The following is a 45485-nucleotide window of genomic DNA, read 5'->3' on the forward strand; positions in this document are numbered from 1 at the left end:
CGGGGCCGTCCCGGTCCAGGTCGATGTCCAGGTCGTCGAGGTGCACCAGCGGGGGCCGGCAGCCGGCCACCGTGTGTGCGGTGTCGTGGTGGGTGAGCACCAAGGACGGGCATCCGGTGTCCAGCAGGAGTCCGGCGCGAGCGGAGGGGAAGGCCGGGTCGATCGGCAGGTAGGCGCCGCCTGCCTTGAGGACGGCCAGCAGCGCGACGACCAGGTCCACCGAACGCGGCAGGACCACGGCCACCAGAACGTCCGGCCCCACACCCTGTTCACGCAGCACCGCGGCAAGCCGGCCCGCGCGGGCCTCCAGCTCCCCGTACGACAAGGAGGTCCGCCCGCACACCACGGCGGTCGCCTGTGGGGTCCGTGCCGCCTGGGCGGTGACCAGCTCCGGGACCGTCGTCGCCGGCACCGGAGCCGCTGTGGCGTTCGACCGGGCCAGCCCGGCCCGCTCGGTCCCGGTGAGCACGTCCACCGCGCCGAGCCTGGTCCCGGGACGCGCGACCACCTGCCGCAGCACCCGCACATAGCGGTCGACGAGGGTCTCGGCCGTCGCGTGGTCGAACAGAGCCGTCGCGTACTCCAGACGTCCGTAGGCCCGCCCCGAGGCGTCGGGGACGATGTTGAGGAACAGGTCGAACTTCGCCGTCTCGGTGCCCGGCCAGACCAGGGTGCCCCGCAGGCCCGGCAGCTGGATCTCCGGCCAGACGAACTGCCAGGCCAGCATCACCTGGAACACTGGCTGGTAGGCGGTGGTGCGGTCGGGGTCGAGGAGTTCCACCAGGTGCTCGAAGGGGACGTCCTGGTGGTCGTAGGCGCCCAGGGCCCGCTCGCGGACCTGGTCCAGCAGGTCGTCGAACGTCGGGTTTCGGGAGAGGTCGACGCGCAGCACCCAGGTGTTGGCGAAGAACCCGATCAGGTCCTCGAGTTGTTCGTCGCTGCGGCCTTCGATGGGGCTGCCGATGGTGAGGTCGTTGCCGGCGCCGAGGTGGTGCAGCAGGACCGCGAGGGCCGCTTGGGCGACCATCGGCGCCGTAGCACCGTGTTGCGCGGCCAGCTTCCGCACCCCGGACAGCAGTTCGGGTTCCAGTTCGAACATGACCTCGGCGCCGCGGTGATCTGCTGAGCCGGGCCGCGGGCGGTCCAGGGGCAGTTGGACCGGCTGTGGCACCCCGTCGAGTTCGCGGCGCCAGTGCTTCAACTGCTCGGCGGCGACGCTGTCGGGGTCGTCCTCGTCTCCGAGCATCTGCCGCTGCCACACGGTGTAGTCCTTGTACTGGACCGGCAGCGGAGACCAGTCGGGGGCGGTGCCGTGTCCGCGTGCCTCGTAGGCCGACAGCAGATCCCGGACGAACGGCGCCATCGACGCCCCGTCCGCCGCGACGTGGTGGAAGACGAACAGGACCGTGTGTTCGCGGGGCGAGACACGGAACACGGCGGTCCGCAGAGGCAGGTCCCGGTCCAGCTCGAACCCCGCACCCACGACGTCAAGCATCGCCCGCTCCACCGCTTCGGCGGCCACGTCGACCACCCGGAACGGCGTCACCGCCTGCTCGGCGGGCAGGATCCGCTGCTCGGGAACGCCGTCCTCACTCTCCACGAGCAGGGTGCGCAGACTCTCGTGCCGGGCGACGACGTCCGCCACGGCCGCGGCCAGGGCCGCCGTGTCCAACTCCCCCTCCAGGCGCAGCGCGAAGGGGATGTTGTACGTCGCCGACGGCCCCTCCAGCCGGTACAGGAACCAGAGCCGGCGCTGAGCGAAGGACAACGGGATCATCGGCTACTCCTCGACGCTGCGCGACCGGCTGGCGGGGTGACCAACCGAGAATGCCCAGCACGGGAAGATAATCGAAGTCCGTACGGCCCTTTGCCTGTCGGTGCGACCCAGCCAACTGTCGGCCGCAGTGGATGAATTGACTTACTAAAAGATCCGGCGCAAGGGGGACGCGCAGGCGCCGCGGGGCGGTCCCGCGGTGCTGTTGTGTGTCCCGCCGACGGGACGCACTACAGCACCGGCCCGGCGTTCAGGAAGCGGAACTCACCTGCGGCGTCGATGCAGTTCGATGGCCATCGGTGTGGCGGTGAACATCGAGGAGTAGGTGCCCACCGTGAGGCCGACCAGGACCCGCTGATCATCCTCACCGAGGGTGCCGTCGCCCACTTCGGCTTGCCCACCGACCTCGAGGATCAGGAAGGCCTCCGCCTGCCGGCCGACCACAAGGCCCTCAAGAGCCTCACCAAGGCCGGATGAAAACTCACCAAGGCGGAATTCGGGCCCTGGCCGCGGAGCCTCCACGGCAAACGCCACTGGATCCAGCTCTTTCTCACCCCTTGGGGCGCCCCGGCAGGTCGAGTTGCAGGAGCCTGAAGGCAAGGCTCTGACCGCTCTTCGCTGGCCGAGTGGCAAGAAACCCAAAGAGACGGTCGGTCCGCTGAATACGAGAGCGTCTACGGTCTGACCGCAGAACCGGCTATCTCCGAGTGGAAAGGGCACGACCCGCAGGCGGCGTCGGCCGACGAGTTCGAGACCGTTTGGTCGACCGCCCGCGGTGAACTGCAGGATCGGCAGCGGCGCCCCCCTTCTTGAGCACGTCCATCAGAGGAGGCTCAGGCCCCTTGGCCGACAGGTGTCTGGCTTGGGAGGATAGACGGCACCATCTGACCAGTGGTTCCGGATCCCGAACCAGGCGTTCGTGACGCCGGCCTTGGCGTTGCCCAGCTCCCGGTGTCACCCGGCTCCCGGTGGCGGAGTCAGTCCGAACCGCTCGACGATGCCGGGGAGCCAGGCAGGCCGGCCCAGCTCCAGGCCGTACTTTCCGGCAAGTCCGGCGACCGCGTCGGGCTCCGGCGGTCCGGCGGACACCAGTTCCGCCAGTTCGCGGAAGAAGTGCTCGAACCCGGCCGGAGTGATGATCTCGATCATCCGGGCCGGGACGGGACCGGCGTTCCACATCGTGTGCAGCTCGCCGCGCGGCTTCGTGATGTACCCGCCAGGGCCGAGGACGGTCTCGCGGTCTCCGGAGCGGAAGCCGATCTCGCCCTCGGTGACGATCGAGTACTCGTCCTCGCGCGTGTGCAGGTGCGGCGGCACGAGTGCGCCGACAGGGAACGGGTGTTCCACGACCGACAGCGCGCCGTCGGTGTCGGCGCCCCACAGTTTGAAGACCACCCCGATCGCTCCGATGTCGACCTCGGTCCCCTCCCCGGGTCGCACGACAGTGAGCGGAGGAACCTGCGGTTCGGCCATGGCGATCACTCCTCGGCGCGGGCGTTCTCGCATGTCGAGTCACACCTTTGCCCTCCCAACGAGTGTCCAACGCCGCTCGCGGGCCCGCAACACTTGATCGGACGCAGAAACGCCGACGGGTCGCCGGGGCTGGGTATCTCCATCGCCCGGCAGCCCGTCACACCGCGGTCACGACGCGCGGATGTACGACCCCGACACGGTGAGGATCTTCGCCTCGGTGGCACCTTCGGCGTCGCCGTAGACGTGGCCGACGTTCGACAGCGCGGCACCGTTCGAGCCGGTCGTCACCCGCAGGCGGTCGATATGCGTGCCGCCACCGCCCGCGTAGATACGCGGCTGCGACGCCGGGAACCCGGGCGCAGTGCGGCGGCGCCCGGGACGGCCAGGCTGCAGGCGGAGAGCCTCAAGTCCTCCGCCGGAACACCGAAAGGGCGCTGCCTGCATTTGCGCGTCGTACGACTTCCCGTGAACGGCAGGTGTGGAGGGGGTAGTGGGGGGACACTGCCTTCCTCGGACCAAGGGAGGCGTGTTGAGGATCGAGGAGCGGGAGTCCGCCCGAGCGTATGCGGCGAGCAGGGCATGGACGCTGGATTCGGCGGAGATGACGTGGAAAGGCATCACCACCTGCATCGACCGATGGACCAAGGCAGACACCGACATGACCGTGACGGTGGTCTGGGTGCACTCTCCCGACGTGTACCTCCACCCCTACTGGGCGAAAGGGCATTGGGAAGCCGACGGCAAGATGGGGCGCATCGAGTCGATGATGTCTGCTGACCACGTGACGGCAGTCAGCCTGCAGCGGGCCTTGGACGGAGAGGTTCTGCGCTGACGGGTCGGCAAGCGGGCCGCGCGCAGCGAAGGGTTGCTCCGCTGCCAAGCTTGCTCTTCCGCGGCTTTTCGACTCCGTCACAGCACCGGCGGATTGACGAGGCTGCCAGATCCCTGGGTCCGTCGGCGGTGCCCCTCGACGTCGGGGCCTCCCTGGTAGCCGGACGGCATCCGCACCCCGCCGGACCAGGGTCCGGCGCCCAGCGCAGGCAACCCGCCGCCACGGCATGGCGGGCCCCAGCAGGGCAGACGGTGACGCGGTGACGCCACCGAGACTGCCCCGGCAGCAGCGGCTCGCTGTCGCGCACGAACGTCCACAGCAGTGGAGCGTCCCTATCCACGTCGCCCACTGAGCTCAGTTCGAGGGTATACAGCGGTGGTGCACCGTAGATGCCGACACCGGCGAGCGACTCCCACGGCATGGTCGCGGACCGCCCACTCTGGCTGACGTGCACGCCGACTGCGTCCATGGTCACCCGCCTGCCCCAGATGGCTACCATGCCCCGGACGATCAGTACGAGGGCCCAGCGGACCGACAGCACGAGCGCGGCGGCGAGCACAACGCGAGCCCAGGCAAGCATCCCCTGCACCTGGCCGGGTACGAGCGCCCACACAGAGAACCCACAGGCCCCAGCCATGACCAAACCCGCCGCCAGTCGGCGGCGGATCAGCACGGCACTGCGTTGGACGACGACCAAGTCCCCGACCTCAACGGAACCAAACGCAAGCGGGCTGCCCGTGCCGACGCCCGACATCCCGGCCCCTGAGGCCAACCGCTCCCGGTGACCCTCGCGATCCGGGGCGCCCAGGTAGGAGAACGGCTGCTCTCGGCGGCCGAACCACAACTCCGGCGCCCACTGGAGCAAAGCCTTCTCATACGCCTTGTGAGAGGAACCGACGTCGATGCGGTAGCGGAGCCGGGACATGCCCGGCCGGATCGGGTCCCCGTCGCGGACGAATGTCCACAGCAGTGGATCATCGCGATCGACATCGTCCTTCGGGCAGAGCTCCACGGTGAAGACAACGGTCCGGCCCCGAGCCCACTGAAGGCCGGCTCCGGCCAACGACTCCCAGCGGACCAGAGCAACCTCCGCGCCCCGCATCCACCAGAACCCCGTCGCATCGAAGGCGATGACCCATCGACGGGCTCGCCAGCGGCGCACGAAGAGCACCATCGCGACGCAGCCCGGTGCCCACATCAGGGTAGAGAGCGCCCAGTCGGCTCCGTTCGCGCCCCCTCGCACGGCCAGCCAGACACCCAACACACCGACTGCGACCAACAACGACAGAATCGGCAAGCCCTGAAGCAGCCGCTGCCTCCCGTACCGGAAGACGGTCGCGTCCTCGGCGGGCCGCTCTCCATGGATCATGGAAGCGGACCTTACGGGACGGCGCCGTGAGCCCACCAGATGTCAGGGCTCCCCAAGCGCGACCGGCGTACAGGGCGACGATCGTTGGGACTTGCCAATCACCTTGGGTTTGACTCTGTCCGCGAAGCGAAGGGGTCGCCCGCGACGGCGTCGGCGCCCGATACAAGCCGGAGTGCCCTCTAGCTCGCCTTAGCCTGCCGGCCACCCGGGCTTGCGCTGGCCGCGGCTGTGGGGATGCTTGACCTCATCCACGCCTACAAGGCGAAGGGCTGCCATCAGGAATCCAGTTGTTCCGTGGTGGCGAGTCCAGGCAGAAGACCGTCGAGGGACTTCGCCTCACCCGTCAGTGCGCCTGCGAGAAGTACCGGTGCGCAGGACCGGGGCGAATGCCGACGCTGCGCTGGCCTTCCCTGCCCTGCCATGCGCCGTGAAGACTCTCGTTGCCCGCTGCTAGGCATACTCGCCATGCGAGCCGTTGCCTTCAGCCACAATATCTGCTGGTCAGTGGCCTGGCACGGCTGCCATGATCGGCTTCATGGGCACGGATATCCATGGATACATCGAGGTCAGGAGCAGTTTCATCGACAGCTCCGAGCCCGATGACGATGAGTTGTTCTTCCGGTGGCATCCAGCGGTTGCTCTGGATCATGTCTATAGCGGCCGGTCCTATGCGGCTTTCGGCTGTCTTTTCGGTGTCCGTGGAGGATTCTTCCCACCGCTTGCAGCGCAGCGTGGCTTTCCGCGAGACGCCTCACGCGCTGTAACTCGGGCTTTTGAGCGGCAACTTGAGGACGCGCACAGTCCGTCGTGGATCAGCTGGGCGGAATTGGAAGAGGCTGACTGGGGCAGCACGGAGTCAGTTGCCCAGCCGTCCTCACTTGAGACCCGTCTCACCCGGCGTGAGGTCGTGCGTGAGGTGGACTGGGGTGACGTCTGGTCGGTGATGGCCGTGCTCGCCAAGCGGCACGGGGGAGAGAACGTCCGTTTGGTGGTCTGGTTCGATAATTAGGACTGACTGGGCGGGGCATGACCGCAGTCGGGTGAGCTGCCCAGCCGATCGCTGGCCCTTTAACTTGCTGCTGGCTTCGGCCCCTCGCAACGATCGCGGCGCCGAGCTGGTGATGTGGAGGGGGCCCGGGCCGCGTGCGTGCGACACAGGTCCGCGCTGAGATATGCCCGGGCTCCCACTCGTATGAAGGAGTGATGAGCACGTGCGCCCCGTGATCTGGCGCAGCCATCGGTCCGTTGGGCTCGTATGCGTCGTTCGATCTTCGCGGCGACCGTGGCCGCACGTACTGCTTTGAGCTCCGCTTTGACGGCCATGGCCGGTGTCGAGCGCGGTGGGTGCGGGCAGTGGGGGGCCTGGCGACCGCAAGTGCCTCGGGGCCAAGGACTGGCGCGGGCCGTGGGTGGTGCTGCACATCGAGCGTCGGCGTGGCCATGACTGGGCGTGGTCGAGCGGGACGATCTCCGACTGGGGCCGTCTGTGGTTGGAGGCCTCCCAGGACGGGCGCATCCGGCGGGTGGACGTGACCCGATCGCCGGGCGACGGCGCGCCGGGGCAGTCGATGCTGTCCGCGACGGCCGTGTACGGCGGGCCCGGTTACCGCGGTGCGCGCCTGCGGGAGCGAAGCGAACGGTTCGCATCGGTCCTGCGCACGGTGGCACTGATGCCGCACTCAGACGGGAGTGGTTGTGTAGCAGTACCTGCCCGGGGGCTTGCCTGCGTGCGGGGGCGGAGGAGGCTGCGTGGTGCGGTTGCGTGCGGCGTCTTGTCGTCCGTGGGTGCTGAGCGCGGGGATGGTTCTTTGGTGGGGCGGACGCTGCCGGGATGGGCGCCCCGGCGGCGGCCGCGTGAGGACGGTGTGGCTCACCGTCCACGCGCCGTCCCCACCAGGGGCCGCCCCTGCCGGCCTTCCCGGGGTGCGCGGGAGTCATCCCGGGCTCGAACAGGCCTGGTGAGGGCTGCAGGGCGGGCTGGAGCGGGGAAGTGGCGGTGGTCCGGCTCCAGCACCGCCGCTTGCGGATGTGCTCACGTCCCTGCCCGGAGTCCGCCTCACCCGCATCGACGCCATGCGGGTCCGCGGCTCCTTGGAAAGCCCTCCGCGGTCTCCTGACAAGCCCGCCGCACCCCGGGGGCTGGCAGGCAACCTGACGAGGGGACCTTGGCTGACGGGTGGCGCGCGCCGTCAGCCGCGGCCATTGCGAATGCGCGCCGCCATGGAACACCGGCCACCTCCGCGGCGATGGTGCCCTGCGACCGCAGCGGGCGACTGCCACTGTCAGACCCAGGTGGCAGCATGACCGAAGTGAACGCCCCGAGGCGTCACCAACTCACCTCTGTAGCCCACGAAGAGGAGCATTTCCCTTGCGACTGCATCGCGTAGCGCCCGGCATCGCCGCGGGCATCCTCGCCCCGGCCCTCCTGCTCGCCACCCCGTCCTTCGCCGCCACCGCGGCACCGAGCACGGTGACGAGACTCGCGGTGTCCTCCTTTGCGGACGAGCCGGACGCCGACGACCTGCGGGTGGCCATCGCCCGGATCCTCGCCGACCCGGACAGCGGCCGGCGTGTGATACGAGAAGCCAACGCTCTCCTGGACGCCAACGACCCTGACGCGATGCGCGCCTGGCTGGAGACCGGCTACCGCATCGCCCAGGCCGAGGACGACCGTGTCGCCATCGCCCGCATCCTCGCCGACCCGTCCATCAGCCCGGCCCTGCGCGCGGCAGCCAACGCCGCCCTCGACGACAACACACCCGAAGCACTGCGCCACTTCCTGGAAGTCGGCAGGTACCAGGTCGCCTGACCGGCACGGCGTCGCACCAACAGGCATCGCCCGGTCGGCACCCCCTGCCGCACCCTGGTCGCCGGGGATCCGGGGATCCGGGGATCCGGGCGGGGCCGCCTGCACCTTTGTGTGCCGGTGGTCCCGCGGGGCAGGCCCTGTGCTGGCTCGGCGTCCTCCGCAGACTCTGTGGTCCCGCCAGCCGGTGCGGCATGGGCCACTGACACCTCCGACAGCAGAAAGCACATTCCTCGATGACCACACACCTCTCACGCACCGAGCGCAGTGGTGCGCAGACCGCTTCCGGTGTGACCGACCTGCCGTTCAAGCCTCAGCTCGTCAAAGTGGTGTTTCGGGACGTGACCTCGTTGCACGTCTCGCGGCCGGCCGCGTGGGCCGCCGCGTCGGTGACGCGGACCGTGCTGACGCAGATCATCGACGGCGCGAGAAGTGCCGCGGCCGAGGAGGCCAGGACGAGGCTGATGCCCAAGGACCTCATCTCGGCGATCGACCAAAACGTCGAGGTGGAGGTGGGATCGGCGTGGTACCTGCACAGTCCGACCTTTCACGGCCTGATGGGCGAGATGCGCAACGCCGATGGTGCGCTGGTGTCTCTTCGTGAGCGCCGCGGGGCGCGTACACCCAGTGGTGTGGCTGGCGCCCACCGGTTCGGGGCCGGGGTGAGAAGGCTGCTGGGGAGCCGGGGGGTGAGGGCGGTCCCGGCGATGGTCCGCGACCTGGACGGAATCGCGAGTGTGTTTTTGACGGCCCTGGCCAGGGACGCGGCCAAGATTGTCCGCGAGGGCGGGGCCAAGCGGTTCGGAACGGTCACTCTGGTGATGCCGGGCGAGCCGTCCCCGACCCCGCTGCTCAAGGACCCCCTCCTCGCCCTGTCGACCCGCCGTGGGGACGGGCGCACTGTCGGCGGAGACGACGTCCTGGCTGCTGTCACGATGCAGCTGTTCGGTGACCTCAGACAACGCGCCCTCACCGAGGCAGCTGAGATGACACCCAACACGCCGGCCAACTGATCGGGGCCGCCCCGCGCTTCGCGCATTGCACCTCCGGGGCGCACCTGACCAGGACACTAGCTTGTCAGCGTCAGCGTCAGCGTCAGCGTCAGCGTCAGCGTCAGCGTCAGCGTCAACGTCAACGTCGGCGCGGCGAGTTGTGGCGAGCGACTTTGCGGCGCGGATCAGTTCGCTTGCTGTCCTACGGATCGAGTTTCGGCCACGCGACGGCCAGGGTGTCGGTGAGGAGCCCGCCCGGCCCCGGCCAATGCTTCGGTTTGGCCGCCCGTTGTCATCCATGACTGTCGTGATGTGGGGTATTCGGCCGGGATGCCAAGCGAGGCAAAGCAGTGATCCATGGTGGGGAGAAGGGCGGGTCGCACTGGTGACGAGCGCGGATGCGGTTTTCGCGTGGCTGGGGGCCGGAGCGTTGCTCGCTGCCGTGCTACCTCGAATCCTGGCTGGACGACCGCTGTCACTGCCACTGGTCTTCCTGCTGTGCGGCATCGCCGTGTATCTGCTCCCGCTGCCCTTGCCTGCGATCGATCCGGTGGATGACCGGGTGGTCGCTGAGCATGTCAGCGAGGTGGTGGTGATCATCTCGTTGATGGGCGCGGGGCTGGCGCTCAACCGGCCTATTGGGTGGCGACGGTGGGGCACGACGTGGCGAGTCCTGGGTATCACCATGCCGTTGACGTTTCTGATCACCGCGCTGGTGGCCTGGTGGTTGCTGGACTGGCCGCCGGCGGCCGCAGTGCTGCTGGGGGCTGTCCTGGCGCCCACCGATCCGGTGCTCGCCGCGGAAGTGCGGGTGGGCGAGCCCACGGATGACGAACACGATGAGGACGAGGTCCGGTTCGCTCTCACCAGTGAGGCGGGCCTGAACGACGGACTCGCCTTTCCACTGACGTACGCGGCGGTGGGGCTCGCCGCCGCCGCGGGCAGCGGATGGTCGACTGAGTGGATCGGTCCGTGGGCAGCGCAGGAGCTCGCGTACAAGTGCATCGTCGGTGCACTGAGCGGGCTGCTGGTAGGGCGGTTGCTGGGCTGGCTGCTCTTCTGGACACGTTCAAGAGTGCTGCGGCTGTCTCAGCACCGGGAGGGCTTTGTCGCGCTGGGCGCCACCTTCCTGTCTTACGGAGTGACGGAGCTCGCCGGGGGTTATGGATTCCTGGCGGTGTTCGTCACCGCGTGCGCCATCCGGGCCGCCGAGCGAGCACACGGCTACCACAACGTCCTGCACGACTTCATGGAACAGGTGGAGCGCCTGCTGACTGCGGCCGTGCTGTTCTTTCTGGGTGCCTTCATCGCGCTGGGCGGCCTGTCGGCTCTTACGTGGCAGGGCGCGGCCACCGCATGCGTGGTGCTGCTGGTGATTCGGCCGCTGTCGGGCTGGGCCGGACTGCTGCGGAGCTCCTTGGGAAGCCGGGAACGCTGGGTCGTCGCGACATACGGCGTCCGCGGAATCGGCTCGCTGTACTACCTTGCCTACGCCTTGGGCCAGCACGATTTTGCTGTCCCCCAGCGGGAGCTGTGGGCAGTGGTGACCTTCACTGTACTGGCCTCAGTAGTGCTGCACGGCGTCACAGCGGGCCCGGTCATCGCACGCCTCGACCGGCTCCGGGAAACCCCCGATCCGAGTAGCGACCAGGATCTACGCAGGGCCCGCAGCAGCGCCCTGGGCGACGAAGGCCGCTGACCAGTTCCGTCGCGTTTCGTGCCCGCTGGCTGAGCCAGTTCGCATCTACGCCAGCCTGATCTTCAGCGTGTACGCGCTGCTGCTCCGTACTGCTGCTCCGTACTGCTGCTCCCGGCTGGCACGGCGTCCGCCCGGCGCTCCATGGACGGCCGCGCCCCGTCGGCGTCCTCGGGGGTGACGCTGCGGCGTCCGCGTGCGCGGTCGGTGAGCTGGTGGAGGTAGCCGATCCATGCCTGCATAAATGCCTCCGGTCCTCCTTCCTCGGCACCGGGCAGCCGCAGCAGCCCCTGTCCGGTGCCGGCCTGTTCGGCCAGCACCGACTCCAGCCAGATGGCGAGCGAGGCCATTTCGAGGGCGAGGCACATGGACAGCGCCTGCACCACGCGCGACGGGTTGATCGCCATACGCACCGTCTGGGCCAAGATCAGGGGAAAGCCGGACTCCTCCAGAAACGCCCGCAGGCGGGCGATGACCGAGTTGTCGGGCATCCCGAGTCCGTGCTCCAGGTACGGGCCGCCAGTCCCGGCGAGCACCACTGCGGCGTGGCGTGCGGCGGCCATCTCCTCAGGGCCGGCCGCCCGGAGCAGGCCGAGAGAATGCCGAGAAGTCGAACATGCAACCGATCGGAGCGCTTTGCGGGGCGCCACGGCGCGGCGAGGACCAACTTGCGTGCTCAGGCGGGCTGGCGGAGCGCGTTGACCAGTGCGCGTGGGTTGTCGGCGTGGAAGCGGATGGTGTGGGCCTTGTGCGTTGCGCCGAGCGGGCGGGTGAAGGGGAGTGGCCGGTTCAGCTCCAGGGTCACCGAGGTCTGGTTGCCCACGATGAGGTTGAGGACCCCGTCTTCGGAGAGGGTGATCAGGCGGCCATCGGGAAAGCGCCGGTCGACGCGGACCGAGGCGACCGCGTCCGCAGGTATGGCGAGGTCGAAGAGGGCTCCGTAGCGGATCCGCAGAGAGCCGTCGGGACGTACGACGTGCGGCCGGGTGACGCAGGCGGCGTGCAGGGCCAGTACGAGGACGACGCCGTACAGGTCGAGTACCAGGATCACTCGGTGGACTACCGGCCACGGGATGAGGAAGGCCAGGCCCACCGTCTCGATGACCATCACGAAGAGCAGCCCGTACATCATCGCGGTCTGGGGCCCGGTGTACGCGGCAGCGACGTCCCCGCGGCGCACCCCGTGCGTGCCGCGCCGTACCCACCGCCCCAGGGAGGCGACGGCGCGCAGCTCGTGGAGGACCAGGCGGCGGACTGAGGCTGGCACCGCCTCCTGTACGGCAGCTCGCCGCGCCGCCCGGCGGTCTGCGCCGCGGGCGCGCGCGGCGACATACAGCAAGCGCAGCACCCAGGCTTCCAGCAGCAGCAGCACCGCGCCCGCCAGCGCCTCGGCGCCCGCCAGCGCCCATCCGGGCGGCCGGACCCCAACCACCAGGCAGATTGGCAGGGCCAGTTCCCCCGGCAGCACGGCGGCTACCGCGACCCGCGCCGCCCGAACGCCCCTTGGTCGGCCGCTCATCCCCGGCCCCTTTCCACGAACGCGTCCATGAGCCGGCCCACGACTTCCGCTTGCGCGGGGGCGTACTCGGCGAGCAGCGCCTCCTTGAACCCGGTCACGACGACCCCGTCCTCGGGGATCGCGGCGAACAACTCCTCGGGGACGGCAGCCATCAGGTCAGCTGCCAGGGGCGCGATTCGTGGATCGCCAGTGGGGGCTTCGGCGAGCGCGTCGAGACGCTCATACAGTTCGATGACCGCGGGATCGCCGACCAGCGTCCCGAGCAGCGCGAAAATCTCTTGGCCACCGGAGCCGTCGGCGTCCATCAACGTGAGGTACTCGCGGTCCTTGGCCGCGCTCGGCGAGTCTGTCCTGGGAGCCTGTGCCAGCAGTGCGGCGAGGGCGGGCGAGACGGGCCCGGTCACGTCGGGCGGCTCGGCGAGCAGGACGCTGAGCCGGCCGCGGCGCTCGCGGATGTCGGCTTCCTGGCGGGCCAGGTCGGCGTCGAGTTCCTCCAACACCTCGGCCAGTTCGCGCCCTGCATCGTCGGCGAGGACGTCGCGCACTTCATCGAGGCTGAGGCCGAGTTCGGTGAGCCTGCGCACTCGGGCGAGCAGGACAGCATCACGGACGCTGTAGGCCCGGTAGCCGTTGGGGCGCCGCTCCGGTTCCGGAAGCAGCCCGACATGGTGGTAGTGCCGGATCGCCCGGGTGGTGAGCCCCACGAGCGCGGCGGTCTCTCCGATTCGCATGCCGCCAGTAGAAACCCTGCCGTTGGGTCAAGGTCAAGCGTTGGAAGCCGTCGGCCTAAACGATTCATGGGCGTCTACGCGCTGGAGTGGTGCGTCTTCGTCAGCGCACGTATATTGCCGGAGTCCGCTGTCGCTACCCCTCATCGTCTCGTCGAGTTCGACTCTGTTCGGGTCGCGAAGTGGGCGTAGGCCGCCGCCAGCCGGGGTGGAGGCTGTGAAGCTGTAGCGGCCCCAACGCTGAGGTTGCGGTGCTTGAGCGGGGAGAGGCGGGCGATGCCCTGTTAGCTTCCTCGCATCGAATATGTATTGCGGTTCCATCCCGAGGACGAGGCATGCTCGGCGAACGCTGCGCTCCGTAGGCGTGAGGTCTCGGGAGATGCCTAACCTTTGTGCTCTGGACATGGTTGACACGTTCGGCTGAATGTCCGCCATCCCCGACTACCGATGCTGCAGGGCTGCTTCCGCCTGACGTGGATGTTCGGCAGCTGGCCGAGTGCCACCGGCCAGGCCATGGGTCTCAGCGTTCCGGCGGGCGTTGGTACCTGCGGCTGCCCGTTGGTTGATGGAAGCCGGGGTGACCCGGCGGAATGGGACTTCGGTGGTGGTGCGAGGATGCGCGGATGCGTGAGGTCCATGACCTAATCAACGTCGACGATCCGGCCTGGCCCGTTCTCCTTGAAGTGCTGTCCGGTACGGACGTTTCTGTCAGGGTGCTGCCTGGCGATGCTGAGGTAGGCCGTGCGGGCCTGTGGCAACTACAGGTCTCCGCCCGATCACACCTGGGCGGAATCGTGTTGAACTGCGGTGGTCTGCTCGTGGACAGCGGATGGCTGCGGATCTTCGGCAGTCCGCGTGGCACCGACGCGGAGGGTCTGCCCAGTCTGGCCGAGGTCAACGCGATGCCCTCGGTGTTCGATCCAACCTGGCGTCCGGAGGCAGGGGTCGTGGTCGGGCACGATGTGCTGGGCGGGGTCTTCGCCTGTAACGGGGTCAATTACCGTGAGGCCGGTCGGCCCGGCGAGCCGGGCGAGGTCGTCTACTTTGCCCCCGACACCCTTACATGGTCAGCCTTGGGTGCCGGGCATTCGGCCTGGCTGTCCTGGATCCTCTCCGGAGGGCTTGAGGAGTTCTACAGGGATCTGCGGTGGGACGGCTGGCGCAGTGAGGTCATGGCGCTGAACGGGCGGCAAGGACTGTCGTTCCTTCCGCCGTTGTGGTCGGCCGAGGCCCGCCAGGACGTGCTGGCGACCAGCCGGCGTGCGGTGCCCACGGCGGAGCTCTTGAGCCTGAGCCGCGACTCGTGCCTTCAGTTCGGCGGCGTTGACCCGGGCTTCCTCGGCGCCGTGTGAACGGCTCGGCCGGGCGAGGTGTACGGGGGTACGGGGTGCGGTCTGGGCGTGGCCGGGGCGGGCGTGCTGCGCGGGACGACGGCGGCGTTTGTCGTCCGGCTCAGGCAGCGCCTGTGCCAGCCAGGTACGCCGGCCCACCTGCGCACCGATTGCCGCATAGACGGCGGAGCCGGCCAGCATGCCGACTGCCAGCGAGCCGCTGACGCCGGCCGATCCAGTCCGTGGACGCGGGTGACAGTGCCGGCAGGATCCTGTCCGTGGACCCCAGCGTCGGCGGGGTCCTGCCAACATGCCGGGCGCCACCGACATGTAGTCGGGGGTCGGGAGGGTGTGTCCAAGCGGGAACGGTGGGAGGCGCCTCTGAGGTGGCCGATCCGGGTACCGATCTGGTGCCGGTGTCCGGGATGTGCGGGTGGCGTGGTTGTTGTTCACAGGGGATGATCACCGAGTTCTGTCAGCGTGCTGGCTTCTGAGTTTGTTCCGGGGGATGTTGTGGACCGCTTGAACCGTCATCGTGGCAAGGCTATGGCTGCCGTCGTGCTGCTCACGGGCTTGATCATGGCCTGTTCTGGCCCGGCCGCGACTTCGAAAGCTCCTCGGTCCCAGAAGGCGACGAGCTCCCGCACCGTACCCACTGCGCGCACGACGGCCAGCTCCGATCGGGAGTGGTTGGACACAAAGGCTCGCGACCTGCTCGGCAGGACGGAGCAGTTGGGTTCTGACGACGCGGACTTTGTTTTGTCCGGCTCTCTCGCCATACCCGGCATGGACGTGGACGAGACCGTGGAGTCCGGCGTCGCGCTGCGGGTGGAGGTGGCATGCGTGGGGGAGGGCACGGTCACCTTCACGGCCGTCTCCGGCACCGTCAAGAAAGCCAAGCGTGTCGACTGCACGCAGCCGGTGACGGGCAGGTTCGACATCACCACGGCCGGGCCGAGTCTCGCGATCGGAGCCGACTCCAACGGGACGGAGAGGCTGGGTACCGCCTACGTCGTACGTCACGTCACCTGACCGCCGCGGACTTATCGCCGGTCCCTGTCTGACCAACAGCCCGAGGGATCCGCGAAAGTGCTCTTCCCTTGTGGAACCAGTCCAGGGGGGCGGCGTCCCTCCATGAGCCCGGAAGATCGACTGCTTGGGAGAACTCGCGTATGACCGGGACTGCCGCCCGCTATCTCTATCTCACTCGCCACGGCAACGAGCTCATCGAAGCCGCCGACGAGAAGGCAGCTGACCAAGACCATCGCCCGCTGCGGCCGCGTCGACCTTCTGTGCATCGACGAGCTCGGCCACAGGGCACGCGACCGCCGTGGCGCCCTACTTCCTTTTCCAGGTTCTAGCGGAGCATGAGGAGAAGAACAGCGTCGCCATCGCCTCCAGCGAGTCGTCGTCCACAGCGCACTTGTTTCGGCGAACTCGTGTGAGGTGCTGCCGGAGCCTCACGGGTTCAATGGTGCCGAGGATGTTGCCGAGTTGCCTCGGTGTTCGCGCCACGCGGTCCTGAGGGCTTCCAGCTCGGCGCGAGGGAAGTGCTCACCCCACTTGCCGCGGTATGTGCTTTCGCCGTACTCGCTGACGACCTCGTCGAAGCAGCGGATCACTGCTCGGGCGACGACGTCGATATCCTGCTGGGTGAACCAGATCCGGTCCCCTTCTTGTCGTGGGCACTACCGTGAGCCAGCTCCAGCAAGCGGATCCACACGCTGGTGCCTTCACGGTAGAAGATCCACCGGAAGGCGGTGGGCTCGGCCTCGAACTGCGCTCGGCATTCGGTCTCGCCGACGATCAGGCGTGTATGGCCGCCTCAACCAGCACACACTCGCTCGGCTCCGCCCTCGACATCATCAACGAGCACGAAGAACACGCGCCCGCCACACCCGTCACAGACGGAAGGGAATGATCTTCACCGGACGGTCGTCGGCAGTGTTTCGGAGAGACCGCGCGGCCTGCAAAGACGCCCTCGCCAGCCTGATCATCAGCGTGTGCAGGCATGTCGTTCCGGACGCCGAGACCAGCACCCGTCCTCCTTGACCGGGGGATGGGGGGACCCGCCCAGGGTCAGGGCCGGAGACCTGCGCGTCGGAGCGTCAGGGTCGACAGGGCGGCGATGACGTCCGGATCCCCGCGGCGCCAGGCGTCGGCGAGGCCACCCGGGGGTGTGGGGATCGCGGCCAGGGGCCGTTGTGGTCCGGTGAGGGCGCGTAGTGCGAGGAGGTCGGCACCACCGGGGGTGTCGAGGAGGTGACGGGTGGTGGCGCTACGCCGGATCCACCGCAGTCGTGGGACGAGCCACAACATGAGGATGACGGCAGTCGGGAGGGCGATCAGGGCGATCGTCGTGAGGGTGGCGATGTGGCCCACGGTGTCCTGCAACGACTGTCCGGCGTCGGAGAGGCTGCTGCCGGCCTCGGCCGCGGACTGGAGCGGCTTCTTCAACGAGTCACCAACGAAGGGGACCTTGGAGGCCGCATCGCCGGCGTCGTCGAGATGGGAGGCAAGACTGTCGCCCGCGCTCTCGGCCTTGCGTCCGGGCTCGGCCAGCGTCAGGATCGCGTCACGGACGACCAGGGCGAACGTCACCGTGATCGCGATCAGGAGCAGGGCGGTCAGATCGGCGATCAGCTGACGACTTCGGCGTGCTGGGGTCTGGGCGTAGAGACGCATGGACGTGCTCCTGTTCCGGCGGTGTGACGTCGAGGAAGGCCGTTGGTCCGGTAGTACGGGTCGTCGTGATTGCGGGGGTGGCGGCGGGGATCGGCGGGTTGGTTTCACGGTACGTGGGACGCGCGGACGATATCGGGGTACGCGCGCCCGTGACCTGTCGCGTCCCTCGCCGACCGGCCGTCACGGGCATCCCCCGGCCGAGCGCGGTGCGTCGGCATCGAAGCCTGACCGCCTGGCGTTTTCCAGCAGCGATGCGCTTCATGAACCAGCAAACGAAAGCTGCTCATGACCGGACCCGACGGGTAACCGGGCACGCCGGAATCCAACAGCGCTGTGGAGGTGGCAGAGACGGGGAACTGAACTTCAGCGAGCCAAGGGCGACAAACCAGAAGATGCCAAAGGATCGGGCCCGCGCCGACTGCCGCCAAGAGGTTGGTGGATGTGTCCGGTGGCGCACGACTGACCGGGTGCGCAGACCACGCGTCGGCGCCGCCTGCCGGCTCTGCGTAGTGGGCGTGCACATGCCGACTACGCAAGGGCCCTGGAAAGCGTGGTGCTCGCCTGCGCAGGAGCACCGCTGCTGCGCATCCTTCGAACCCGGCACCGGGCACAGATCGTGGTCGCTCCTGGTGGTGGCGCGAGACGTACTCGCTGGAGCAGCGCCGCGCTGGATCAGCGTGCCTCCACTCATGTGCAGCGAGCCGACACACGACAGAGCCCGGTCAGGGGAGGAACACCAGCCGGGCGTCGCCTTGTTCAGAGCCCTAACAAAGGCGTTGGACGTGTCGGTGGGTGATGAGGCAGGTGGCGAGGCTGAGGAAGGCTTCGTGGGCGTCGTCGCGTCGTTCCCAGCGGATGCGTAAGCGGCGGAAGCCGTGCAGCCAGGAGATGGTGCGTTCGACGACCCAGCGGAAGGTGCCCAGGCCGGTGCCGTGTGGCCGGCCTCGTTCGGCGATCGCCGGGGGGATGCCTCGCTCGCGCAGGAGTCGGCGGTACTTAGTCGAGCTGATTCTTCGACCGCAGCTTCTTCAGCAGGAGCGCATGCGGCTGGTCCCAGACGCCGGCCTCGTTCCAGGCGGCCAGACGCCGCCAGCAGGTCATGCCGGAGCCGAAGCCCAGCTCCTGCGGCAGGTACTCCCATTGGATGCCGGTATGCAGCACGTACAGGATCCCGCACAACGCCTGCCGGTCCGGCACCCTCGGTTGGCCCTCGACCTGCTTGGGCCCTGGCTTCGGCAGCAACGGCTCGATCAGCGCCCACAGTTCATCCGAGACGATCCACGGCCGCGACTGTCTCTTCCCCACGACCACACCAACGAACCAGCCAGCCGACAGGCACATGATCAACAGCTTTTGTTAGAGCCAGTGAGAGCTGTCAGTCACACTCCGTGCCATCCGCTCATACCAGTGTCGTCATGGGTGATCAAGCCTGCGTGAGTGCCACTTGAAGGTGGTGGCAGGCAGTCAGGTTGGGGTGGGGTTCCGCGCATCCCGAAACCACCTCCGCAGCCCTTGCCCTCGCCCTTGCCGACGGCCCGGGAATCTCCTTCGGGCCCACACCGAGCCTGAGCTGCTCTCGAGGCACGCTCAACTGGTTTCGCAGCGAAGGGTCGTTGCCTTTCATAAACCACCTCCGCAGCCCTTGCCCTCGCCCTTGCCGACGGCCCGGGAATCTCCTTCGGGCCCACACCGAGCCTGAGCTGCTCTCGAGGCACGCTCAACTGGTTTCGCAGCGAAGGGTCGTTGCCTTTCATAAAGTGCAAAATGCCGACTTTGGCAGCATAATTGGACGCAGGGGGCCACCCTGAGGAGTTGCCATGCCCATGCTTCTGATCAAAGGCATGTACGAAGTCAAGGGCTCCCAGCCGGACGGGGACACGGTGGCCTTCACCCCCGACGAACCGGCCGAATGGGACCTCGTGGGCGGCGGGCGCGGCCGCGCCGTCGAGCACAGTGCCACGGGACGCGCGAAGCTGCGGCTGGACGCGATTGACGCACTGGAGACGCACTACGGTGCCAACCGTGTCCACCAGCCCCTGCAGTTCGCCCACGCCGCGCGTGACGAGCTGCTGAGCTGGATGGGATTCACCGAGGTCGAGCGCGAGGGCGAGAACGTGATCGCCACCGCCCCGGACGCGGTCCCCGGCTTCGTCCTCACCCGAGGCACCGATGTACACGGCCGGTGCATCGCCCTTGCGGGCCGCGGCGCACCGCCGGGGGACAGCGGCCGGGAGATCGATGTAGACCCTGTCGTGCTGAGGACGACACTCAACCACCACATGCTCGCTGCGGGCCTGACCTACCCGACGTTCTACCGCAGCCTGTTCACCAGCCTGCGCGCCGAGATGGCCACCACCGCAGAACAGGCCCGGACGGCGGGCCGGGGTTTGTGGCCGAGTGACGTCACCCTGAGCGGGGTGAAGGTGAGCGGCCTGTCCTCGCTGACGGACGACGCCGTGCTCCTGCCCAAACTGTTCCGCCGCCTGGTGGATTACCTGAACCTCGGAACGCTGCCGCTTACCTGCTTCCCCGCGTTTCTGGCAGGAGTGGGGGACCGGTTCTCCATCCTGTCCACGGGCGAGCGCTGCGTGGGACTGCACCGGGTCGTGGAGACCACTAACGGCGAGATTGTGCGGATGACCCGCCCGCCCGAGGATCTGCTGTTCGAGGACTCCTGAGAACAGCTGAGAACACCTGAGACCGGCATGGGCCCCGCCCGCACGGCGGGGCCCATGCCGGTCCCAGGTCAGTCCTGCTTCAGCACGTCGAACCGCAGCCCGCTCGACCCGCCTCCGGTCCCGCTCACCTTGCGGCGGGTGGTCCACGCGTGTGCCGAACCGTCCTGCCACCGGGTGAACTGCCGATTGCGCTCGACACGGATGCCGGAGCGCGGCACCTCCTCCTCGTAGAGGCCGGCCGTCTCGGCGAGGAGCCGGCCCAGCGGAGCCTCGAGCGAGGCGTCGTCGCGGTCCAGACGGGCCAGACGGAAGCGGATGGACTCCTCGTCGGCGAGGGTCTGCGGCACCAAGGGGTACCAGTGGGCGGGTACGTCGGTGGCCAGCAGGTAGCGCGGGGCGGCCTCGGCAGGCGGCTCCGCGGCACCCGGGGCCGGCGCGGTGGGCGGTGTGGCGGCGATCCAGCGCGAGTAGCGGTCGACCCGCTCCCCGGCGCGGTCGGCGACCGTTTCCTCGACGGCCCAGGCCAGGTTGGCCTGTTCGTCACGGAGCAGGAGGACCGATTCGACAGCGGGGCCGGCCAGAGCGTCCGGCAGGGACGCCGGCCGGTAGATCCAGGGCGAGGGCGGCATCGCCATGCCCTCGGCCGGAGGGATGCCGTTGGAGCGGTCGCCCAGTCCGAAGAGGTTCCAGCCGGCGTCGTCGCGGGCGGTGGCGTGACCGAGGGTCGTCTCGCCACCGAAGACGTCGTGGACGGAGCAGTCCACGACCCTGCTCAGGGAGCCGACGACGAGCGGCAGCGGCACACAGAACCAGTCGTTGCCGTAGACCGTGGCGAAGGCGATGAGCATCAGCCGGCCCAGGTCGGCGGGGGAGGCGTCGACGGAGCCGAAGTCGATGCGGGCGTCCTCCATCTCCCAGAACCGGGACACGGGCATGCCGCCGTACACCGCCGGGGTGGGGACGATCGTGCGCTGCTCGCGCGTCACCGCGGATGCGTCGACCGGCAGTTGGGCGTCCGGGGTGGCGTCCACGGCCCACCAGTCGAGGTGACCGCCGTGGTATTCCCCGGCGTTGAGTACGAGCCCGGGCAGGCTGGAGGCGCGTGCCTCGAAGGCGTACTCCAGGCGTGCGGGGTTCCATGCCTCGGGCGGCTTCGCGGGCTGGGGCGGCGTGGCGTCCGGGACGTGCGCGTGCCACCAGGACAGCCAGGTGACGGCCGCGTTCGCCAAGGCATCGCGCGCGGCGTCGGTGTCGGGCGCGTCGAATTCCTTGGCGGCCGTCTGGTCGCGTTCGGCGATCCGGGCCAGCCAGGGTGCGAGGGCGACCGGGTCGGGGAGCCGGTCGCGCACGGCGGCGGACAGGCCGGTGGGGGCCAGCGGACCGTCGGTGGCGAAGGGGCAGACCCGGGCGAAGGCAGGCAGCAGGGCGACGAGTCCGGCGGCGGTCAGCGCGCGCCGCCAGCGCATCGCGCCGGCCATCGCCAGCCGGGCGTCGAGGCCGTTGCCGGGTTCTCGTTCGACGAGGGCCTCCAGGACCATCGAGTCCGGCTCGTAGGGCTGCCAGTCGGCGTCGGCGCGGGTGCGCCAGCCGTCCAGCCGGTGGGCCTCCTGGGCGAGGGAGACCGTGACGGGGGAGGCGGCGTCGTCGCCCCGGAACTCTCCGAACGCGTACTGCCGGGCGAGGAACCAGGCGGCGTCGGCGGTCCGGGCGGCGAGTGCCTCGTCCATGCCGGTGTCACGTGGGACGGGTTCATACCGGAACATGGTCATAGCGGTCCCCATCCGTGTGCCGGCATCGTCCACTGCATGGGCAGCAGGCCGCGCAGCTCGAAGAAGTCGGTGAGGTCCATGCCGCGCAGCCGGGTGAGCGCGAAGGTCTCCTCGACCACGGCGTGGACGTCCTCCATCCGCCAGCCGCGTGTGCGGTCGGGCGGCAGCGCCAGGAGCAGAGCCTGCGGGGCGCGGGCGTCGGGCTGGTTGTAGTGGAAGGCGAGCCCGCCCAGTTCCTCCGGCGGGTGCTCGCCCACGCCGGGCTCGGGCACGGACTCGGTCCAGGAGTCCACGAGCAGTCCGGCGGTCCTCCCGGCGTCGGGCGCACCGTCGGCGCGCAGCACCGCGCAGTGGTGCGGGAAGGGATGACTGCGCGACGCCACGGGCGCCCGGCCGCGGGCGATCCAGGGCTGCCCGGCGGGGAGCTGGGCCACGACGGTGGTGCAGGGGGCCGTGCCGGCCAGCGTCTCGGCGGCCGTCAGCGCGTCACCGAAGGCCCGTGTCTGGGGCCGGAGGCGTTCCATCTCCAGCAGCCAGTCCGCGACCGTGTCCTCGTCGGCCTCCTGCGGGGCGGGCCCGGTCAGCGCGCTCTCCGCGGCGCTGCCGCCCAGGTGAAGGACGGGCAGGACGGGCAGGGTCCAGCCGAGCACCGAAGTGAGCGTCGCGCGCAGCCTGGTCACCCACTCCAGCACCGCCGACGGATCCTGCGGTGGCGGCCCCGGCAGGGAGGGAAGCAGCCCGGCCTCGAAGCGGTTCAGCACCGCGAGGGCCTGCTCGCGCAGCGACTCCACCCGATCGGCGCCCTCCCGGGCCGACGGCCATGCGCCGGACATCCCCAGGTCGGTGAGAGTCTCCAAAACCCGGACGACCTCGTCGACGGTGCCCGGCAACGCCGCCACCTGCTCGCGCAGTGCGGCGAGAGCGAGGGTCACCGTCCGGTGCCAGGCCGTGACGCGGGCTGCCAGTTCCGGCAGGTCGGCGGCCGACCAGTCGTCGCCCGCGCCGGGGTCGAGGTCGGTGACGAGCAGTGGCCGGGCGCTGGCCAGGACACCGGCCAGCGACCGGCACAGCAGCTGCAGTTCGCCGAACCGGGCGGCCCCGGTGTCGGTGACCCGTGCTCCCGCCGGGACACGGCGCAGCAGCCGGTGCGCCAGCACGCTCTCGGCTCCGGTCACGGCGTCGGGCTGGCGGTCGGCGCCGTCCTGGAACAACCCCGCGCCCAGGACGACGTCCAGCGCGCAGACCCCGAGATCGGCGAGGGATACCTGGGCGGGCGCGGCCGGGTCACCGAAGGCGAACGCCCAGCCGGTGGCGTCACCGAGCCGTGTCTGGCACCAGCGCTCCAGGGCGGGTTCCAGCGCGGCGAGGGGCCGGGCGGCCGTCCAGCCGTTCGTGCCGACGGAGGGGGCCAGCAGACCGAGCCGGTGGGTGAGCGCGACGGCCGCGCGGGGGGTGCGCAGGACCTCGAACTCCTCGGGCAGCGTGTCACCGCGCGCGATGCCGTCGGCGGCCACACCGGCCCGCAGCGGATGGCCCGCGACGAGCTGGTGCACGCTTTCGGCGAGCAACAGGTCGCCGACCGCGTCCACGGTGGCCTCCAGGTCGTTCACGAGCGGACCGGCCCGGTCCAGCAGCGGCCGGCTCTCGTCGGTGAGCACCTCGGTGAGCGAGTCGAGGTCCTGGAGCTGACGGCCGTGGGCCGTGTAGTCGGCCACCAGCGCCCGGCCGTCGACGACGTCGCGGGCGGCCGTCGCGGTACGGGCCTCCTGCGCGCCCGGCGCGTCAGGCTCGGCGAGGTGCGGGGTGGGATAGGCGGCGCGGAAGGGGGCGATCAGTCCGTCCAGGTGGGCGTCGTGCAGGGCGCGTTCCAGCCGGTAGCCCAGCAGGGCGCCCAGGGTCTGGCCGGAGCGGACGCCGTCCACCACGGCGAGGGCCTGGCGCACCCGGCGCGCCCGGAGGTCGACGCGGAAGGCCTCTGCGTCGGTGTGGCTGAGCCACCCGGAGCGCAGCACGGCGGCGGTGGTGGCGTGGTGCATGGAGGGAGCCACGAGATAGCCGTCGTGAGTCTCCTTGATCGTTTCCTCGGCGGGCTCGGCCGGAGTCTCGTCGTCGGTCGGAACCTGGGGGTTGTCTTCCGGGTTTCCTACGATCTCCGGGTCCTCGTCGTCCTCCGGGTCGGTCGGCACGGACTCCGCGCCGAAGTCCACGGGACGCAGGTCGGTGACCCAGCCGTACGCCCCGAGGTGGGTGCCGTCGGGGCGGTCGCGGCGCAGCCGGTTCAGTCGGGCGGAGGCGACGGAGGTCATCCAGGCGTCCAGGCGGTGGCTTTGCGTGTCCAGCACCTCGCACAGCAAAAGCTCCAGCCGGGGCAGGTCGCCGTCGGCCATCTCCTCGGCCACGGCGAACTGGTCGATGGCGGTGGCCGCCCAGTCGAAGAACGCGGGGACCGTGCCGGGCGGAACCTTCACCTGGCCATCCGTCAGGTCGATGACGGGGTCCACGGAGCCGCCGGACTGCAGCCGCTGGTCGAGCCGGAAGTAGTACAGGTGGAGGGCCATGATGCCGAGGTGGTACCAGAGCCCGAGCTTGCCGCTGCGGGTTCCCTCGAAGGCGGGGCCCAGGTCGAACAGCCGCTGGGTGACCTCGGGCGGCACCTCCTGCTGGAGGGACTGCAGGTGGGCGAACTCCTGCAGGGCGCCCAGGAGTGTGCGCAGCGGGTGGGCCCGGAGCAGCTCCTGCACCTCCGGAGGGGGCTCGGCGGTAAGGGTGAACTCCAGCGGCTGCGGCAGGAACGCCGGGTCGGGCGGCTGCTGCCAGGCGAAGCCGCTCTTGTACGGGATCGTGCCGGTCGGCGTGTCCGGCGCGGGCTGGAACGGCGCTGTGACCGGCTCCTGTTGGACGAAGCGCAGCCGCCGGGAGGCGGGCAGGCGGTGCAGCAGGTCGTTGATCACCTCGTCGGCGTCACCGCTGCCGACGGTCGGCGAACGCCAGCCCTGGGACTCGGCGAAGGTGCGGAAACTCTGCAGGTGTTCCAGGATCCGCAGGTCGACCTCGGTGCCGTGCCACAGGTCGAGGGAGGTGACCGGCAGGATGCCGTAGGGCTGCCGTCCGATCCGCAGCGTGGGCAGCGTCCCGCGGCCGCGCACGTGCTCGACGAAGTGCTGGACGAGGAAGGTCAGGTCGACCTGGGTGTCGGAGTCGTAGTTCATCCAGTTCGTGGATGCGGCGGCCATGGCACCGAACGCGGCGTGCAGCCGGCGCAGCAGGTCGTGGTCGTCCACGTCGAGCCCGTCGGCGGTCTCGGCCAGCACGCGCCCGGCGGCGGGTCCAAGGGCCCGGGCGGCGCGGGCGGCGGCCTGAGGGCTGCCCGGTGCCAGGTCACCGAGTGCGGCCAGGGCGGCGCGCTGCTCGTCGGCCTTCTCCGGGCTGGGCGGCGGCATCCGGGTGCGCCAGGCCGACCTGGTGGACGCGGTGTTGTTCGTCGGTGTGCCGGTGGGCAGCACCGCCAAGCCGTCGGTGCAGCGGTGGGCGTCCAGCAGGGTGCCGATGAGTTCAGCGGTGTGCTCCGAGGTCCCGCCGCGCACCCCGGCGACGGTGACCAGGCTGAAGTCGGAGCGCATCTCGCCCTCGATGGGCACCTTGACACCCATGCCGACCCGCACGGCCTCCTCGAAGTCGCTGAGCCAGCCGGGCGGCACCGGGCTGTCCGGGCCGAGGCCGACGTCGAGCACCTCGGGGATGGGCGCGCCCTCCTGGCGCCAGAGCAGCCCGATCTGTCCGTCCCCGACCGTCTCGTAGCCGGAGAACACCAGCCGCTCGGGCAGAGCGTACGTGTGCGCCGACCGCGTCCAGCAGCCGTCGCGGCTCTGCGGTTCCACCGCCCAGGGAGCCGGTGAGGGCGCGCTCGCGCCGGGCGGGGTCTCGGTCCGTGGCGGATCCTGCAGGCCGGGCCGAAGCGCCTTCACCGCCCATGCGGCGCGGCCGGGACCGATCGTGGCGACGAGTTGCGCCCAGGCCGCCCTGCGGCGCTCTTCGTTGGGGCCGGCCGCCCAGACTTCGCACCAGTACGCCTCCGCCGCGACACGTTCGGCCGGGGTCAGGGCCGGCTCGTGGGAGTCGACGTGGATGTCGTCCGGGTAGGCGCGGACCCACAGCTCCAACGCCGCCTCCCCGGTGTTGTGGTACACCGTCTCCAGACGCAGCGGCAGGAGCAGCAGCGGGTCGGAGTGGCTGTCGGCCGACCACAGTTCCGGCTCCTCGCAGGCCAGCTCGTGGTAGGTGTCGCGGGCGGCTTGGTAGCGGGTCTGGTTGGTGGCCGCCTCCTGCCCCTGGGCGAGATGTTCGGCCTCCAGGCCACTCTCCCCGGACTCGATGCGCTTGTTGTACATGGCGAGTCCGGCGCGGGACCAGTCGAGCGCGATCCGGGCGTCGGCGACGGCCCGGCGGGCCTTGGCCAGTTCCAGGTTGACGGTCACCGTGGATCTCCGATCAGTTCGCGGGCCGACATGACAACCCGGAAAGGCCGCTGCAGACTCACCATGGCCACGGTGGCGGCGTTCCACCGGTCCGGCCGGGGTTCCTTTTCCGGCACGGCGGGCATCCCCGAAAGGTCGGCGAATCTGCCCTCCGGGACCTGCCAGCTCAGGTCCGACCAGTGCCGGTACGGCGGCGCCGGATGCACCGGGTTGTCGAAGCCGAACCGCATCCGGTAGCTGTTCTCGGCGAGTACGAACCACCAGTCGTGGATGTCCCCGCGCAGCACGAACGCGTACGCGCAGGTCCGCTCGTCCAGGGTGAGCACCATCTTCGGATGCTCCCAGGTGCTCTGCCCGAGGTCGGCCGCGCCCACGGACTGGGCGGGGACGGCGGCCACGACCAACTGGGGGTACCGGCGCACGAGCCGGCCTCGGATGAGCAGCACGTCCAGCTCGCCCGCGCCCAGGGTGAGCTGGGCGCTGAGCGTGCCGTCGGGGTCCCAGGCGTGCACGGGCGGCACGTCAGGCTCGCCGTCGGGGCGCGGCCAGAAGTGCGTGAAGGGGCTGCCGCGCAGGTCGGTGGGGTATTCGCGCCAGCGCATCTCGCCGTTCATCTCGTCGTTGACGCCGACCATGAACGAGGCGATGAACGGCGCGTTGGCCTGGAGCAGCACGGCCCGGTCGTCGGGGATCGTCCCGGAGCCCGGGAGGAACCAGTCGCCGGCGGTGTCCTGGAGCGCCAGAGCCATGGGCGCGGGGAAGTCCGGGGCGGTCATGACCGGATCGCCGGGCGCGGCGGGCACGGCGAGCGCCTCCTCGGACAGGATGGTGACGGTGCTGTCGAGCCGGGCCGCCAGCAGAGGACCGGGGTCGAAGGCCTGGGCGAGGCGCTCGCGCATCCCCTGCGCGTCGATGGGCACCCCGAACTGCAGGATGTGCGCCCCCGGATCGTCGGCCATGGACGCGTCCGGCGCCAGGGCGGTGCCGGGCTCCGCCAACGTCATCACGGCGTCCGGCGACTGCTCGGCGAACGCGGGAGACAGGTCGCCGGCCGGCTCGGACAGCTCCCGTGCGGACAGCGCCTGGAACATCCGCAGCGCGTCGGCCGGCCCCGTCGTCCCCTCGGCGGGCGCCCTGCCCTCCGCCGGGCGCGCCACGAGCGCGGTGAGCGCACCTGCCTGGGTGTCGAAGCCGTTGGCCCACGCCGACGGCGCCATGGCCGACAGCAGCCTGAGCGTCCGGGCGCCCCGCGCCGCCGCGGTCGCCCGCAGGGCCGTGCCCACCTTGGCGTTGAGCTCGACCGTGTCCTCCCCCGCCAGCTGCCCGGCCTCCACCGGCCGGGTCAACATTGCCATCGGCAGCGGCGGCAACAGCTCGCCGCTGAGCGTGCGCCGGACGTAGGACTCCCCGTCGAGGCCGGCGCGACGGGCGACCGGCCCCCGGCGCCGCAGCAGCCGCCGCAGAGCCGGGGTGACCAGCTCGTCCGGGGCCGGGCTGACCACGACCTCGGTCCGCAGCGGCAGTTCGCTCCCGGTGCGAACTCGGTCGCCCACCGCAGCGGCGAGCCCGAGTGTCTCGCCGGGGCTGAGGGTCTGCACGCTGCGCCGGTAGAGGGAGTCGGCGACCGCGGTGCAGAAGGCGGCACGGCTGCGGAGCCGGTTGGCCTCCCGGACGTCACCGACGTGGTCCCAGGCCCGGGCCATCAGCCACTCCTGGTTCTCGCGCACCCAGCCCGCGCCGAGGGAGGCCGCGATCCGATTCTCCGGATTCAGGTTGAGCTCGGCCAGCCACCCGGACTCACCGTCCTCGACCTCGTCGCGTACCACGGGACGGCCGCCGTACAGCGGCGGGGCGACGGCGTCCTCGGTGCCCCGGCTGATGTGCCGGGCGACGCGGAAGGCGAAGTCGGCGAGGGCGGTGGCGGCCTGTTCGGCGGGAGAGTCGACGAGCTGGAGCACGCCCTGCACGGTGATGGTCTGCCGGGCGCCGGGCGGCTGCTCGGCACAGGCCAGCGGGGGGCCGTGCAGCCACGGTTGGGTGATGTCGACGGTCCGGCCGGACAGCGGGCCGCGTTCCTCGGCGGACAACGGGACGATCGCGGCGGCCAGTTCCTCGAAGTCGCCCGGGGCGCCGGTGCGGAACTGCCAGCTGTAGTAGACCGGCAGCCGGACGCCGCCCTGGTCCTGGCGCCAGGCGTCGCCGTGCTGGTCGACCTCGGTGAGACCGCCGGACAGTCCCGCGGCGACCCCGCCCTGGAAGGCCGGCACGACACAGGCCGTGTAGCCGGTGTCCGATCTCAGGTGCAGTGGGCACAGCAGCCGTGAGATCAGCGGACCCGACTGGCCCGCGGGGCGCTGGACGTGGGCCCACTGCCACGACTGGTCCAGCGGCGGCAGGGCCGTGGCGTCGACGTCCACGAAGGGCAGTGGCCCGCCGCCCCGCAGCGGGTGCCCGGCGGTCTCGATGGCGACCAGCACCAGCCAGGGCCGCAGCATGCCCTCGGCGGGCCGGGCGGGCGTGAACAGCCACGGCAGTTGGGGCGCGTCGAACTCCACGCAGGCCAGGTAGTTCGGCTCGGCGTCCTGGATACCGGCCGGCGGATCGACCCGCAGGACGTGCCCGGCGTCGATACCGATGACGGCCTCGGGGCCGAGCATCCGCAGCGCATCACCGGGCGGCCTGACCGGGATCTCACCGCCCGGCCCGATCAGGGTCAGCCCCGGATCCAACAGCGCGGGCCCGTTGGGTGCCGTGCTGCGGATCGCTCCGCCGACAGGGCTCTGCAGGTACGGGGCGAACTGCAGGTCCTCGGACATCGGGGTCACACCTCCCAGGCCTCGACCGGCCGCACCCCGGCCAGACCGGCGTACAGCAGGCGCAGCTCCCCGTTCGTCGCCGACGGCGAGGCCGGCAGGGAGGCCGCGGTCATCGACCAGGTCGACGCGGCCACGACGGGCGGCTCGTGGGACACGAGCAGTCTCACCTCGGCCGGCCACCAGATCGGGTCCCGCAGGGAGACGCCGGCCGCGATCCTCTCGGCACGTACGAGCGCCTCCAGCCCCAGGAACCTCAGAAGGTCGAGCACCCGCGTCGGGTTCGGGTCGGGCACGACCTTCGTCTCCCAGTCGAGCGAGGCCGTGATGAACGCGTCCTCGTCCGGCTCACAGGTGTCGGCGACGAAGCGGACACCCGACCGGTACCTGTCGTACGCGGGCGCGGCCAACTGCTCGTCGTCGGTGAGCCTGCGGAACTGGCCGAGGGCGAAGTTGTCCGTGGTCGCTCCCGCGTCGGCCTCCTCGCCGCCCAGCGAGGCCGAGGCGATGTCCCACTGCTCGGCCGGTTCGACGAGCGAGGGTCCCAGGCGCTCGATGTCCACCCCGAAGGGCAGGACGCGCTGCTGTGCGACGACGCCGCCATGCGGGTGGACGCGGCGCCCCTCGCCGATCTGCCGGTTGGCGGCGGGGGACAGCAGCACCGGAATCCGGTCGCCGCCCACAGGGGGCAGCGCGCTCCACGCCTCCGGGCGGGCGAAGGCCTCTTCCAGCCTGCGCCGCAGGTCCGCGGGCGGGGCCGGCAGGGCGGGAGGCGGGTTGCCCCAGCGTTCGTCGAAGTCGAAGGAGGCGCTGAACAGGAACAGGTCGATGCTGCCGCGCCCGACCGCGTGCCAGGGGGCGGGCCCTTCCAGGGTGAGGTCGAAGGCGACGCCCACCAGGGACTCGCCGAACACCTCCACCGACAGCGAGCCCCGCATCCGCGCGCTGAACGACAGGCTCGGCTCACGGTGGACCAGGACGTCGAGCCCGAACTGGCCGCGCAGCCCGCAGCCGGCGATCTCCGCGACCAAAGAGAGCTGGGCACCGAACTGCAGGGTGTTGGTGGTGACCGCGAAGTACGCCTGGCAGCGCAATTGGATCCACGGCACCGGGGAGAGGTTCATCGACAGCCGGCGCAGCGCCGGCACACCCCGCGGGACCGCGAAGGCCGGGTGGAAACCGCCCGCGCTGAGCACGAATGTCGGATCGGGTCCGCCCCGGCTCAGCATCAGCACGTCCCCGTCGAGCGGCACCCCGGCCATGTGCGAACCGCTCAGGCTCGCCATCAGGAACGCGCTGGGCTCTGCGCTGTCGTACTGTCCGGCGAAGGTGGCCTTGAGCTGGATCAGCGGCACCTCCGGATCCGGCACCGCGACCCGCAGGATGCCGAGCAGGGACAGCCGTACCGGGTCGGGGACCTCGGCCACGACGGCCGCCGACAGGGAGACCATGCGGCCGCCCCACGAGATCTCGAACATCGGCCCGACGACGGTGCGCCCCGGCACGGTCGGGAACAGGGCCGGCAGCCGGGGGACGACCCGTTTCGCCGCCGCCACCGGGTCGGGTGGAAACAGCAGTTCCCCGGCGGTGCCGTCGGCGATGGCGGCGATCAGGGCGTCCCGGTTCACCGCCTTGTTGACGCCCACGACACCGCCGACGCCGCTCAGTGCGAAGCCGAGGCCCAGCTGGATGCCCGGCTCGGGAAAGGTGGCCCCGAGCAGCGCGACGAACGCCGGACCGCCCGGCGCCGCCAGATCCAGCTGCCCGAAGGCGGTCACCGTCGTGGCGGGCACGGTCGCGCTCAGCACGCCCGAGAACGAGCGGAACTGCTGGCGCTCCAGCCTGCCCCGCAGCCGCACCGGGGGCAGCGGGGAGTCGATCTCCACCGTCGCCGGGAGCCGGTCGTCGGCCAGCCGTTCCAGATCGAGTCCGAAGATGCCGCCCATCACTCACCTCACGGTCAGAACCGTCCGGCCCGCAGGCCGTCCAGGGGGAACACTGCTGGGGAAGGCGCCCTTCTCCGGATCTCCGTCACGGAACACCGCGTGGTACTCGCCGCAGTACCCCCGGTCCCGCACGGCATGGGACCGCTCCCCTCAGTCCACGTGGTAGGAGACGTAGTAGCAGGACTTCTCCTCCTCGGAGAAAGCGATCTTCGACAGGTCGCCCTGTCCCTGCTCACTCTCGTCGATGGTGACGGAGCCCAGCCTGTCGTCGTTGGCAAAGGGGCTGCTGTCCTTCTCCCACAGGAAGACCGTGGTGGCGCCCTCCACGGGCAAGGCGAGTCCGACGGGGATCCGCGCTCCCGCAGCGGCCTCGAACGGGTCGCCCGGCGGCCACACCCTGTTGTCCATACCGGGCGAGTCGGTGGTCGTGGCATACAGGTCGTCCGGTGCCTCGTTCGCGGCGTCACTGATGAGCCGGCCGATGTCGACGTTCCCGGTGAGCCGGTCGATGAGCTGGGCACCCGGCAACTCGTAGACCGGGGCAAGCAAAGTGTTGATCACCGCCCCGAGGTCGAAGTCGGTCGACGTCGCCGGCCGCACGCAGATGAACTCCTCGATGGTCGCCGTCGCTGTCATGGCGTCCTCCTGCTCGGTCCTGGGGCCCGGCTGCTGGTCATCCCCCGCACTCGCCTCTCCTGCGCCGCGTCCGACGCTACGGACGCGGCGTCAGCGCGACGTCAGCGCGGCGTCACCCCGTCGTCAATGACAGTCCCTCCGGGCCCGGTTGCAGGGGGTGAGCAGGAGTCTGAAAATGAGAAAGCGGTACGCGTCGTCGATCCGTGCGACGTTCCCAGGGTCGCGGTCGAGACGGTGGACGCGACCGTGCGCCCTCGATGCGGCAGAGGTCCGCGCGAGGCGCGCCCACGCGAAACTGTGCGCGCGAGGCGATCAATGTGGCGTCCTGTCTTCGGCTGAGGCTTCTCGGCCAATTCCGCCTGGAACTGGGCACCGAGCATGTCGACCTCTCGGGCAACGCCCAGCGGCTCCTGGCCTTCATGGGACTGCGGGGGAAGGTGTGCCGTACGGTCCTCGCCGGCACGTTGTGGCCCGACGTCACCGAAGGCCACGCCAGGGGCAGCCTGCGCACCACTCTGTGGAAGCTGCCTCGCGCCGAACCGCCGCTGGTCAGCTGTTGCGGCGACGTCCTGCGGGTCACCCCCGCCCTGCGGGTGGACGTCCACGCCCTCACCCGGACAGCGCTCGGTGTCGTACAGGGCAACGACCCTGCGCCGTACGCCCTCTCGTCGCTGGACTTGCTGACCGTCGAGGACCTGCTGCCCGGCTGGGACGAGGACTGGGTACTGCTGGAGCGTGAGCATCTGCGGCAGCTGCGCCTGCACGCGCTCGACGAGCTGGCCGAGGCCCTGACAAGGCAGGGCAGACCGGCCCTCGCGATCGAGGCGGGCTGGGCCAGCGTGCGGGCGGAACCGCTGCGGGAGAGCGCGCACCGGGCGGTCGTGTCAGCCCACCTCGCGGAGGGCAACGTCGGCGAGGCGGTGCGCCATTACGACAAGTTCCGCCGCCTGTTGGAGGAGGAACTCGGCGTCGCACCCTCGCCCCGGTTCGCCCGGATGCTGCCCGAGCGAGCCGGAGCCGGAAGAAGGAAGGCAGCACCATGCACCAGAGCGTCCGCGACTACTGGATCACCTTCAACGACCCGCTGGAAGGACGCGTCAACTTCATGTACCTGGACGTGAAAGGCTATGTGAGCACCGGCATAGGAAACAAGATCGACGAGACGGCACGGGACAATTCCGCGCCCACCGCCCAGGAGCGGGCCGATTCACTGGCCGCCGCGAACAGACTTCGTTGGCTCGTCAACGACGTGGACACGGAGGCGGCAGCCGAAGAGGTCGCCCAGGATTGGGACACCGTGAAGTCCCACCTCGAACTGGCTCCCTTCGGCCACAACAGCTTCCGACCGCCCCTGACCCGCCTGCATGTGGACGACGACGAAATCGACCGACATGTGTTCGACAAGCTCGACGAGATGGCGGGAGTGCTCATCGGCCGTGACGGCTTCGGTGACTTCGACTCCTGGCCGGCCAACGCCCAACTCGCCGCACTGAGCATGTGCTGGGCGATGGGTCCGAAGTTCAGATTCCCGAAGTTCCAGGGGCACGTGAAAATGCGGAACTGGGCGGGCGCGGCGGACGAATGCCACTTCACCCCGGACGTCGGCACGATCAGGATCCGCAACAAACTGGACCGGGCGCACTTCCTGCTCGCCCTCGACGCGGAATCCCAAGGCTTGCCGCTGGAGCAGATTGTGCTGGACCTGTCGGACGTGTTCGGCGTCCAGGGAGCCCTTCTCGCCCTGCACCTCACACCGCTGACCCAGGACGGCGTTAACGGCCCGCTCACCCAGGGCAAGGTCAAGGAGTTCCAGACGGCCAACGGCCTGGACGGAAACGGGGCGTTCGACGACCCCGACACCCTGTCCGCGCTCGCCTCCCAGCTTTCCGCACACGGCTTCATCGTGTCTGGCGCCTGACCTGAGCGCCGACAGCGAAGAGATGGGAGAAGGGACAGATCTTCCGGCGAACAGACGGAGAGTAGGGCATCATGACCGCGTTCACCCTCGACATGTCCGGCCCGTTCCAGCCGGGAACCGGCGCCACCGACCTCGGCGGACCTAACGTCGGCGGTCACCAGCCACCGCACTGGTACGAGCAGTACGGCATGGACTTCGGCGCCGCCGAAGGCACCCTGGTCCGCGCGGCCTTCGACGCGCACGTCACCCGGTACAACCCGCACGACCCGGCCGCCGATACACCCAGGGTGTATGGCGCCCAGCTCTTCATGCGGGCCCCCAACGACATGCTGGGCGTCTACTACACCCACATCGCCGATGTACCGCCCGCGATCACCGCCGGCTCCTCGGTCGCCAGAGGCGATCCGCTGGGCACCGTCTGCCGCAGCGGCCCGACCACAACCCACCTCCACTGGGCCCTCGTCGAGATCATCGGCGGCGCGCCGGCCGGCCAGTACCAGGGGGTCGACCTCCACGAGTTCTTCCTGGGCATCACCGGCACGGACACGGTGGCCTCGGTGACCTTCCCGCAGGACGGCTCACCGCCGACGCCCGGCGGCGCCGGCCGCCCCAGGGCCTTCCATCTGGCAAACGTCCGCGGTATCCAGGAAGCCCTGACCGCGCTCGGCTACGACCCTGGCCCCATCGACGGCATCGACGGCCCGCGCACCCAGGCTGCGGTGAGCGCCTTCCAGCAGGATCAAGGGCTGGCGGCGGACGGGCAGTGGGGACAGGACACGCATGCCGCGATGGTGGAAGCTCTGCACGCCAAGGGATTCCTGGTGGATGGGGACTGACTAGCTTCAACAACGGGCCCAAAGCGGACCCAGCCCGGTCGACCGCGCGCCCGGGCAGCAGCACCACATCATCACCGACGGCCAGAGACACCCCGCTCGCGGTGTCTCTGCCGGCGGAAGCCGCAACGACGTCACCCAACTCCCGCTCGTGCCAGGTAAAATCCCGCCGGTTGCGGGAGTCGTCGGCCGGCCGCGCAGGCGGCCCGACATGTTCTTCGCGGACCGCGGCTAACGGCACGACAACTACCGACGGCTCTTGCGGCAGCCCGGGTAGCGCCCGGTGATCGCCGAGCGTGGCCAGCTGCGCGGGACCCGAACTGGGCACCTTCCGCTGGGTCGTTGACCGGACGATCTCGTGGTTGCGTGGCTTCCGCCGCTTACGGATCCGCTGGGAACGCCGCGACGACATCCACGACGCCTACCTCGGACTTGCCGTCTGCCTGATCACCCACCGGCAGGTGCAGAGGCTTTGTTGGGCCATGTAGTTTTCTGGGACTGCGCGCCTCACCGGCCGACGTGGCCGGCCGCCGGCGCGGACGCGGCCGGCGGCATCGTCGGCAGGCCGGCCGCGAGGTCCGACAGCGGGACTGTCTCCAGCCGGGCCTCTTCTTGGTCATTCTGGTCAGTGAGATACCGCCTGAGCTCCGGCGGCCGGTATCCGGCGTCGCGCTCGTAGCGTTCCTTGGCCGGGACGGCCAGGAACTCGTTCCCGTCCGGCTCGTACCTGTCGTTCATCGCGCTGCCCAGCGGCCGGTGGTAGGCCTTGGCCAGCCGGTACATGCGCGTACGCGACTCGTGTAGCTGGCCCGAACCGTCCGGCTCCACCCGGAAGCCCACACCGTTCTGCGGACTCATCTCCTGCGACCTCGCCGCCCTGAGCTGCTCGTCGTCGAACTCCAGCCCGTAGCGCCGGGCCTGGTGCATCATCCACAACAAGGCGATGTCGGACAGCCCAGCCTCCATGTACCCACCACCGACATCACAGTGCACCCCGGCGAACCAGACCTGCTTCAACTCCTGCCCGTGACGGGCGGCCTCGGGCTGCTGGTGCCACAGCGCCGGCCGGAACGCCGAACGCTTCTCGTCGATGGCCATTGCGTGAAAGGCCCCCTTGACCCAGCTGCTCAGCTCGGTGTCGTGGAATGCCCAGCGATGGTTGAACCCGTTCACCGCCCACTGCAGCGCAGCGGCATTCGGCATAGGTATGCCCAGCGCGCCCACGGTGTCCCACACCCCGATGAAGCGGATCCCCGTCTCGCGGGCGTACGAACGGCGGAACAACGTGGATGCCGCGCCGCTCGGATGCTCGTTGCGGTCACGGTAGAGGGACCACGCCGCCTGCGCGCGGTCGGCGTGTTCGCGCCGCAGGATGCCGCAGTTGCGCACCAGTCCCGCAAGGCTGCGGGCCGTGAACGCCCCCCGACTGAAGCCGAAGAGGAACAAGTCGTCATCGGGCTCGTACGTCTCGACGAGGAACCGGTAGGCCTCGGCGACATTCCGCGAGAGTCCCACGCCGAAGGCCCCGCCTCGCAGCCGCTCCCACCGCTCGGTACCGACGCCGCCGTGATAGTAGACCCGCTGGTCCTTCCCGGCAGCGGACCCCTGGCGCACGGACAAAGCGACCTTGGCAACATTCGTCTTGCTTGGCTGGTCGGCGTAGTTCCATGTGCCGTCACAGCAGACGACCAGACGCTTGGCCATGACCATCCCTCCTCGCGAGAGCGTGGAGCGGCGTATACACCACCTCCATATTTCCACCACCCGTCGGGCCGCGCCATCCGTGAGCCGCGCGTCCCCTTTCCTCGATGTCGGACTGCCTGTCGGGCGAAGTCAGGCGCCCGGCCTATTTCTCGCAGCTGCGAAGCCGAGGCCGCGCTGCCGAAGCGGCAGCAGTGAACCGCCACCATGGCATCTGAGAAGGAACAGGTTCGGGGCGCAGCTGGAGGAGCGCTGGGCATGCTTCCGCGACGAACGCCGACGACACCCTGGCGCTGCTCTGGCTTGGCGGCGCCTCAGCCTCCTACCGCGGCTCACAGCCGCAGCCAGACCGAGAGATGCGTTCGGGGCAGTAACTCGCCGGAGCAAGAGCAAAGCGGTTCATCAGTACACCGCCCCAATATCACGCAACTGAGGGCTGCTGTTAGGTGAAAGTGCTCCCAGTGACGGGAAAGTTGAAACACCGACGTCCAGGATCAGAAATCACTCATGATTCATTCCCGGTAGCGGAACGGATCAGATCTGAGGCGCGGCAGGTACCGTGCACCCGAACGGGCTTCAGTCGATCCTGACGCAGTAGACGAATGGGACGCTGACCGTTCTGCGACCCGACGTCAGATCGACCGCGTAGACATGCGAGTTCGGGTTTCCGGGTGCGCACCGTTCGGTGAAGCCTGGGACGAAGCCGAAGCTCCCGCCGGGGTGCCCGGCGTGCCTGGTGGCCGTGACCTTCCAGGACTTGTTGACCGCGCCGGAGAACACGATGCGGACCGGGCCGTTCACGTTGAAGTGGTTGCCGCTGACTTTGAGCTTGCCGTCCGCCGAATTGATCCACAGCCGCACCGCCAGCCGCCGGTCGTCGGCCTGACGGTTGTCGTACCGCGCTCGCGCGCGGGTCTGCGGGGTCACGCAGGTGAGGTCGTCGGATCCCCACGCCTCACGCCAGACATAGCCCTGCTCGCAGTAGCCGTTCGCGAGGGTCCGGCCGGGGGCCAGAGCATTGTCGTTGGCGGTGTTGATACGTGTCTGCGGTGTCACGCACACGAGATCGCTGGCACGCGCGAGCCGCCAGACATATCCCTCTCTGCAGGTGTTGGGCCCTTGATCCTGGGCGCTTGCGGCAGACGGCGCGATCAAGCCGCCGCCGATTCCGGCGGCAATCGCCATCGCCGAGGCCATAAGTCGCCTGAACATAGTCACACCTCCACATTCACGAGATCGCTATCGTTGAATCGTCCGCTTATGTCGAGAGATCATCACACTCGGCTGAGTGACAGTGCTTCACGCCTCACCGTGCGACGCCGCCGCCCGACTCGGCTGTCTGCGAGACCGCCAAGTCCGCAATTACAGCTGAGCGCCGTGGCGCCCCGGACGGCTTGTCGGTCAGGAACCGAGCTGCACGCGATGGAGTCGCACGACGGGACCGTGGATGAACCCGCGCGCGAACGCCGCGGGCGTGGAACGGTGCAGATCCCGCCGAACAGGACCGACACCGCGCGCCATGCGGCAGGCGTCCGGGTCGTCGAAACAGCGACCTCAGCGCCCGCCCGCGCGTTCGTCCGCGTGTGACGCCTGAAGCCAACAGGAGTTCTCAGTTCTCACCGAGTGTTGAGGTAGAGCTGCGGAGACCAGGCGGTGCACTTCGAACCTGAGAAAGTCCCGCGGTTGCACGCCTGGATCATGAGGTTGTAGTCGCCGTGGCGGGCAGGCCACTTCCACAATCCCTTGCTTGCGGACAGCTCGCTCTGCTCCCAGGGACCACCCGGCGCGGCCCAGCGGACGTTGTAGTGCGTGGCGCGGTACCCGCCGTAGATGACATAGACGTACCCGTTGCACCGGTTGTATCGCGCGCCGATGTAAGGAGAGTTGCTCCACTGGTACCTGTTCGGAGATCCGCCGATGTTGGTGCCGCCACCAGGTGGATAGGCATCCACGTAGCACCCTCGCGCAGCGGCATCACCAACCCCCGTCGGTGCCATCATGCCTCCTGCGGCGACGGCGCAGGAGGCGAGCGCCACCGCCGTCCGGCGCATCATCAATGCAGCCATTCTTCCCACCGTCCTACCAGCAAGCGGAGATTGCCGGCCGCCGCGCCCGCCCGTGATGGAGCGATCCCACATCGGTGTCGGGTGCAGATCCCGCCGTTGCACGCCTCGAAGGGGCCTGCGGATGACTTGGTTTCAACAGCCTGTTTCGCGGCTCCAAGCCTAACGAGCCGGACCGCCAAGAGAGGGCCCTCATAACCAGAGTCTCACTGCGGTATGTGCGTTGCACCTCGGAGCGCCCGCCAAGGATTGGAGCTGACCAACTTGTGCACCTGGCCGCAGCTCGGCGTCCACACTGTTCGTTGAACCGGCTACGAAGGAGGCGGGGAAAGCGAGTTGATCGCGGCGGGATACCAAATCATCGTGCAGTGGTCCGGCTCCGGCGGAGCGGCCCGAATCGGCATCCGGGCCGGGGGGTGCGGTCAACAGCCGCCGGAGAAGCGGCCACTTCGCCCAGGGGCTGACCGGTGGTTCACGCTCGCCGTCGGTTGTCCGTGTGAGTGGATGGGTGGGACAAGCCCTGGGGCAACCGGCGAGGAAGAGAGCACCGCCGGTGTTCCTCGCCGCGACGCCGGGCCAGGCGCGGGCACCGGACGGACGAGCCGGGCATGTCCGGGATCAGCCGACCTGCACTCAGCGGCGCCGGTTCCGTCCATGTGTGAGAACAGGGCCTCCCCGAGGGCCGTCCGCCGTCGTGCCGGGGCGCCCACTTCGCCATCGGGGATCACCGGCCTGTGCAGTGCTGTCCACGATCTCTCCTCCGCCGTCTCTCGTCTCGCCCTTTACTGCATCCCCACCCTGCACAGGGGATGCAGGCGGCGGGCAAGCGCGCCGCCGTTCAGCGGGGCCGGTGAGGGCGGTCGTACCGGGGCCGGCCGGGCTGACTGGAGCCGACCGCCCAGCCGGCGAGACGCTTGAGTCGGTCTTCGTCGAGGCATCCCCCACGCCGACGGCACGCTCGTCGCCGCAGAGGCCAATCCCGGCAAGACCGTCGCGGTCGTTGGCCTGTACGGGACTCAAGATCGCACCACGCTTGACGCCGCAACCAGCTGAACCAACCACGCACGGCGCTATGGCAGGCATTGGCCTCCCTCTTCGTGCCTGGCTTTGCGATCGCGGGGACACCCGCCCACGTGGGTCCCGCGCTCGATGACCCACTGGTGGCTACTCCTGGACGCCCAGTCGATGTCGGCAGCACGAGGAGCCAAGCCGGGGCCAAGCCGGTCAGGAGAAGGAGGTGTTGCCTGTCCGGCTGGAGCGGGGAGAGGCTGCTTGCGAGCCGAGAGCAGGTGCGCCTGTGACAGCAGCCGGACCGGGACACGTCGGCTGGCCCGAGCCCGGCCGACCTGCCTGTACGCCGCCGCGAACGCCAATGGAAGTCCGCAACAACCTCCATGTGTCGCACTCCACTTGGGGCGAGAGGAAGTGGCGCACGTACCACCCCGCGGACGTCGCCCGGGTGGCCGGGGCGATCGCCGACGGTACCGCGGAGCTCCAGCCGCACTGGCGGAACGACACCCCCGGAGCCAAGCTGCTCGATCAACGCCTCCGCAGGAAGAATTTGCCCGGTGCCATCGGGTGCGCCCTGCTCGTTGCCGTCCCATTGGCGATCTTGATCGTTCTGCTGATCATGTCCTGGAACGGCTCCGGATCGTCTTCGCCCGCCTACTGGCACTGACCCGCAAAGCGTCCGCTCCGTCGAGTTCCACTTCGCCGCCCTCCACGAGCAGCTCCGAGTGCGCCTGTGCGAGCAGCCCGCACCATGCGGGAAACCGCGCACGGGCGGAGGGCAGCCGCGGGGAACGTGTGTCAGGAACGGGAGGCGCCGGCGAGCACGGCCTGGTGTACGGCGCGTGCCAGGCGGGCGCCCCAGGTCGAACGAGGGCCGGCGAAGCCGTGGACCTCGGAGGCGGGACCTGGGACCCGGGCAGCGACGCAGACGGCATCGGTGGGGGTGCCCGAGCAGTCGTGACCGGCGTCGAGCAGAGCCTGCACCTTGGCCTCGGTGGCGGTGGCCACGGCGTTGACGAGGGCCGCGTCGCTCAGTGCCACGGGCAGCGCGACGACGATGTTGATCGTGCCGGGCGCGGCGGGCGCCGCGCTGCCGTCCTGCGGGGAAGCGGCCCACCCCCGCACCCCGAGCCCCACGGTGGCGAGGGCGTCCACCCCGCTGTCCCGGGCACGCCCGCACGCCCGGACGTCCGCGGCCGTCATCAGCCCCACGCCCGGCCCGTCCGCTCCGGCGTCACGGGCCAGGCCGGCGAGGTGCCGGTCCGGGTCGACGCGTCGGTAGCCGTGCGCGACCTGGGCGTTGAGGACCCAGGACCGTTCCCCGATGCCTCCGCCGAGCACGGAGCTGGCGATCATCCGCCAGTCGGCTCCCGCGCGCCACAGCAGGGCGTGCAAGCGCTCGCCGTCCTCGGCGCGCGTGAGGTGCTCCACCGCCAGCAGATTGGTGGTGGTGCAGGAGGGCGGGACGACGGTGGTCACCGGGCAGTACTCCTTGCGGGGCGGGAACCGGTCGATCCTACGCGGCGGACCCGGAGCTGGAGGCCCGGGCCTCGGCAGGCCCGCGGATCTGCGCGCTGCGATCCTCTCTTCGGACCCGCCGCAAGCACGTCCAGTACGAGGCTTTACGCCCGGCACTCCCCCCAGCCTCCGATCAGGAGGACCCCCAGAGCACGCACCCGACGCCGAGCCGCCCTATGGGCGACGTCGGGAATGGTCAGGCAGGCCCTGGTTCCCGTGCGCCGGGGTTAACCGGGGCATTACAGGCCCGCGGTGCGCTCCACTGCCTCCCGGGCGATGTCGGCGTAGTGGCGGAAGAGGACGGGGCGGGCCTCGTCGCCTTCGCGTCTCCCCAACTCCGCCCAGCACCTGGCCACCAGCTCGCGGGCCTGGGTGCCGGGCCAGGAGCGGGGCAGGAGCTGGGGCGGCAACAGCGGGTCGCGCTCCATGGCACGGGTGAGTTCGGCGGCCAGCTCGACGGCGATCGTCAGGACCGCGGCGGGGGAGAGGCCGACCCCATGGGTGAGCCGGGCGAGGCGGGGGTGGGTGACACGGCTCAGACGGTGGTAGCGCTCGGCGATGTCCCGCAGGGGCCACAGGCTGCGGGCGAGCTCGGCCGGTTCGCGGACGTCCCCCCTGCGCAGGTCCGTCGTGGTGAGGAGGGTGAGCGCGTCGTGGGCGCCGAGGCGGTGGGCCGCCTCCTCGACGTACGGCTCCCAGTGGTTGGCACTCACGTACAGCCCGCCCTGGAGGGGAGCGCCGCCGAGGTGGAGGAGCGTCTCGCGCAGCGAGTCGCGAGCCGTGCGCGCCGACTCCGGCACAGCGAAGGCGGCCAGGTGCCAGACACCGTCCCATGGCGCGAGTCCGGCATCCTGCCGGAACGCGTGGCGCAGGAAGTCCGCGTTGGGGGAGAGGGCGCGCGTGGTGTCCGCCGTCGCCCGCAGCTCGGCCTTGCGGCCCCGGCCCTCGTGGGTGAACCGGCCCTCGGCCACGAGGCGTTTCACGCAGAGCCGGACCTGCTGGTCGCTCATGCCGAGGGTGCCGGCGACCGTGTACAGCTCGTCCGCGCCGACCGTGCCGTCCTCGCGGATCAACGCGTGGACGAGCATGCGCGTGGGCACCTCCACGCGGTCCGTCTCCTCGCTCACAGTTGTGCCGCTCCTCTCGTCCCAGCAGCGCGACGCATCGCGGTCACCGCGCCGAACCCCATCAACTTTCGCAGGTAGGGCGTGTGCTCGGTGCGCACGGGCGTGAAGCCGCGCCGTTCATACAGCGCTCTGGCCCGTGGGTTGGTGTCGATGACGTCCAGTCTGATCTCGCGGCAGTTCTGCTCGGCCGCGACGGCGGCGACTTCCTCCAGGAGCAGGGTGCCGACCCCGCGTCCGCGGGTCCGCGTGTCCACGGCGATGCCGTCCATGACGAGTTGCCCGGGGGCGGGTCGACGCTCGAACAGGGCGAGGAGCAGCAGCCGGTGAATCCCCCGCACGTGTCCATACGCGCGCAGCACGGCGGCGGCCGACCCGCCGGTGAGGCCACGGCCGCCGAGCTGGTAGCCGGCGAGGCCGACGAGCTGTCCGTCGAGGAGGGCGCAGACCGCGCGATCGGCGTTCAGGTGGGCGGCGAGGAAGGGTATCGCCTTGTCCGCCGGGCCGAGCGTGGGTCCGAGCTTGCGGCCGAAGGCGTCCCAGTACAGCTCGGCCGCGCGCCGTTTTGCGCCGGCCGGAATGTTCCGCCGGACCGTCACCGCTCCCGCATCGCCGCCCGCTGCATCCGTTTCCATGCCGCTCTCCTCGCTCGCTTCACGACCCCAGTGCAAAACTCCGGTGCAAAACTATCACCACGCCTACGATCGTGGAGCGAGTGATAGTTTTCGGGGTCATGAACCCACTAGAGGTGGTCACTGTCATGACTTCGGGGACCGGGCCGCGGCGTCGCCGCGGCCTCCGCGCGGCCGTGTGGTCGCTCGTCACAATCCTGGTCGTGGCAGCCGGCCTCACCGGCGTGGCGCTGTGGCAGAACTCCTACGCAATGGACGAACGCCGGGTCTCCATCCGCCACGGCGACCACACCCTCAACGGCGTGCTGAGCACTCCCCGCGACGGCCGCGCACGCCACGGCCTGGTCGTGTACGTCCACGGCGACGGACCTCTCGACGCCACGCACGAGGGCGGCTACCGCCCTTTGTGGGAAGCGAACGCCCAAGCCGGGTACGCCTCCCTGTCCTGGGACAAGCCCGGCGTCGCGGGCGCGCCCGGCGACTGGCTCGACCAGTCCATGGACGATCGCGCCGACGAGACCGCCGCCGCCATCGCCTGGGCGCGCACCCGGCCGGACATCGACGGTGACCGGATCGGGCTTTGGGGCGCCAGCCAGGCCGGCTGGGTCCTGCCGAAGGTTGCCGCCAGGACGTCGGTGCGTTTCGTCATCGCGGTCTCGCCCGCGATCAACTGGCTTCGACAGGGCCGCTACAACCTGCTCGCCGAACTGCGGGCCGACGGTGCGTCCGCCTCCCGCACCAAGGCCGAGATCGCCCGCAGCGACATTATTCGCCGCCTGCTTCGGCGGCATGCGACGTTCGAGGAGTACCTCCGTGCGATGCGCGGCGACGCGGACGGGATGACGGCCCGCCGGTGGCGCTTCGTCACGAGGAACCACACCGCGGACGCCACCCGGGATCTGCGGGCCCTGCACGGCGTGCCGGTGCTGCTGACGCTGGCGGGCCACGACGTCAACGTGGACACCGCCGAGACGGAACGCGTTTACTGGAAGGTGCTGGACGCGGGCGGCGCACTGACGGTCAGGCACTACCCGGACGCGACCCATTCCCTGGTGAAGCGGTCCGTCGAACGGTCGGACCTCATGTTGACGCTCACCGCCGTGTTCGCCCCGCGCTCGCTCTTCGCGGACGGATTCCTCAACGACCAGCGGCACTTCCTCAAGGAAGCCGGTCCCGGCGGGAATGCCGAGGGACGGCATGGATCGCGAGGCGGAACCCGGCACGGCGCGTTCGTCGGAGACCGCCAGGGCGAACCGGCGCGAGTGGCCGCCGACTTCGGGACTGCGCCTGCGCCACGTGTCGCGGATGTCTGCGGTGACGACATGGGTGCCGAGCTCCTCGCCGCAGACTCAGATGGAGCCGGCTGATGGCGGCCGCCGTGTGGTGGCCGTCAGCCGTGGTTTGAGCCCTGGGAGCCCGCCGCGCCCGCCGGGTTGTGGGCTACGGTCCGTCAGAAGCCGTGCCCCATGGGCCGGGCATGGGCGAGGCGCTCTTGCGGAGTGGTCCTACGCTGGAGGCATGGCCACCGATCCCTTGCTGAGGCAAGGCTCCGACTCGACGGATCTGGTCCTGCGCGTCGGCCCGGCCGGGCGGGCGTGGAACGTGCTGGCCTCGGCGTGGCCGGCGCTGTTCACTCCGCTCGCTCTGGGCGTGCCGACCCTGCTCGTCGCCTTCTGGATGGTGCTGGCCGGGGCGCGGGCCTCGACCGTGTTCGTGGTGGTGGGGGTGATCGCCGGGCTGGAGTTCCTGATCGGCTGGCTGGCGCTGGTCTTTTCCCGGGCCCGGGACGTCCTGCGGGTGGAGTTCGCGCCGGCCGGGGTGCCCGCGTCTTTGCGGTTGGTCCGGGCCGCCGGGCCGGACGACTGGCTGCCCGTCAAGGCCCTGAGCGAGGTGCGGCTGACGCACACGGTGGTGGAGCCGTACCAGGGGGACTGCAAGCCGGCCGTCTCCACCCTCGGGCTGGAACTCGTCCTGCGGGGCGTCCGGGAGCGGCTCACACTCCCGTTCGGCGGCGACCCGCAGCGGCTCGCCGACGCGCTGACGGCCCTGCTCGGCCCGGCTGAGGTCGTGGTGGAGCTGCGCACCGAGCGCAGCACGCGCGATCGGCCGCAGCCCAACTCCAACTGGGTCTCTGGCGGTTCGGCCTCGGCCGGCTCGGGTGGCGGCTGACCCCGAACTTCCCGTGGCGCTCACCGGCTGGGCGTTGTTCGCGGGCGACGTCCGTTACGCGCCGAACGGAGTCGACCAAGACGGTCCACTCCAGGTGGCCCACCGCCTCGTCGTTGACCTGGATGTGTTCGAGCAGGCGGGCCCAGGTGCCGTCTGATTCCCGTCGGCGGAACCGCTTGTACGGCGTCTGCCCGGGACCCCGTATCGCTCAGGCAGGTCACGCCATGGAGCCCGGGGCCGCAGACGCGACAGCACGTCATTGACCACCTGACGGTGGTCGCGCCACGGACGGCCGCGCTGTGTCCACCTGCGGCAACAGGGGCGGTGTCCGCTCCCGCGCCGCGTCCGTCGATTCGCTTCGACCCGCCACAAGATCAATTGTTCGGCGCTTTAGGGTGTGCGGGTGGCCCCTTCTGACGCTGCATCGAAGACACGTTTTCTGGTCCTGCACGACTACGGTATGGGCGGCATCTGGTGGTGGGTCCACGCCCGGTCCGAACAGGAGGTGCTGGAGACCTTCGCCGGCGTGGAAGTCGTACACAGCGAGGCCACCCGCGCGCAGGCCAAGACGTGGGGTCTTGACGAGGCCGACGTCGACGCAGCGGCCACACCACCCGGCTTGGCCGAAGCGCGAGCCGAACGAGAGACTCAGCGTGGCACGCCGGGCTTCGGAGTCCTGGCCGGCCGGCACCTGCTGTACCTGAGCCGCCGGTGGGACGAGGACGACGACCCGATGGTCTACCTGATGGAGGTCGGCCCCGACGGTCGTCGGCTCCGCCAGGTCGAGCTGGCCGAGGACGGAACAGCCTTCAAGAGCACTCCGCAGGACTGGCCCTTCAACCCGCCGTTGGTGGACCGCTACGACCCCGCGTGGGTGCCGTTCGTGATCGGCCCAGAAGAGTTCGAGGCCCAGTGGGCCCGGGCCGTCCGCAGTCCGCGCCGCTGGGATGAGGGCCCTGCTTGACAACTGCCCCCGGGGCTGGCCGGTTTGGCT

The 45485-nt window shown here is 70.0% G+C and carries 34 protein-coding genes and 3 pseudogenes (1 of these 37 running past the window's edge); 17 read left to right on the top strand and 20 right to left on the bottom strand.

Annotated features, from left to right (window positions below; translation table 11 throughout):
• The 3 genes from ACWGIS_RS08175 to ACWGIS_RS08185 all read right to left on the bottom strand — a co-directional run.
• On the bottom strand, positions 1-1777 hold the start of the coding sequence (locus ACWGIS_RS08175) for an amino acid adenylation domain-containing protein (protein WP_453361568.1). It extends 9611 nt beyond the left edge of the window; the window shows 1777 of its 11388 coding nt (coding positions 1-1777); its start codon is at positions 1775-1777; its stop codon lies beyond the left edge, outside the window.
• Positions 1778-2038: 261 nt separating this feature from the next.
• Complete coding sequence (locus ACWGIS_RS08180) at positions 2039-2308, bottom strand: hypothetical protein (protein WP_453361569.1); 270 nt, start codon at positions 2306-2308, stop codon at positions 2039-2041.
• A gap of 420 nt (positions 2309-2728) precedes the next feature.
• Positions 2729-3247 (bottom strand): cupin domain-containing protein, encoded by a 519-nt coding sequence (locus tag ACWGIS_RS08185; RefSeq protein WP_453361570.1) that lies wholly within the window; start codon positions 3245-3247, stop codon positions 2729-2731.
• A gap of 526 nt (positions 3248-3773) precedes the next feature.
• Between ACWGIS_RS08185 and ACWGIS_RS08190 the strand changes: the two genes are divergently transcribed.
• From ACWGIS_RS08190 to ACWGIS_RS08210, 5 genes are all read left to right on the top strand, one after another.
• Positions 3774-4079 (top strand): hypothetical protein, encoded by a 306-nt coding sequence (locus ACWGIS_RS08190; RefSeq protein WP_453361571.1) that lies wholly within the window; start codon positions 3774-3776, stop codon positions 4077-4079.
• A gap of 1892 nt (positions 4080-5971) precedes the next feature.
• A complete protein-coding gene (locus ACWGIS_RS08195; RefSeq protein WP_453361572.1) occupies positions 5972-6457 on the top strand; it encodes a hypothetical protein in 486 nt (161 codons plus the stop codon).
• A gap of 1359 nt (positions 6458-7816) precedes the next feature.
• The gene (locus ACWGIS_RS08200) at positions 7817-8257 is read left to right on the top strand and encodes an ALF repeat-containing protein (RefSeq protein WP_453361573.1); all 441 of its coding nucleotides are present in this window, start codon (positions 7817-7819) and stop codon (positions 8255-8257) included.
• A 233-nt stretch (positions 8258-8490) separates the two neighbouring features.
• Positions 8491-9267, top strand: coding sequence for a hypothetical protein (locus tag ACWGIS_RS08205; protein ID WP_453361574.1), 777 nt, complete (start codon positions 8491-8493; stop codon positions 9265-9267).
• A gap of 364 nt (positions 9268-9631) precedes the next feature.
• Positions 9632-10945, top strand: a complete 1314-nt coding sequence (locus ACWGIS_RS08210; RefSeq protein ID WP_453361575.1) for a cation:proton antiporter — start codon at positions 9632-9634, stop codon at positions 10943-10945.
• A 62-nt stretch (positions 10946-11007) separates the two neighbouring features.
• Here ACWGIS_RS08210 and ACWGIS_RS08215 read toward each other — a convergent pair whose 3' ends face one another.
• From ACWGIS_RS08215 to ACWGIS_RS08225, 3 genes are all read right to left on the bottom strand, one after another.
• Positions 11008-11505: a hypothetical protein gene (locus ACWGIS_RS08215; RefSeq protein ID WP_453361576.1), complete on the bottom strand. Its 498-nt coding sequence runs from the start codon at positions 11503-11505 to the stop codon at positions 11008-11010.
• Between the two features lie 113 nt (positions 11506-11618).
• A complete protein-coding gene (locus ACWGIS_RS08220) occupies positions 11619-12461 on the bottom strand; it encodes a hypothetical protein (protein WP_453361577.1) in 843 nt (280 codons plus the stop codon).
• A complete protein-coding gene (locus ACWGIS_RS08225) occupies positions 12458-13192 on the bottom strand; it encodes a MerR family transcriptional regulator (RefSeq protein ID WP_453361578.1) in 735 nt (244 codons plus the stop codon). Before ACWGIS_RS08225 ends, ACWGIS_RS08220 begins: the two co-directional genes overlap by 4 nt.
• Before the next feature lie 620 nt (positions 13193-13812).
• Between ACWGIS_RS08225 and ACWGIS_RS08230 the strand changes: the two genes are divergently transcribed.
• The 4 genes and pseudogenes from ACWGIS_RS08230 to ACWGIS_RS08245 all read left to right on the top strand — a co-directional run bounded on the left by ACWGIS_RS08230 (position 13813) and on the right by ACWGIS_RS08245 (position 16441).
• Positions 13813-14541, top strand: a complete 729-nt coding sequence (locus tag ACWGIS_RS08230) for a DUF2625 family protein (protein ID WP_453361579.1) — start codon at positions 13813-13815, stop codon at positions 14539-14541.
• Between the two features lie 669 nt (positions 14542-15210).
• Positions 15211-15552 (top strand): hypothetical protein, encoded by a 342-nt coding sequence (locus tag ACWGIS_RS08235; protein WP_453361580.1) that lies wholly within the window; start codon positions 15211-15213, stop codon positions 15550-15552.
• Between the two features lie 179 nt (positions 15553-15731).
• Positions 15732-15928, top strand: a pseudogene (locus tag ACWGIS_RS08240) (ATP-binding protein); the annotation flags it as partial.
• Positions 15929-16213: 285 nt separating this feature from the next.
• On the top strand, positions 16214-16441 hold the full coding sequence (locus ACWGIS_RS08245; protein ID WP_453361581.1) for a hypothetical protein: 228 nt from the start codon (positions 16214-16216) through the stop codon (positions 16439-16441).
• A 158-nt stretch (positions 16442-16599) separates the two neighbouring features.
• Here ACWGIS_RS08245 and ACWGIS_RS08250 read toward each other — a convergent pair whose 3' ends face one another.
• Entirely contained in the window at positions 16600-17205 is a 606-nt protein-coding gene (locus ACWGIS_RS08250; protein WP_453361582.1) for a hypothetical protein, read from the bottom strand.
• Between the two features lie 764 nt (positions 17206-17969).
• Positions 17970-18546: pseudogene (locus ACWGIS_RS08255) on the bottom strand (transposase).
• 476 nt (positions 18547-19022) lie between these two features.
• On the opposite strand from ACWGIS_RS08255, the gene ACWGIS_RS08260 reads away from it, so the two are divergent.
• Positions 19023-19883, top strand: coding sequence for a nuclease (locus ACWGIS_RS08260; protein ID WP_453361583.1), 861 nt, complete (start codon positions 19023-19025; stop codon positions 19881-19883).
• Positions 19884-19951: 68 nt separating this feature from the next.
• Here ACWGIS_RS08260 and ACWGIS_RS08265 read toward each other — a convergent pair whose 3' ends face one another.
• The 5 genes from ACWGIS_RS08265 to ACWGIS_RS08285 form a co-directional block, all read right to left on the bottom strand.
• Positions 19952-21652 (bottom strand): hypothetical protein, encoded by a 1701-nt coding sequence (locus tag ACWGIS_RS08265; protein WP_453361584.1) that lies wholly within the window; start codon positions 21650-21652, stop codon positions 19952-19954.
• On the bottom strand, positions 21649-26127 hold the full coding sequence (locus tag ACWGIS_RS08270) for a hypothetical protein (protein ID WP_453361585.1): 4479 nt from the start codon (positions 26125-26127) through the stop codon (positions 21649-21651). Before ACWGIS_RS08270 ends, ACWGIS_RS08265 begins: the two co-directional genes overlap by 4 nt.
• Positions 26124-28943, bottom strand: coding sequence for a hypothetical protein (locus tag ACWGIS_RS08275; protein WP_453361586.1), 2820 nt, complete (start codon positions 28941-28943; stop codon positions 26124-26126). Before ACWGIS_RS08275 ends, ACWGIS_RS08270 begins: the two co-directional genes overlap by 4 nt.
• Before the next feature lie 5 nt (positions 28944-28948).
• Positions 28949-30886 (bottom strand): DUF6603 domain-containing protein, encoded by a 1938-nt coding sequence (locus ACWGIS_RS08280; protein WP_453361587.1) that lies wholly within the window; start codon positions 30884-30886, stop codon positions 28949-28951.
• Positions 30887-31036: 150 nt separating this feature from the next.
• Positions 31037-31522, bottom strand: a complete 486-nt coding sequence (locus ACWGIS_RS08285) for a hypothetical protein (RefSeq protein ID WP_453361588.1) — start codon at positions 31520-31522, stop codon at positions 31037-31039.
• Positions 31523-31839: 317 nt separating this feature from the next.
• Between ACWGIS_RS08285 and ACWGIS_RS08290 the strand changes: the two genes are divergently transcribed.
• From ACWGIS_RS08290 to ACWGIS_RS08300, 3 genes are all read left to right on the top strand, one after another.
• Complete coding sequence (locus tag ACWGIS_RS08290; protein ID WP_453361589.1) at positions 31840-32643, top strand: AfsR/SARP family transcriptional regulator; 804 nt, start codon at positions 31840-31842, stop codon at positions 32641-32643.
• Positions 32562-33440 (top strand): peptidoglycan-binding protein, encoded by an 879-nt coding sequence (locus ACWGIS_RS08295; RefSeq protein WP_453361590.1) that lies wholly within the window; start codon positions 32562-32564, stop codon positions 33438-33440. The genes ACWGIS_RS08290 and ACWGIS_RS08295 overlap by 82 nt, the downstream gene beginning before the upstream one ends.
• A 71-nt stretch (positions 33441-33511) precedes the next feature.
• The gene (locus tag ACWGIS_RS08300; protein WP_453361591.1) at positions 33512-34276 is read left to right on the top strand and encodes a peptidoglycan-binding protein; all 765 of its coding nucleotides are present in this window, start codon (positions 33512-33514) and stop codon (positions 34274-34276) included.
• 504 nt (positions 34277-34780) lie between these two features.
• Here the strand turns inward: ACWGIS_RS08300 and ACWGIS_RS08305 are convergent.
• The 3 genes from ACWGIS_RS08305 to ACWGIS_RS08315 form a co-directional block, all read right to left on the bottom strand.
• Positions 34781-35977 carry a DUF2235 domain-containing protein gene (locus ACWGIS_RS08305; RefSeq protein ID WP_453361592.1) on the bottom strand — a complete coding sequence of 399 codons (1197 nt, stop codon included), beginning with the start codon at positions 35975-35977 and terminating at the stop codon, positions 34781-34783.
• A 573-nt stretch (positions 35978-36550) separates the two neighbouring features.
• Complete coding sequence (locus ACWGIS_RS08310) at positions 36551-37159, bottom strand: hypothetical protein (RefSeq protein ID WP_453361593.1); 609 nt, start codon at positions 37157-37159, stop codon at positions 36551-36553.
• Positions 37160-37590: 431 nt separating this feature from the next.
• Complete coding sequence (locus ACWGIS_RS08315) at positions 37591-38040, bottom strand: hypothetical protein (protein ID WP_453361594.1); 450 nt, start codon at positions 38038-38040, stop codon at positions 37591-37593.
• A gap of 1393 nt (positions 38041-39433) precedes the next feature.
• Between ACWGIS_RS08315 and ACWGIS_RS08320 the strand changes: the two genes are divergently transcribed.
• A complete protein-coding gene (locus ACWGIS_RS08320; RefSeq protein WP_453361595.1) occupies positions 39434-39715 on the top strand; it encodes a hypothetical protein in 282 nt (93 codons plus the stop codon).
• 131 nt (positions 39716-39846) lie between these two features.
• Here the strand turns inward: ACWGIS_RS08320 and ACWGIS_RS08325 are convergent, their stop codons facing one another.
• The 3 genes from ACWGIS_RS08325 to ACWGIS_RS08335 all read right to left on the bottom strand — a co-directional run bounded on the left by ACWGIS_RS08325 (position 39847) and on the right by ACWGIS_RS08335 (position 42325).
• Positions 39847-40527: an adenosylcobinamide amidohydrolase gene (locus ACWGIS_RS08325; protein WP_453361596.1), complete on the bottom strand. Its 681-nt coding sequence runs from the start codon at positions 40525-40527 to the stop codon at positions 39847-39849.
• Between the two features lie 278 nt (positions 40528-40805).
• The gene (locus tag ACWGIS_RS08330; RefSeq protein ID WP_453361608.1) at positions 40806-41654 is read right to left on the bottom strand and encodes a PaaX family transcriptional regulator C-terminal domain-containing protein; all 849 of its coding nucleotides are present in this window, start codon (positions 41652-41654) and stop codon (positions 40806-40808) included.
• A 35-nt stretch (positions 41655-41689) separates the two neighbouring features.
• On the bottom strand, positions 41690-42325 hold the full coding sequence (locus ACWGIS_RS08335; RefSeq protein WP_453361597.1) for a GNAT family N-acetyltransferase: 636 nt from the start codon (positions 42323-42325) through the stop codon (positions 41690-41692).
• A gap of 200 nt (positions 42326-42525) precedes the next feature.
• Between ACWGIS_RS08335 and ACWGIS_RS08340 the strand changes: the two genes are divergently transcribed.
• Positions 42526-43689 (top strand): alpha/beta hydrolase family protein, encoded by a 1164-nt coding sequence (locus ACWGIS_RS08340; RefSeq protein WP_453361598.1) that lies wholly within the window; start codon positions 42526-42528, stop codon positions 43687-43689.
• Positions 43690-43840: 151 nt separating this feature from the next.
• Positions 43841-44491, top strand: coding sequence for a hypothetical protein (locus tag ACWGIS_RS08345; protein WP_453361599.1), 651 nt, complete (start codon positions 43841-43843; stop codon positions 44489-44491).
• A 10-nt stretch (positions 44492-44501) separates the two neighbouring features.
• Here the strand turns inward: ACWGIS_RS08345 and ACWGIS_RS08350 are convergent.
• Positions 44502-44861 (bottom strand): annotated as a pseudogene (locus ACWGIS_RS08350) (transposase); the annotation flags it as partial.
• 33 nt (positions 44862-44894) lie between these two features.
• Here ACWGIS_RS08350 and ACWGIS_RS08355 point away from each other — a divergent pair.
• A complete protein-coding gene (locus ACWGIS_RS08355; protein ID WP_453361600.1) occupies positions 44895-45455 on the top strand; it encodes a hypothetical protein in 561 nt (186 codons plus the stop codon).
• Positions 45456-45485 lie beyond the last annotated feature (30 nt).

It is taken from the genome of Streptomyces sp. NPDC054842 (genome assembly GCF_053611025.1).

Excerpts from the sequence above, each read along its gene's own strand:
- ACWGIS_RS08185 (WP_453361570.1), bottom strand. The coding sequence starts at position 3,247 with ATGGCCGAACCGCAGGTTCCTCCGCTCACTGTCGTGCGACCCGGGGAG.
- ACWGIS_RS08195 (WP_453361572.1), top strand. The coding sequence starts at position 5,972 with ATGATCGGCTTCATGGGCACGGATATCCATGGATACATCGAGGTCAGG.
- ACWGIS_RS08205 (WP_453361574.1), top strand. The coding sequence starts at position 8,491 with ATGACCACACACCTCTCACGCACCGAGCGCAGTGGTGCGCAGACCGCT.
- ACWGIS_RS08215 (WP_453361576.1), bottom strand. The coding sequence starts at position 11,505 with ATGGCCGCCGCACGCCACGCCGCAGTGGTGCTCGCCGGGACTGGCGGC.
- ACWGIS_RS08220 (WP_453361577.1), bottom strand. The coding sequence starts at position 12,461 with ATGAGCGGCCGACCAAGGGGCGTTCGGGCGGCGCGGGTCGCGGTAGCC.
- ACWGIS_RS08225 (WP_453361578.1), bottom strand. The coding sequence starts at position 13,192 with ATGCGAATCGGAGAGACCGCCGCGCTCGTGGGGCTCACCACCCGGGCG.
- ACWGIS_RS08230 (WP_453361579.1), top strand. The coding sequence starts at position 13,813 with ATGCGTGAGGTCCATGACCTAATCAACGTCGACGATCCGGCCTGGCCC.
- ACWGIS_RS08250 (WP_453361582.1), bottom strand. The coding sequence starts at position 17,205 with ATGCGTCTCTACGCCCAGACCCCAGCACGCCGAAGTCGTCAGCTGATC.
- ACWGIS_RS08260 (WP_453361583.1), top strand. The coding sequence starts at position 19,023 with ATGCCCATGCTTCTGATCAAAGGCATGTACGAAGTCAAGGGCTCCCAG.
- ACWGIS_RS08265 (WP_453361584.1), bottom strand. The coding sequence starts at position 21,652 with ATGACCATGTTCCGGTATGAACCCGTCCCACGTGACACCGGCATGGAC.
- ACWGIS_RS08275 (WP_453361586.1), bottom strand. The coding sequence starts at position 28,943 with ATGTCCGAGGACCTGCAGTTCGCCCCGTACCTGCAGAGCCCTGTCGGC.
- ACWGIS_RS08280 (WP_453361587.1), bottom strand. The coding sequence starts at position 30,886 with ATGGGCGGCATCTTCGGACTCGATCTGGAACGGCTGGCCGACGACCGG.
- ACWGIS_RS08285 (WP_453361588.1), bottom strand. The coding sequence starts at position 31,522 with ATGACAGCGACGGCGACCATCGAGGAGTTCATCTGCGTGCGGCCGGCG.
- ACWGIS_RS08295 (WP_453361590.1), top strand. The coding sequence starts at position 32,562 with ATGCACCAGAGCGTCCGCGACTACTGGATCACCTTCAACGACCCGCTG.
- ACWGIS_RS08300 (WP_453361591.1), top strand. The coding sequence starts at position 33,512 with ATGACCGCGTTCACCCTCGACATGTCCGGCCCGTTCCAGCCGGGAACC.
- ACWGIS_RS08305 (WP_453361592.1), bottom strand. The coding sequence starts at position 35,977 with ATGGCCAAGCGTCTGGTCGTCTGCTGTGACGGCACATGGAACTACGCC.
- ACWGIS_RS08310 (WP_453361593.1), bottom strand. The coding sequence starts at position 37,159 with ATGGCGATTGCCGCCGGAATCGGCGGCGGCTTGATCGCGCCGTCTGCC.
- ACWGIS_RS08315 (WP_453361594.1), bottom strand. The coding sequence starts at position 38,040 with ATGGCTGCATTGATGATGCGCCGGACGGCGGTGGCGCTCGCCTCCTGC.
- ACWGIS_RS08330 (WP_453361608.1), bottom strand. The coding sequence starts at position 41,654 with ATGCTCGTCCACGCGTTGATCCGCGAGGACGGCACGGTCGGCGCGGAC.
- ACWGIS_RS08335 (WP_453361597.1), bottom strand. The coding sequence starts at position 42,325 with ATGGAAACGGATGCAGCGGGCGGCGATGCGGGAGCGGTGACGGTCCGG.
- ACWGIS_RS08345 (WP_453361599.1), top strand. The coding sequence starts at position 43,841 with ATGGCCACCGATCCCTTGCTGAGGCAAGGCTCCGACTCGACGGATCTG.